Here is a 57,671-nt window from a genome sequence, read left to right on the forward strand (position 1 = left end):
TAAAAATCGCTTAATTTCTCCAACTATCGTTGGCACCGCAAATGCCTCAAAACTACGACCAACATTCGGATCAAAACGTCTGATTGCACCTAATAAACCCAGCATCCCTACTTGAACAATATCATCATAGTAAGATTTACCATTCGAATATTTACGTGCTATTGATTCAACTAGATATCGATAATGAATCACTAAGTTTGTTTGTGCTTCATCATCCTCCGTTGACTGGTACAATTCAATCCACTTTAGTACATCTTCCTTGGATGAAGATTTATGTAGTGATTCTTTCGACATTTTTTTCCACCTGCTCCCTAGTGACATACTTTGTCATAAAGACAGTTACGCCACCATCGTTATTGATCATCACCTCATCCATCAAAGTTTCCATTAAATAAAGTCCTAAACCACCTTCTCTAAGCCCCGCAATACTTTCTTCAGGATGATATGGTCCAATCTTAGACTTGATCTCTTCGAAATTAAAGCTATTGCCATAATCCGCAATCATCATTTCCATTTTATTGTCGTATAGCGCACATCCAATGACAATTTCGCCTTCTTCATCTTCTTTATAAGCATGGTGAACAACATTCGTTACAGCTTCACTTGCTGCAATTTTTAAGTCTTCGATATCATCATAATTAAAACCGATCCTACTAGCTAAGCCCGAGACAGTTAATCGAATGACACTGACAAATTGCGGTTTAGCAGGAACTCTAATTTCAATATAGTCAAATTCCTTCATTATCTTAATTCCACCTTTTTATCAGTTTCGATATCCATCAAATCACTTAGTCCTGTAATTTCAAACAATCTTTGTAATCTATTTGATAAACCAACCAGCTTTACTTTGCCATTTTCACGTAACGCTCTTTTATAAAAGGCAACAAAAATCCCAAGACCTGTACTATCCATGTAATTTACCTTTGATAAATCAAGTTCAATCTCTAACCCTTCAGTTATCTTTACAGCTTCTAATTCCTCTCGTAATCCAGAAGCAGTAAATGTATCAATTTCACCTTCAACAAAACCAAATAATTTATGATCAATTTCTTTAAAATGTATTGTCACGTCCATATAGCACACCTCCACCATATTTGTTAGACTATTTTCTCTTCCCTTTTCAATTAAAACGTAAACCTATTTTTTTAAAATAACTACAGTAAAATCATCAGTTAGTTTAAAATTCTGCACTTTCTCTATTTCCTTATAAAGAATTTGGCACAATTGCTGAGCTGTTAAATGCTTATTCTCCTTAATTAAAGCAGTAATAACCTCTCGTGAATTTAAGCTTTCCTGTGCTCTAAATTCTGTTACTCCATCCGTCATCATAATTACTAAATCATTTTCTTCTAAAACGATTTCATGAAACGAATATGTTGTTTCTGGCAATACACCAAGTAATAAACCTTTAGCATCTAAGGAAATAAATTGATCTTCCTTAGCACTGTAATGCAACGCTGGCTCGTGACCTGCTGAGGCGTAGGCAAAGATATTTTGTTGTACATCTAAGCACCCATAAAACATGGAAACAAACATACTATCATCTACACCTTTTTCTATTACCCTATTAATAACTTCTAAAACATAGGAGGGATCTTTATATGCATATACCAATGTTTCAAGACCATACTTCACCATCGACATACATAAAGCCGCCGGCACTCCCTTTCCAACAACATCTGTTACAGCTACACTTAAATATTCGTCACCGTCATGAAAAAAATGGACATAGTCTCCATTCATTTTACGTATCGGAACCGAAATCATTCCTATATCAAAACTTTGTAGCTGTGGTACATGTGTTTTCAATTGAGTATTTTGAATGTTTGTTGCTATTTTCATTTCCATCTCATATTCTGCTTGTTTTTGCAGTAAGCTTTGGTGCTCTCTATGGGCCATGCCATAATGCACCATTACTTCAATAAGAAAATCATAGGCTGGTTGTGTTTCATTCATTTGATTAGGGAATATTTGTTCAACAGCATTTTTGTGAATACTAACAACATCCTCTGGAGATATATTTTTTTGAATTAACTGACGTGTGAAATTTTGAGCGATATATAAATTTCTTTCAGTTTGATTAACAATAAAATCTGATAATATTTTTCTATACTGTGCTTCTAATTGTTTCAATTTCTTCACGTCCTAACGCAACCATTTTTCCGCCCTTATTGTTGTACCTACCCCAACTACAGATTGAATATCTAAGCTGTCCATCAATCGCTTAACGCCTGGTAAACCAGCGCCTAGCCCTCCAGAAGTAGAATAGCCTTCTCCCATTACTTTTCGAACATCTTCAATACCTGGTCCTTGATCAGTTGCAATAACCACTATTTTCTTTTCAGTTTCCGTCTCAATTCTTTCAATCTCAATTCTACCAATACTCGCATATAAATATATATTTCTTGCTAATTCACTTACTGCTGTGGTGATGCGAGCCTGATCAACAGTGCCAAATCCAAGTGCTTTTGCTTCCTTGCGCCCCAGTTGTCTTGCTGCAACAATATCCCATTCTGTAATAATTTCAACCGAAGACTTACATGTCACTGCTGTCCCTCCATTTCCTTACGGAGTAATACTCTTACACTTTAGTTCGACCTGACTTCATATAAATTTAATAACCTCTATAGAATGGAATATTCTATGTAAAATTTCATATACCTTTTAAGAATTTTTTCAAAAATCTATTTTTATTACAAATCTTGAATATATCTTAAAACTTTTTGTATTATTTATCAATTACACCTTAGCGCTATTACTTCCGGATTTTTTCGAGCTTGATTGAAAAGTCCTACTACAAAATTCGTACCTTTAGCTGGAGTATTTTTTAACCTTAGCAGTTCTATTGTTCTGAAAATGAACCATCAGGCACAATTAACTTTCATGTCTGTAGAGAGATAAAAGCAAATTTAAGTAAATTAGTAAGTTGAAATTATGGTAAAAAGGTACTGAGGATGTCGAACAAAAAAAGCATCGAGATTTAATTATCTCGATGCTTCTATACACATATGTATATCAAAATTTAACCAGACCTAAACTAATCATCAACGCCCCATCTACTTTTTCCATCACAGCATGATCAAGTTGCGTAATACGATCCGTCAATCTTGACTTATCAATTGTCCGCACTTGTTCTAGCAAAATAACCGAATCACGTTCAAAACCATACTTTTCAGCATTGATTTCAACGTGTGTCGGTAACTTTGCCTTTTGAATCTGTGCAGTGATAGCTGCGATGATGACAGTCGGACTAAATCGATTGCCAATATCATTTTGAATAATCAGCACCGGTCTAGTGCCTCCTTGCTCAGAACCTATTACCGGTGATAAGTCTGCAAAAAAAACGTCACCACGTTTTACATTCAAAGTGTCATCCCCCGCTAACGAGACGCTCCACCATATGCTGTGCTTCATATTCTGCATGCAAGCATTCACTCGCAATCATTAAATTAATATGAGACATTTCAACATATCCTTTTATCATAGCTTCCCGTATTTGATTTGGTTGCTCCTGCATTAAATTTTTGCGCGCCAAAATACGCACAAAAGATTCACCTTCAATTACTTCCTTTGTTTGTAGAAATAGTCTGTCTTGAACAGCAATTGTAGCTTCTCTTAACTTTTTCTCGTACACAGCAAGCACCTCCAACGGAACCATACACTTTTCATTACTTCCCATTCTATCATTGAAAGATATTGTTGAAAAGACATGAAATGACAAAATATCTGACAATTTGAAGTACAAATTGTAAAAATATGTTGGTTGTCGAAGGTATATGCTGAATAATTATCATTGCAATACGTTTCCAAATATGAGTCACTTAAAGTTTGAAATGAAACAAAGTTCTCCAGTTTGTTTGCTTGCTAAATTCAACTTTTTATGTCGGAACGTTACTCTTTACACTACATTGAAACTATTCAAGAGAATGATTACTATCTATAAGAGACTATTTCTTATGAAGATTAATTAAAAGTATATTCTAGGAACTCTTGCAGTTATAATGCATGGTACTTCATAATTAATTGTATCAAGTTTAGTTGCCCATTCATCAACAGAAATTACATTCTGCCCTTGTTGGCCAATGAGTGTTACCTTCTCACCTATAGCATATGCTTTTGGTAGTGCAACCATACATTGGTCCATACAAATTCGTCCGATAATCGGCATTCTTTGGCCATCAATTAATACCTCTTGTCCGCCCAACTTGCGAATAACACCATCCGCGTAGCCAATCGGAATCGTTCCTATCCACATATCTGTTGGAGCAACATATGTAGCTCCATATCCAACCGAATCACCTGATTTGATTTGCTTCACATGAACAAGTTCACTTTCAAGCGCAAATGCAGGATGTAATGGAAATGGTAAATTGCTTTCCACGTAAGATGAAGGTGCTAATCCATACATAGAAATTCCATATCTAACAGCGTCATATTGTAAGTTTGAATCCTTTATAAAGGAGGCTGCTGTATTGGCTGCATGAACAAGTCTAGGCTTAAAAGGCATTTCGGATAAACATCTCTCAAATAACTGTACTTGCTGATTAAAGTAAGTTGTTTCTTCTTCATCTGCTGTTGCAAAGTGTGTAAAAATTCCATCAATTTCCACGTTATCTATAGACTGTATTGTTTGATATAGGGCTAATAATTCTTGCTCTGAGCGAATGCCTATTCTCCCCATCCCGCTATCTACTTTTATATGTAGTCGTAAAGGAAGTGATTCGTTTGCTAACAGAGGAGCAGCTTGCTGAATCCAATCTTCTGCAAAGACTGTAAGAATTATACGCTGCTGTGCAGCATATGGCGCAAATGAAACTGGAGATGCTCCTAATACTAGTATGTCTGGTTCTTCAAAATGTGCTCGAATATGTAATGCCTCATCGGGCGTAGCAACCGCAAGAATTGTGGCACCAGCCTCAAGAGCTGCCCTTGCAACAGCTACATCTCCGTGACCGTATGCATTTGCCTTTACTACAGCAATTATTTGAACATTAGGTTGTAAAAACTCTTTTAAATTTTTAACGTTTTGTTGGATTGCTTTCAAATTTATCATTGCTTTGGTTGGTCGAAAATATTGCTGTGTCTTCATAAGAATACCCTCTTTATTTTTAATTAAAACATTATGTATTACATACATTTCATTTTTAGCTTGTCCAATAGTAAGAGAAATTATTTTATTATTTTCACTTTAAACAATGTGACTTAACAATTTCTAAACGGTGAAAACTACTTTCATATTGGCAATAAGCTACAGCCTTCATTTTTGAAAGCTGTAGCTAGAAAGTTACTACTTCATACTACTTATCGTCATGGATGTAGCAACTTCAATCATTTCTTCTCGTGTTAATTTGCTTGAAGCTACAAAGAATTCAACACCATCTTTTTCCCAACTAATCGATGTATCTGTAATAGCACCAATTGTAAAGCCTAGGTCAACAGGATCACCAGGTGATGCAACTGGCAACATTGCGCTTTCCTTCGTAACTGGTTGTTGCATAACTGTAAATGCCTTTTCACCATCGAATGTTAAGATAACTCTTTCCATTCCACCTTCCTGCACAACTTTCTCATTAGCCAACTGTGCCCAACTTAAGACAGGATAATGTGTTTGGAATTCTTGATATTCAACCTCTGCACCAACAGCTTCTTTGTCGTCTTGTTCTTCTTGCCCCTCTTTGTCAGTAGGTGTAGCTTGTTCACCTTTCGTGTTATCTTTATCTGTAAATTGCTCAACTGCATACTCTTTTGCAGCATGTTGTACACCTAGCTTAATTTTCTTAAAGTTAATGCGAATTTGTTCTTCTTTTACATCATTCATAATGACAACAGAAGTTGGCAATAGCGTTTTCTTATCTACTGTAATCACTTGATGAGGCATACTATTCTTATAGCTGTTTCTAGTAGCCGCTTCAAATATATATGCTTTTTCTTCCTCTTTCATGACAAGATTTTTATCTTCCGCTAAATCTTCTGCTAGAGCTCCAATTAAATAGGCTTGACTATTTTTCTTCGGCCAATCGCTTTGGAACTTATACATTTTGTTTAATGTCGGTGTTACAACAAAAACGCCATCAGCATTACGCACAATCATTTGTGAAACATCTTTCCCACTTTCCATTACCTCTACTCGATAGAAATCTGGTTTTGTATGCCATACTGTAACATCATAATTTCTTGGCTCTCCTCCAGATTTAATCTCCATCGTTGCATTTAACTCATAGCCATTAGTCTCTGCCCATTTACCATTCACTTTCTTCAACACTTTTTCCTGTGAGGCTGCACCACATGCCGACAGAAGTAATATCGTACAAAGTAAGACGAGCCATTTAACTATACGGTTGCCCACGCTTTCACCCTTTCTTCTTTCAAATCCACTACGACAATATATGAACCGTATTTGTCAGTTATGTCATTTGAAGAAAGAGCAATATATTTAAATTTCTAAGCCAACCTTTTAGACAAGTTAAACATTATTCTAATAAGATTACTTGAGCGGCTGCATATTGCTTGGAATGTGTAATACTAACAAATCCATTGACAAGCTCCCCTTTAAAATATAAAATCGGATTCCCTGCCTCCCCCTTTAATATCTCCATATCATGGAGCTTACATTGTTCCCCAAGGCCAGTTCCCACCGCTTTCGAAAATGCTTCTTTAGCAGCAAATCGTCCTGCCAAAAATTCTATTTTACGAGTTTCTGAATAGGCTTCAAATAAACTTTTTTCCTTATCGGTTAGAATACGGTCTTTAAATTTATTTGTACGTTTCATCGCTTTTGCAATACGGTCTATTTCTACAATGTCGAGTCCAATTCCCTTAATCATATGACCTTCTCCTTTACCAATTTCCAACAAGGCATGTATAATAAATGTAAGTTGAGGTGGAGCCATGTTTAGTAGAACAGAAAATTTTAAGCAATACACAAAGTATTACCCTATTGTTTCAACGTTAATAGCAATTAATCTAATTCTCTATGTATTGTCTCTTTTACCCGGCATAGGAACACTTTTGTGGAATTTCGGAATCCAAGCAAATTTCCTGATTCAAAGTGGTGAATGGTGGCGTGTATTTTCTGCAATGTTTTTACATGCAGGATTTATGCATACGTTTTTTAATATGTTTTCATTATATCTCTTTGGACCAGAGCTAGAAAAAATCGCAGGCAAAGCACGCTTCATTACAATTTATTTAGTTTCAGGCATTGTAGGCAACATGGCAACCTATGTATTCTATGATAGTAGCTATACGAGTCTTGGTGCAAGTGGGGCTATTTTTGGTATTTTTGGTGCTTTTGGGGCATTGGTTTACTATACGCGTCGTACAATGCCAATGCTTCGTAAGCTCATTTTACCAATCATCGTCATCAGTGTCATTATGACTTTTCTTCAACCAAATGTGAATGTCTATGCACATTTAGGCGGTTTAGTAACAGGATTCATTCTAGGACTTGTCTATTTACATCCGAAAAGAATCTTAAGCTGGCGTAAACAGAAAATGGCGGGTAGACCATAACATCTAAAAAGGAGCAGCTCATAACAGGCAGCTCCTTTTTTGTTACATAACTTCAGCTACAAAACTACTGTAGCTTCATTTGCCATCTTTATTTTTTTCCATTCCGCTGCTGTTATACCATAAACTACTTGATCCACATGATGATCATAAAGCCATTCCGCATCCCTTAGGCGCCCTTCCTCATGGAAGCCTAGCACCTTTGGAATTGTACGACTACGAATATTTCCTACAGCTACACGTACCTCAATACGATTTAACTTTAAATAGTAAAAAGCATAATCAATCAATGCTTTCATGGAATTCGTTACAAGTCCCTTACCCACAAATTCATTCCCTAACCAGTAGCCAATGCTTGTCCATTTATGCTGCCAGTTGATTTGATGATACCCTATCACACCCGCTAACTTTCCATCATAATATATCCCCGCCTGTATACCATTGTGATCAGCATATTGTTGCATAGCCCTTTTTACAAATCGCTCGGTATCTGTTACTGTTTTGACATCATCTACAAAAGGTAACCATTCACGTAATGTATCCCTTGAACGGTCAGTTAAGGCAAATAATTCATCTACATCACTTAAATCCAATAGCTTCAGATAAGCACTTTCATTAATAACATATTTAAACAAAGTCCCACCCCTTTTGTTTTATTTATTTTATTATAAACAGCAGAAATAGTTTTTTGTATCTAAAAAAGCCAATCCTACCATAAAATTGTAAGAATTGGCTTTTTGTTAATTAATGTTCATACCACGTTAAGATCTTTTCCGCATCTTGTTGCTCAAGGCTTGATACACTTCCTTTTGTACCTGTTGCCCCTGACATTACTGTTGCTTTAATAGACATAACATTCTTTCGTTTTTGAAAGAACGATTGTGTACTTTCAATAGACTGTATTCGTTTTTTCTCCATGATCAATGTAATTCGACTAAATACTCGATACTGCATAGCTAGTTGTTTTCCATTAATTTGGAAACCCGCTGTTTTATGTTGCCATATACCAAGTAGTATCGTTAATGGGATTAATAGCAACGACAATAGTCCATATGGATAAAAGAAATAACTACATGCACCTATAACAGGGACTAACCAAATAAAATCAATACGATAAAAGAATGGTCTCGCCTTTTTTGGTGATCGAATAAATGTTGGATTCCAATCCATATCTGGGAAAAGCTGCTCTAATGTTTGCAAACAATCATGCTTCTTAATAAGTGGAAACAACGTAATTTTTTTATCATTTCCATCTTCACCGTTACCTCCAGCACTTTCTACAACCACCGTAGCAAATCCTGTTAATTGACGTAATGGATTTTCAACAATACGAATGGCTTGAATTCGATTCAATGGCAGCGTTATACGCTTTTTCTCTAAAAGACCTTTTGTGATAATCAGTTTATTATCTTCAATACGAACCGTGTAATTATAATAGTTAATCAATGTTATGACCACCGATACAACCCAAGCTACAATTAAAACCAACATTACCGTTAACGCTATTAAAAATGCACCGACTTTCACAAAGTCAGCTAACTCATGAAAAACTGTTTCATACGGTATAATATCGGAAAACTGTGAGGCAACAGCTGCAAGACCTGACAGTACCACGCCAATTCCACCAGATGTTGTTGCTAATACGAGTAAATCACGCATGGACATATGGTAAATCGTTGGAGTTGATCTAGCTTCCTCCATGATCTGTACTTGCTCTTGATCATCCCGTTGTAGAACTGTTTCATTTTTAGCGCGACGCATTTCTAATTCAATAACATCTGCTGCGGCTTTGCGAATGGCTGTTAGCTCGACCTCAGGTTTACCTCCCTTACTACCAGCCGTTTCTACTTGAACTTTCACTAAACCAAAAAGACGATGAAAAATACCCTCGTTGTAATTTAAGCTTTGAATGCGTTCAAATGGAATATAACGCTTCTTTTTAACAAATAACCCATATGTTACACGTAACTCCCCGTCTTCAAACCAGTAAACAAATGTCCGCCATTTTATAATTCCCCCAATGAGCGCAAGAAGGGCCGCGACTCCCCACACTCCGAAAAGTAAAATCGTATCAAAAAAATGGTCACTACGGAAGTTTAAAGAAAAATTAAAGCCGTTACTTACGATAATAATCACAATTGGTAATATCATACTTTTTAATGCTTTGACGCTCGTAATCACAGCAGATATTGGATGTAAACGATTAATCTCCTTAGACATCATCTTCAGCCACCCTTGCTAAATCAGAGATACGAGCACGAAGTAAATCTGCTTCACCCATTACAAGTGCTGGAATCGTATGTACAGTTGCTGCTGTTGAGATAGAAATATTACCTAAGTCGTATTTTTTTAAAATCGGCCCTTGTGTCGTATCAACATGTTGAACCCGAACCATTGGGATTAAAGTCCGTTTCACTACAAATAAACCATGTTGTACTTCAATTTCATGTTCTCGGACCTCATAACGCCATCGTTCCCATCTTATTTTTGGGAATAAAAATATGGATAATATGGCGCTTAGTATTACTACTGCACCAGCAACGAAATAAATAAATGATGGCCAATCAAAATAATAAGTACCGTAGCTTACTAGCCCCGCTATAATGAATAGCACCAATGTTTGTATGACTCCATATAAACGCCACACAGTTAGCCCTTTTCTGGATATTTGATGAATCGGTTGTGATCTCATAGTCGTTCCCCTCGCTTTCTTCATTAGGTATACGGATTTAGTTACCTTTTTGTTTCAACTATAGCCGAAAAAAACCTTACAGCCAATAAGACTGTAAGGTTTAACATAAAGATTACGTATATTTGATTAAGATTAGTCTTCGTGACGGCGTGGAGAACGAGAACGACCTTGTCCACCTTCACGACGTCCGCCTTCACGGCGACCACCTTCGCGACGGCTATTGCGGCGATCTCCACTGCGAGCATTGTCACGACGTCCGCCATAGCTACGGTTACTGCGGCCACGGTCACCACCACCACGATTATTGCTAGAACGTTCACGTCGCATTGGTAATGGACGTTCTTCTGTGATTGTTACCGGTGTATCATCAGGCTCTTTCGTTAACGAGCGAAGAGCAGCTGCCACAACATCAATTGCTTCATGATTTTCAAGTAATTCCGCTGCAAATGTGCGGTAATCACCTAAATTATTATTAGCAATAAGACCTTCAAGTGTTTCTACAGCTAAACGTTGTTGACCTTCTAATGCTTCATCAGATGTTGGTGGACGAAGTGGTGTCATACGTTTTTTCGTTGTTTCTTCTACAATACGTAAGTAACCCATTTCACGTGGAGTAACAAATGTTACAGCAAGACCTGATTTACCCGCACGGCCAGTACGTCCGATTCGGTGAACATAAGATTCTGGATCTTGAGGGATATCAAAGTTGTAAACATGTGTTACACCAGAAATATCAAGTCCACGAGCTGCTACATCTGTCGCAACAAGAATATCAATTTTATTTTCTTTAAATTGACGTAATACAGAGATACGCTTCGCTTGACTTAAATCACCATGAATACCTTCAGCTAAATATCCACGAATTGATAGGGCCTGTGCAAGCTCATCTACACGACGTTTTGTACGACCAAAAATAATCGCAAGCTCTGGCTGGTGAACATTTAAAAGACGAGATAAAATATCGAACTTTTCACGTTCAGCTGACTTAACAAAATATTGATCAATATTGTCTACAGTCAATTCTTTCGCTTTAATTTTCACAATTTCTGGATCGCGCATAAATGTTTCTGCAATTTTACGGATTGCTGGTGGCATTGTTGCTGAGAACAATAATGTTTGACGCTCAGCAGGCACGTTTTCTAAGATCGAATTAATATCATCGATAAAGCCCATGTTTAACATTTCATCTGCTTCATCTAATACTAATGTTTGAACATCTTCTAATTTTAACGTACGACGATTAATATGATCAATAATACGTCCTGGCGTACCAACAATGATTTGAGGTCTATTTTTCAGTGCACGAATTTGACGGCCAATTTCTTGACCTCCGTAAACTGATAATAATTTTACGCGTTTGTCATAACCAATTTTATATAGCTCTTCAGAAACTTGAATAGCTAACTCACGAGTTGGTGCGATGACTAACGCTTGAATATTAGGGTTTTTTGGATCGATTTTTTCAATTAGTGGAATCCCGAAAGCGGCAGTTTTACCAGTACCAGTTTGTGCTTGACCTAATACGTCACGGCCTTCAATCGCAAAACGAATAGTACCTTCTTGGATTGGTGTTGCTTCTTCAAATCCCATACGCTTTACTGAGCGTAATGTAGATTCGCTAATATTTAATTCTGAAAAATTTGTCAAACTTCTCAATCTCCTTTTTTTCCTTTTAAGTTGACAAATGGTTACATTTTCAGATGAAGTTGTCGGCAAATTCGAGCCTGTGTAGTGGAACGTTTCCGTTACTTAAAAATTTTCTCTACATGATAGTTCATATAGAGCTCTCTTATATGAAAAGGAAAGCCCGGTCTTTACCGAGCGGTTCGATTCTGTCGTAATTATTCACTTTAGAATAAAACCGTTATGTTTCAAAAAAAAGTACTCTTCAACCAAATATGAAGAGTCTTCGCACAAAATGTATCCATTGCTTACACTAGTCTAACATGGCTTTAAATCGTATGCAACGATAACGCATGAGTCGTAATAATCTGACTACTTTACTCACCCTTTAAAAACATTAAAACTTGAGGAAACCATTCAGAACAATCTTCTTCAAAACATATATGATGCTTACCTTTATCAGAAAAATACAAGTTTTTTTCTTTAGAGGATAATTCATCAAAGAGAAATTGTGCCGTCTGGTAGGGTACTATTCCATCCATTTTCCCTTGCACGATATAAACTGGAATTTGAATATGCTGATAATAAGGTTCCACCATTTTAACCAATTTCATAAATTCTATTGTTGACGCTAATGGTACATTGTTAAACTTATGTTGATAGCGTAAAAAAAGTTCATTATTCGTTAAATTATGATGATAGGCTTCAGAAGCTAACATTTTGAAATCCTTTACCAATTGTTTAGGGCTTACATATTTAGCAGCGGCACTCAGCAATACGAGCTTTTTTACTCTATAGCGCTTGGCCAAATATAACGCGATAATCCCTCCCATCGAAAAACCAACAATTATGACCTCATCAACTTTTTTTGCTAATGACCGGAAGGCGAGTTCAGCATCCATTAACCAATGCCTTGCAGTAAACCCACTCATATGTAATTCTTCTCCATGGCCTGATAATGTAGGCTCTTCAACTAACCAATCTGTATGTGCCCGTAAGTATGCTGTGAATGGCTCCACCTCATAAGGACCACCTGAAAAACCATGTATACTTAGTACACCTACTGACAACATCCTCACCTCGTTTAACAAAGATAAACTATATGAATAAATCGGTGGGTTTGATCCCACCGATTCATTAATACTATAATGCAAATGCTTTTAAAACTGTCTCCAATTTCATACCACGTGAGCCTTTCAGTAAAACGATAGAGGATTCATTTGCTTGCTTTAGCTTTTCAATAATAGCCGAATAATCATCTTCTACATACAGTAACCGTTGTGCATCAAAGCGCTCTTTTAATACTTTATAAAGATGTGCCATACGAGGACCAAATAAACAGATATAATCTATTTCCTGCTCATTTATATGCTCCGCTAGTTCTTCATGAAAACTTTGTTCATTTGGCCCTAGCTCTAACATGTCTCCTAATACAAGCCATTTTTCAGGACGAATAGTTGAAGTAGCCATAAATTGAATAGCGGCTTTCACCGAGGTTGGAGCTGCATTATAGGCATCGTTTATAAAGAGAGCACCATTCGATCCCTGTACTTGTTGCATTCTCATGTCTGTTAACACTACATGCTCTAAGGATGTACGAATTTGTTCATTGCTTAAACCAAGCTTATGAGAAATTAGCATCGCCACTAGTGTATTTTTCACTTGATGCTTGCCAAGAACTGAAATAAAGAAATCACCCTCAATTATACCGTGCGTTGTGAAGTTACTTCCATCTGCATTGGCATGAATATTCTCAGCATATAAAAGATTACTTGGGTCTAATCCAAATGGCACTGACTGTAAGTGTGACTCCTTAGCTACTAACTCCTGTAACAGTGGTTCGTCTCCATCATAGAATAAAAGGCCATCTGGCTGCATTCCTTGAATAATTTCAAACTTCGCTTTCGCAATACCTGCTCGTGATCCTAAATCTTGCATATGGGCTTCACCGATATTTGTTATAACTGTCATATGAGGACGAGCAAGCTTAGATAAAAATTCAATTTCCCCAAAACCACTCATACCCATTTCAAGGACAGCTACATCAGTATCTTCATCGAGTTGTAAAACTGTAATTGGTAAACCTAATTGATTATTAAAGTTCCCAATAGTCTTTTGTACTTTAAAAAATGGAGCAAGTGTCCCTGCTAAAATATCCTTTGTTGATGTTTTACCATTTGACCCTGTTATGCCTATAAATGTTGCTTTATGTTCGTTACGATACGCACGTGCCATTTCCTGCAAAGCTAACTCTGGGTCATCCACAAATAATAAAGGGACCCCTTCTGGTGGATTTGGCTCGTCTTTTTGCCATAGAGAAGCTCCAGCACCTTTCTCAAATGCTTGATTCACAAACTGATGCCCATTTGAATGCTCTCCACGGAATGGTACAAATAAATCGCCCTGTTGAATTGTTCTTGTATCAATGGATATACCTGATACAACTGTGTCACCTAAAACTGACACATCCTCATTTAACCATGCAGCTAATTGTTTTAATGTTTTTTTCACAATAATCCCACTCAGTCTTTTTTATAGTGAAGCTGTTGTTTTTCTTCAAAACGTTCAATCGCTAAGGTAATTAGACGATCAATCAGCTCTGGATAACTCACATTTGTATGTTGCCATAATAAAGGATACATACTGACAGGTGTAAAACCTGGCATTGTATTTACTTCATTGATAAAAATGCTATTATCTGCTGTTACAAAAAAGTCAGCACGAACTAATCCACTACCATCTATTGCTTTAAATGCACGTTTCGCCAGTTCCTTTAAGCTAGATACTGTTTCCATCGGAAGCTCAGCAGGAATAATTAATGCTGTGGAGCCGTCCTTATATTTCGAATCATAATCATAAAATTCAGTAACTGGTTTAATCTCACCTGGAACAGAAACTTCAGGATAATCATTTCCTAACACGGCTAATTCAACCTCTCGAGCAGTGATTCCTTGCTCAACTACAATTTTACGATCATATTGTAAGGCAACGTCAATTGCTTTTACTAATTCTTCACGGTTTATTGCTTTGCTAATTCCAACACTTGATCCTAAGTTTGCTGGCTTTACAAACATCGGCCAATTTAATTTTTCTTCACAGCGTTCAATAATTACCTGTTGCTCATTCTTCCATTCGCTACGAATAAAATACGTATAGGGCACCTGCGGTAACCCAGCAATTTCAAATAATTGCTTCATTACCACTTTATCCATACCAGCAGAAGATGCTAAAACACCATTCCCTACATACGGTAGATTTAGAACCTCAAGTAAACCTTGCACCGTTCCATCTTCACCATTTGTACCGTGTAGTAATGGGAAAATAACATCAAACTGCACCATCTTGCCATGCTTATCAATTAAAAAATCAGTAATATTATTCTCTAAAATTGTGGTTTCATCACCAAATTGTAATTCTTCAATTGTACTAACAGGTTTTTCTAAACGTTCACCACGTCGCCATTCCCCATCAGATGTAATGAAAATCGGATATACTTCATACTCCTCGAAATTCAAAGCTCCTGTAACTGCACGAGCTGTCGATAAGGACACCTCATGCTCCGCTGACTTTCCGCCGTATAATAAACCGATTCTTTTTTTCATTTTTGTGCCCTCCACATACTTCTTGAGTACTATTAGTTTATCATGAAACGTCTTGACAAATGACATAAAAATCTCACCGTAATTTTGACGGTGAGATTTGAGTGTACTTTTCAACGTTTATACCTTGGCCTCATTGCGTCTGGATTTTGTCCTGTCTAGATCCACACTTCAAAATCTATCACATCTGCCAACAGTTTATCTTCATTTGATTCAGATATAAAAACATCTGCCTTTATTATGAAGATTAAATAATATAAATCAATTCATCATGCTCCGTTTTCAATATGGTATTTAAGTCATCCCAAACTTCATCGGGAAAGGAATATTCTGATAGGTTACGAACTTCTATCCCGTAAGCTGCTTTTGGTTTTTCAATCCTATACAAAGATAATAACGCTCCATCTTTAGCAAAGGATCGATAAGAACGTAAAAAGTCGGGCGATATGGATGGAATACTCGATTTGACCTTTCGACGCCAAAAACCAGTACTCCGCTCCTTTTCACGAATTAAACTATTAAAAACATTTGCAACTAGTAAATCCGAATCACTTAAGTGCCGGAAATAGATTTTAGTCATTTTTTCTAAATCTGAAGAATAATAAACGAATCTATTTTGTAATTTGTTAAAAAATGCAGACGTAATCGGTTCTTTTTTATGACTTATGTAGAGCAGTTCTCCTTGTTCCATCGGTGTTAGATGATCTAGCCTCTTTTCGTCCATAAAATCAACCCAACACAATTCCTTCGATTCTGCTGATTTTTTCACAAAACGAGGAACCTCTTCTTCCAGTACATACTCAAACTGTGTATGCATATTAAAAGAACCGTCTTCATAGGAATGTTTTAATAACAGTAAGTGATGCAGTGGTTCAAGCGCAGCCACAAATTGCGAGAATTTTAACCCGCTAAAAATGACAAATTTATCGACATCGTTCATGTGAACATAAATATGATACATAAAATCATCAGCTGACTTTAATTTTTTAGCCACAACCATCACCCCATTCTTCAATACATTATAAGACTAAACATCATTTTTTTGAAACATTTTATGTTAATTGTCGTCACAACTATATACGCAGGCATAAAAGTGTTTTTTGCGTTATAATAGGAATGTTAAACATGCATTTGCATACAAATTTAAGACTACTCATTGAGTACAAGTATTTGCTTAAAATTCCATTGACAATATTCAAAGCAAATTGCAAGCTTATCAGTGGATGAAGGTTATTTTTTCACCAATACCTAACTCCTATAAATTGCTCTCTTCTTTGAACAATTATAAACGAAATAGGAAGAAACGCATCACATTTACTCATACTGAGATACTATTTTAATTTAGGTGGCTTTTATGGAAAATAAACGAAATTTCGCAAATCGTTTTGACTGGACCCTTGCTTTTATTCTTTTCACTTTTCTAGTCATTAGTTTGTTAGCTATTGCATCTGCACAAACATCAGGTCAGTATGGCATTAACTACGTACCAAAACAAATGCAATGGTATATAATTGGTGCCGTAATTATTGGCATTGTGATGTTTTTTGAACCAGATCAATACAAAAAAATGTCATGGTATATGTATGGAGCAGGGATTGCCTTATTGGTACTGCTTATTTTTATGCCTGAAGGAGAAGGCCAAATCGGTGCACCCGTTAATGGTGCTAAAAGCTGGTATCACACACCGATTGGAAATATTCAGCCTTCTGAGTTTATGAAAACCTTTTACATTTTAGCACTAGCACGATTGATAAGTAAGCATCATGAAGTTTATTCATTAAGATCTTTAAAAACTGATTTTTTACTACTTGGTAAAATCGGTATCACATTAATCGTACCTTTAGGGATTATTTTAAAACAGCCTGACCTTGGTTCAGCTCTTGTATTCTTAGCGATTACTGCAGCACTCATCATTGTAGCGGGTATCTCTTGGAAAATCATTCTTCCTACATTTTTAGGTGGCGTGCTAGCAGGTGGTTCACTATTGTGGATGGCACTTTACATGCAGGATTTCCTTGAGAAAACATTTGGCTTTAAAGCTTACCAGTTTGCTCGAATTTACTCCTGGCTAGATCCCTATTCCTATTCATCTAGTGATGGCTATCATTTAATTACATCGTTAAATGCCATTGGGTCAGGTGAAATTTTTGGTAAAGGTTTTCGAAATCGAGAAGTATATGTAGCAGAAAACCATACCGATTTTATTTTCACAGTAATTGGTGAGGAATGGGGTTTTATTGGAGCTAGTATTGTTATTTGTATTTTCTTCTTATTAATTTATCACTTAACAAAAACAACACTCTTATTAAAAGATCCATTTTCAACATATGTTTGTGCTGGTATTATTGCTATGATTACCTTCCACGTTTTCGAAAATATAGGAATGACAATTCAATTATTACCTATTACAGGTATTCCGCTTCCGTTTATTAGCTACGGAGGAAGTTCTTTAATGGGAAATGCTTTAGCTATTGGTCTTGTCTTTAGTATGCGGTTCCACTATCGCACATACATGTTTACAACACATGATGAAGATGAATAAACATATAGAAAAAGGGAAGTCTCTTACATGGAGACTTCCCTTTTTCTATTGTAAACGAGTTAAGCTTGAACTTGCGGTGTCTGCGTTGGTGGTGTGAGCACTTTTAAAAGTTCTAGTCGAGACTTTGTTACAGTGGCTGTTACACCCAACTTAGATAAATTCGAAACAATCTTTTTCAAATCTACTTCTTTCGTCATACATTCCACCTCAATCTTTCCTCGATTTTATATAACGTTTTATTTACAAAAAAGTTTCATTTTTCTAAGAGTAGATGTCTGACAAATTTATCATAGCACTTAACTTACATAAAATTTTTTTCAATTTTGTTACATTGTAAATTTTTTATACCCATCACTCTTTACTACCAAACATATTTAAACTGCCCGAAGTGGCTTTATTTTATTCACTGACTTGCTCTTTTGTTTTAAGCGGCACCTCTTTCCTACCGATTCATTACTCATTATCCAAAGATCTCCCTCCACATTCTTGTAATCGCAAGATTAAGAAGGTTAGAATATACATATTGAAATATCGTATGAAAGCAGGGAACTGTATGAAGAAGGCAATTTTATTATTGATGTCTGTTCAATTCCTCGTCTATCTTGGATTTGGCATTATTATTCCTGTCTTACCAGAGGTGATTGTACAGCAAAATTGGCATGATCTCCACGTTGGTGGATTATTAACTGTCTACTCACTTGCAAGTTTTTTCACAGCACCATTTTGGGGCATGCTATCCGATAAGGTAGGGCGTAAACATTTAATTTTAACAGGTCTTGTTGGATTTAGCCTTAGCTTTGTTATTTTTTCATTATTTATTGATAACCTGACTATTTTGTATGTCTCTCGTATTATTGGTGGTTTATTTTCAGGAGCATTATATACAGCAGTAACAGGATTTATCGCAGATATGTCCAGTGAAGAGGATCGTAATAAATATATGGGCTTTATGGGCATGTCCATTGGTCTTGGTTTTATTTTCGGTCCAGCAATCGGTGGTATGCTAGGACATTATAGCTTGCAATTACCGTTTATCGCTTCCGCAATATTAATTGCACTATTATTTATTTATGCAAGTTTCGTCTTAAAAGAACCAGAAAAACGAAAAGATTCGAATAAACGTGCTATTGTGCCAAAAGGCGCTGGTAAAATGCTACAATACCGAGTGCGTTACCTCTTTCTGTTTTCATTTTTAGTAACCTTTATGCTAGCTGGTGTTGAGGCTACATTCCAATTATTCCAAATCGAAAAAATTCACATTACACCATTGCAAATTGGGTATTTATTTATGTTTAGTGGCTTTGTTGATGCTGCAATTCAAGGTGGCGTCGTTCGGCGTATAAAAAACGGTAGCGAGACAACCTGGTTAATCGGCGCACAAATTGTAACAGCTATAGGAATGCTTTTATTCACACTAACTACTAACCTTTTTATGGCTGGCCTAGCCCTTTGTGTCTTTACAGCTGGTAATGCACTTGCTAGAACATGTGTGGTATCGCTCTCCTCTAAAGAATCTGGAGGACAATATGGTACTGCCGCAGGGCTCTCCTATTCAATGGATAACTTAGGTCGTATTCTCGGCCCACTCTTTTTCACTTGGCTATTTACAGTACAAGCTAGTCTTGGTTATTATACCTCGGCAGTGATTGCTATTTTGTCGATAAGTCTTATTTATATATATAAGGCATCAAAAAAATCATTGCGTTATGAATAGTTTTGACTTCTACAGCATATTTCGTATTGCTAAGTCATGATTACAATTCTATGCAAGTGCTTATGTTTAAACAAGATTATCATGCACAATGCTTTCTCCCCTCTCCTGTTCTGATAGGATGAAGAAAATAGCTAGCCATGCTCTTATTTTTTAAATGGAGATATCAAGCTACTTCAAGCTGAAATGTGTTATCATTGGAGATTGGTTTTGGATTAGGACTTGATTAAGGTGTTGGAGTATCTTTGATCAGTTTCCGAGCTACGCCATTTCCATATGATCTAGCCATTTCGTATCTTCTTTCCTCTTTTGAAGTAGGCTATACTAAAGTATGTTGTTAACAATAGTAAAGGCAGGTGTAGGAATGAGCATTTTTACAGATATACAATATTTAGTCCCTTTAACTTTATTTTTTAATATTTTATTAGCTATGACCATCATTTTTTTAGAACGTAAAGATGCTACCTCTACTTGGGCGTGGATTCTCGTACTATTTTTCCTGCCATTAGCTGGATTTATTTTGTACCTATTACTCGGAAGACAGTTACGAAGAAAACATTTATTCCGTTGGGAAGGACGTAAGGATATTGGGATAGACAACCTTATTACTTACCAAATGGAAGCCATTCGTGATGAAACATTTGAATTTCGCATTGCAAATGCCGAAAACTATCAAGAGATGATTTACATGCACCTCAGAACAAATAATGCGGTATTAACCCAGGACAACCATCTAGATATTTTTGACGATGGTGCCGATAAATTTGAACAACTCCTTAAAGATATTGAAGCAGCAAAAGATCATATTCACATTCAATATTATATCTTCCGCCTTGATAACTTAGGTACTCGTATCGTCAATGCACTAACTAAAAAAGCAAAGCAAGGTGTCAAGGTACGTCTTCTCTACGATGAGATGGGGTCACGTAATGTGAAAAAGCGCAATTTTAAGGAATTGCTTAATGCTGGTGGTGAAGTAGAAGTTTTCTTCCCCTCTATTTTGCCACTCCTTAATCCCCGCCTAAATTTTAGAAATCACCGAAAAATAGTTGTCATTGATGGCCGAATTGGCTATATTGGAGGCTTTAATGTCGGTGATGAATACCTAGGGTTACAGAAAAAGTTTGGTTACTGGAGAGACACTCACTTACGCATTGAGGGAAGTGCCGTACATCCTTTGCAAACACGTTTTTTACTTGATTGGAACCAAGCAAGTGCACAACAAAAAATGGGTTACTCTGATCGTTACTTCCCTGCGATTCCTAAAAAAGGAGACGTTGGCTTACAAATTGTTTCAAGCGGACCAGATTCGGACTGGGAACAAATTAAGATCGGTTATTTAAAACTCATTAACATGGCTCAAAAATATATATACATTCAGACACCTTATTTTATTCCCGATGTAAGTTTTTTAGATGCCATTAAAATTGCTACGTTATCTGGCATTGATGTACGTATTATGATTCCTAATAAACCTGACCACATGTTTGTTTATTGGGCGACTTATTCCTATGTAGGACAGTTATTACGTGCTGGAGCGAAAGTATACATTTATGAAAAAGGCTTTATCCATGCAAAAGCCATCATTATTGATGACGAGGCATCCTCTGTCGGAACAGCTAATATCGATGTACGAAGCTTCAGTCTTAATTTTGAAGTCAATGCCTTTATTTATGATGCCAATATATCGCACCAACTTGCAGAGCTGTTTGAAAAGGATATTTTTGATTGTACGGAATTAACATGGGAAATGTACAAAAACCGCTCAGCACTTATTAAATTTAAAGAATCCATTTCTCGTTTATTAACACCTATTTTATAAAATAGAAAAAGGAAGAGAGCTAGTTCTTATAGAACCACTCCTCTTCCTTTTTTTATTTAACGCCCAAATATTCTTCTAACGTAATATTTTGTTTTGCAATCTCTTTTGCAATATCTTTGCCCACATAGCGATAATGCCACGACTCATACATATAACCTGTGATGTTTTCTTTGTTTTGCGGGAATCGAAGAATAAAACCATAGTCTTGGGCATGAGCGAATAGCCATTGTCCTGCCGGTGTTTCTCCAAATTCTTCTGTCAGCCATAAATCTTCTTTTCCGCGCTCGCCTATATCGAACGCTAAACCTGTTTGGTGCTCCGAATAGCCTGGACGGGCACTATATCGATCTGCAGCTGCTTGTCCATCACGTTTAACATAGTTTTCATAAAGCGTTGTTTGATATTCAAATGATCGGTAACCACTAAATGCGACTAAATCAAACCCTTGTTGCTTGGCAGCAGCTAACATTTGATTTAGCGCTTGTCGTGCTTCTGGATTTTCCTCAGGTGCAAAAGTTGAAGGAAGCGGATAAATTTTATTCGCTAGCAGAACGCCCTTTATATAAGTTGGTTCAGTAGGTAATGTTTGATTTGGTAGATAGCCATTTTCATCAGGTTGTTGCTCTGGCTTTGCAGGTGTTTCTGGTTCTTCTTTAACTGGCTTCTCTGTTGCAGTAGAATCTTTCTCTGAATTATTTGTTTCTGTTGTTTTTGGTTGCTCATCCGCTGCATTATTAACTTGATTATTTTTATAGTTATAAACTACAAAAATAGCAACAATTAAAGCGATAGAAATGCAAGCACCAAGGATAAGCGGAAGACGATTGTTTTTCACTATTTATGCCCCTTTAATAATTATCAGGTATCCCAACGGATGATTTTTAAAAGGTTCATCCTGAAATACCGATTTTATTATATTACCTGTTTGATATAATCTCATTTTAGCACTGTTCACATTTTTAAGTGCAATTTTCCCACGCAAATCTTTACAGTTTAGTCTGTTAGAATAATGACAAATACTATTATAGAAGCTATGGCGAAAAAAATTGCCATATACTTCATCCATTTCGACTCTTTTACATAGCCCTGCTCTTCAAAACTCTTTGCTCTAAACCCGTTCGATAAGGTAAACATAATTGTCATTGCCAATACCGCAAAATTAAATTTCCCCATTATTATAAATACTAGTGCCGCAATACTAAAAATTGCAACAAAAATTGATGATAGCCACTTTCTGTTCATCTTGCTGTCCTCCTAAAAAAATCGAGGCAACAGAAGCGCCTCGACAACAATGAATTTATGATTTTGCTTTTTCGGGATGCTCCGAATAATATTTACGTCCAATATATGTTTGAATAATCAACAATGCACCACTGACAGACCAATATAGTGGTAGGGCCGCCATTGAAGACATCGAGATAAAGACAATCATAATTGGTGAAATATAAATAAACATTTTCATTTGAGCCTTTTGTTGTTCAGGTACAGTCCATAATGATACACGAGCTTGAACTAGATAAACAATCCCTGCGATAATGGTCATAACAATATCAGGTGAACCTAAGCTAAACCATAAAAACTCATGTGATTTTACATCTGTAGAATACAAAATCGAGAAATAAAGACCCATAATAATTGGCATTTGAATCAACATCGGTAAGCAACCCATATTGAGCGGATTAATGCCATGCTTTTGATACAGAGCCATCATTTCTTGTTGATATTGTGTTTGCTCTTCTTTCGTTTTAGCTTCTTTCATTTTTTTCTGAACAGCTTCCATTTCAGGTTTAAACGCATCCATTTTCGTTTTCATCAATTGTTGTTGACGATAGTTTTTCAACATAATCGGCATTAAGATTAAACGAATAAGAACTGTTATCGCAATGATTGCTAAACCATAGCTTCCTGAAAAAATATCATTCCCGAAAAATTCCAGTAAAAACTCCATAGGTTTTACAAAGATACTGTAGAAAAAACCTTCTTTGTTTTGCACAGCTTGACAGCCACTAAGAACAAAAACAGCCAGTCCAAGCATTGAAAATAGCTTCCAATTTTTCATTTTTCCACCTACTATTATTTATCAACTACTGTGAAGTATACCTTATAGGGTCTATCTTTATCAAATAGCAAGTGCTACTAATTCTCGTCACCATTCCATAAATTAATTCATAAAAAAGATGCGAGTTTTAGCTATGCTAATACGTTCGCACCTTTTCTTGTTCTATGCTCAATGTTTTAAACATTTAGTAATTCAGTCTCTGCCATTTCAAAACGGTAAAATTCATGATGTAGTTCATCTCTAAAATGCTTAGGCGTTACCCCAGTATATTTTTTGAAAATACGAGTAAAATAACTTTGATTACAAAAATGGAATTGATCGGAGATAGAAGTAATACTCTTGTTGGTATGTCGTAAGTAGTATTGTGATTCTTCTACACGTCGCACGTTTAAATACTCTACTAATGTAATGCCAACGTGTTCTCTAAAAATACGTGATAAGTGACTCGTACTTATATGAAAATTGTTAGCGATACTTTCCACTGTTAAATCATTTTCAAGCTCGTCATTTATATACATGATCACTTTGTTGACAGTTTGATGTCGGAAAGTCGGTTGTTTGCGATCTGCAATAAAGTAGACAAAGAAATCAATTAAATCATCAGCAAATTGTAAAAACTCTGCATCTTTCATTTGATTTTCTATCATATCGTTACAAGCAATATTAAAAGCAAAAGCTTTTTTCGAAGGCACTTGATTGTCCAGCAATTTACGGGCCACAATGGAGGACAAAACGGAAAAATAACTTCGAACAATTTTTATGACCTGCTTGCCAAAACGTATTGAAAGAATATCAATTAATTCATGCAAAGATTTTTTAGCTTTGGCAGATTCTAAATGGTAAATTTCAAAAATTAATTTCGACTCAATATTAAAAAATTCTTCGACACCGATATATTGATTAATATTATCGATTTCTTGGAAGTATCTTTTTGAAATCGTTTCTGACATAGAATGTTGATGTAGTTGCATAATCTTCCCCATCTTTCCTCAGAGTACACGAATTGCATGACAAAATTTGACACCAATCCTTACAAATTAAAAATAAGAAAATAGTATTTGTTAATTCAATATAAGAATTGAGTCCTATTTCACAATTTTTTATAAAAAATAACTCAAATATAACCCAACTAAAACACCAGATCTTAAAAAAATAGACTATACAGTGAATTTTACCATATTCTGCGAGTTCCTTTCAACCACATTTTAATTGCTACTCTAGTGCTAATTAATCACATAGGCATAGTAGAAACCTCGTAAACTTATCTCTAACAATTAAATTTTACCATATACCTATCAAAAAAAATTAGTCATTAAATAAATTAATTTACAAATTATACAAAACTTCTGACGTCATTCTAATGTGTCAATCGACATTTTTCTATTTTATTCCTAAATCTTCTCTATATAATTTATATGAATATGTAGTAAAATAGATGATAATACTATTTTTAAAAGTTTAGACGAGGTGTTTATAGTGGATCCAAAACAAATAGAAGAAATAATGGAGATTATTAAGGAATTCTTCCCTGAGAATACTTCCATTGCTATTTCTGATACCAATGAATATTTATATTACCAGCCAAGCAAAAAAGTTGATTTAAAAATTAAACCTGGTGACCCTATTAAAGAAGGTTCAGCCGCACACAAAGCACTAAGCTATGGTCAAAAAATTAGCTCTTACATCGAACCCGATGTATTCGGTGTCGCTTACTACGGAATGAGTATTCCATTAATGGAGGAAGGCGAAACAAAAGGAGCAATCACTGCTATCTTCCCGCAAAAACCATCAGCATTCTTAACAAACTACATTACAATCAAAATCGATGATTGCTGGTACCCAATTCAACATGATCAAGTTATTTATTTAGAAACACAACTCCGTAAAACATTTGTTAAAACAATGACTCGTGAAGGTTATCACCGTTTAAACCTAAGTGATTTAGAGCTATTTTTAGCACCTGATTCATTTATTCGTTGTCACCGCTCATATATCGTTAATATTGACTACATCGATGAAATTCAACCAGATTCACACTCAACGTTTTTATTAATTATGAAGGACGGTACTCGTATTCCTGTAAGCCAACGCTATGCAAGCTACTTCCGTCGTTCTTTAGGTTTCTAATTTCTATGTACAGCGAACAATTTGTAAATTGTTCGCTGTACTTTTTTACGAAAAAATTTAATTCCTTTTCTTTCCCCTCTTCCCTTTTTACATCGTTTTTATGTTGATATCCTCTAAATTTATACAGCTCTACAATAAAACGTTTTCTCTGTCGAAAAATCATCTTAATGCTCGATTTTCCTTTTTTTACTCAATTTAATGCTAATTCTAAAGTTTTTGTGACAATTTGGTGATAGTATTATTCAAATGGTTGGAGTCATACTACAACTGAATAAACAGAAAATTCATAAAGGTTTTTTCTAGTTTTGTAATCGGTTTCCATCAAAATTATTTAGGGGAGGATTTTTTATGGATGCAAATGTTCAAAAACGCCTAGGTTTAAAAGAACTTGAGAGTAAAATTGTTACTGCAGAAGAAGCAGCAGCACTTATTTCTAACGGTGATGTAGTTGGTATGAGTGGTTTTACTCGTGCTGGGGACGCAAAAGTTGTGCCAATGGCATTAGTTGAGCGCGCAAAAAATGAAGAATTCAAAATTGATGTATATACAGGTGCATCATTAGGACCAGAAGTAGACAAGTACTTAGCAGAAGCTGGTGCAATTCGTAAACGTGGACCATTCCAAGGTGACGCGGGTATCCGTAATTTAATTAACTCAGGAGATGTGCTTTATGTAGATGCTCATCTTTCACACAATGCTGAGCTAGTGCGCCAAGGAATTATTGGACCAATTAAATATCTAATTCTTGAAGCAGTTGCTATTACTGAAGATGGATTTATCATTCCAACAAACTCTGTAGGTAACTCACCAATCTTCGCAGAATATGCTGAAAATATTATTATCGAGTTAAACATTTCTCATCCAGAAGCGTTAATCGGTATCCACGATATTTATGTACCTGGTGAACAAGGTAACCGTGAAGCTATCCCAATGACAGATGCTATGCAGCGCCTTGGTGATATTGGTATCAAAGTTGATCCAGCAAAAATTAAAGCAATTGTTATTTCTGAAGAGCCAGATGCGCCTTCATTAATCGTACCACCAGATGAAGAAACACAAACAATGGCAAACATTCTATTAGACTTCTTCCGTGATGAAATTAAAGCGGGTCGTTTAACAAAACAATTAATGCCACTACAATCTGGTGTAGGTTCTGTAGCAAATGCCGTATTAGACGGTTTTGCAGATTCAGAATTCGAAGATTTAGTTGTTGCATCTGAAGTACTACAAGATGCTGTATTTAACTTGATTGACGCAGGTAAAGTTAAATTTGCCGCTGCTACTTCAATTACACTTACTGAAGAATTGCAGAAAAAAGTATACGGCAATTTAGAAAAATATGCTGACAAAATCTGCTTACGTCCACAAGAAATTTCTAACCACCCAGAGCTTATCCGTCGTTTGGGATTAATCTCAATCAATACTGCTCTTGAGTTAGATATCTATGGTAACGTAAACTCAACACATGTATCTGGTACTCGTATGATGAACGGTATCGGTGGTTCAGGTGACTTCGCACGTAATGCACGTCTAGGTATTTTTGTCACAAAATCATATGCAAAAGGTGGAGCAATCTCTTCTATCGTGCCTATGGTTTCTCACGTTGACCACACTGAGCATGATGTAGATGTAATCGTAACTGAGCAAGGTATTGCTGACTTACGTGGTCTAGCTCCAAAAGAGCGTGTACCTTTAATTATCGAAAACTGTGCACACCCAGATTACAAAGAACAATTATGGGATTACTACAACCGTGCAGTTGAAGCAACTGGTAACCACCAAACACCTCATATTTTAGAAGAAGCACTTTCTTGGCATGTAAACCTTGCTAAAAACAAAACAATGAAAAAAGAAGTTGCAAAAGCTTAATCACTACTTTTTAGGACGTCTAATAAGTCAAACTTATTGGACGTTCTTTTTTATTGGAAAATGCTATAATAGGACCATATGAAACTACCTTGCTAAACTGCTCGATTTCATTGGAGGAACTATGAAAAAATTTATCTATGTCATTATTTTCTTTTCATTTTTCGATCTTTTTACCCAGTTGCCTGTTATGAGTACATACGCTGAATCTCTAGGTGCCTCTGCATTCCTAACAGGTCTTGCTGTAGGTATGTATTCGCTGTCCAACACTTTTGGTAATATCATTTCCGGATTTTTAACAGATCGTAAAGGACCTTTTATCATCCTTATAACAGGTCTTCTGACAACAGGTTTATCGCTAACACTATATAATTTAATAGAAGAACCAATTGCTCTTTTAATTGTACGTTTTATCCATGGACTTGTTGCAGGCTTTATAGTTCCAGCTGCCTTTACCTTTTTAGCAAACGCTACTGAACAAGAAAAAAGGGGAAAGGGCAGTGCTATTTCCGGCGCATTTGTAGGGATTGCAGCAATTATCGGCCCTGCATTTAGTGGTATATTAGCAAGTCGAACAAGCGTCCCATTCGTTTTCAATATCACGGCAAGCTCTATGCTTATGCTAGGTATTCTAGCGTTCTTTATGTTGAAAACAAAGCAGGTACAAAGAGAAAAAGCAGAACCCAGTACATATATTTCGATCAGTGTATTTTTTAATAACACGGGTACATTAAAAGCCTTTTTAGGCGCATTCTTCTTAATGTTTTCTCAAGGTGTTATTGCCTACCTACTCCCACTAAAAGTTCAATCTTTAGGATTTGACTCGCGTTTAAGTGGAACTTTAATGAGCACCTTTGGTATTATTGCTGTCCTAGTTTTTCTATTACCAACTAACCGTATATTTGATAAGGTCTCACCACTCAAAACATTGTCCTTTGGTATAGGTTTAATGGGAATAAGCCAATTATTAATTAGTCAGGCTGATTCTAGCTCTTTACTATATATGGCGATGGCTTGCTATGGAATCGGATTCGGTTTCCTATTCCCTTCAGTAAATTCCCTACTAATTGACTCCACAACTGCTGAAGTACGTGGAAAAGCATACGGCTATTTCTATGCATTTTTCTCCCTTGGCGTAGTGCTTGGCTCCTCTTTACTAGGTTGGCTGTCACTGGGCATTATTAGCGGCTTTATCTTTACGGGAATAGTATTACTAATCTTCGCGGGAGTCATCCTACTTCCACACAAAAGACCTTCTCACGCATAGATGAGAAGGTTTTTTCGTTATTTTTCTTTTTCTTGAATTTCTTCATTATAGAAATGGACACCTGTATGTCCTCCGCCTTCAGCTACCATTTCATTTGAGGCAATCTTTGTTGGTGAGGTGCCTGCCTCTGTTGCAACCTCTGTTGAAACACGCTCCGCAATATTGTCATGCATTTCAGGACCTGCTGTAAGAAATGACTCTAACTTGGCTTTCAAACCATTAAACATTGTTAAAGCTTTATCACGATTCTCTTTTTTACTAAAATAAGATGCTGCTAATCCTGCTAATCCTGCAATGACAACACCTGTTCCTTTTCGTTTTGCCATGATTTATTACCTCCTAAAAATATAGAAACTAGCTCTGTAGTATAGTTTTTCCCTATTCTTAAAAGAATAAACATTATTTTTTTATAACCTCTAGCATATATATCAATGTATAGCTAAACCTTGCCTTGTTATCTAGTAACCATTTCACTATTTCTATACTCTTCGTCTTGCCATGATGGGAGACAATTACACTTAGATTCTATTTATATCGAGTCTCTTACCATCATTTTTTTCATTCATCATAATTTTGTAACTACTTATGATTATAAAAGGCAAGTAAAGGGAATTAATGAATTAATACTAAAACAGGAGAGTGATTAGGATGAAAGATTTCGACTTAGCGTATGATTGGGTAGATATGGCATCATTAATAGGTGGAGCTGGCTTCTTAACTGTATTAATCTATAGTGTCATCTTACTGTAAGGAGCTGCTAAAATGATTTGCTCAAAAAATTAAAAGGCAATCCGCTTATCTCATAAGCAGATTGCCTTATTTTTTATTGTTTCACATCATTATATGCATCTGATTTTTCAAATGCTGCAACAACATAGGAACAAACAGCTTCCATTTTATAGCCTTTATCACGTGCATAGGATGCAGCCTGATCGAGTAATTGTTTAGCCACACCTTGTCCTCGGAGTTTATCTGATACATATGTGTGATCCATTACCATTACTTGACCATTTTGCTGCCATGTAATTTCTGCTAGTCTTTCCCCATCTTGCTCATTTAAAAATGCAAACTTATTTTCCGCTAGTTGTTGTAATTGGAATTCCATTTCTCACCACTCCTTTTATTCATAGTACCATAGCTTTTTATATTTTCACAAAACTTCCTAACTCTCCTAAACAAAAAAGAATCTGTGCACTCATTCTAGTATGTGAGTATCACAGATTCTTTTACTATTAAATCGTTAGTTAAACCAAGAAGAAATAGTATCTTTTAAATTAGCAAAGAAACTTTTCACACTTTCCCAGAATCCTTTATCTTCCATAAGGGAACCGAATTTTTCTTGAATGGTGTTACTAATATCATTTAATTGTTCGGACCATTTACTAAAATCAATATCTAGCTTACTGATTTTATCCATTAAATCCACTAGCAATTGACGATCCTTTTCACTTAAGTTGATTTCTAGCTTATTTAATTGCTCCTGGACGATTTTTTCAACGTCCTCTCGTGTTGCTGGCTTTAATTCAGCAATTTGCTTTTTAATTTCTGTCAATAATTCTGCAACTTTTGCATCATCTACCCCAGCCGATTCTGCAATGGATGTTGCTACTGATAATTCTTCATTTGCTACATCTGTACGATCAATATCAAGTGTTTCACCTGTTGTAACCTCATAAGCCTTGTAGATACCTACTAACGCTGAATGACCTGTAACAGCTTTCGGTGCAGCTACTTGTACTGTTGCATCTTGAATCCCTGCTGTTAGCATGGCATTCGCGTACATTTCTGAAGTAACTTGCGTTATATTGGATGGTGTTACAATCTCGATCACTAGACCTTTTCCTGCATCCCTACGTGTAATTTTAGCAGAAGAATACATACGAGAACTTGAATTACTATCTTTAATGTATTTAACCAGATCCTGACCTGACACAGTAATTTCTTCGATTTCAGGTTCTTCACTTACTTTTAATGATTTCTTTACTGACTCTTTTTCATCCTCAGATAAATTGGCTCCATACACAACAATAGGTACGCCTAGTTTTTCATCAATTGCTTTCGGAGGCGTATTATCAGATGCAAACCCCGTTGCTGGTGCCATCACTCCGAATACCAACATTGTAGCTGTTAGTATTTTAATCCATGTATTTTTCAAATCGTGTGACCCCTTTCGTTAAAACCTCGTAATTAGCCTGTATAATGTATGTCATTATACAATAATTAGTACGAAAAAAAGACGAGAAGGTTTCAAAGATGTTTCTCGTCGCTTTTCCACTTATATTCACTAAACTTCTTCTGTCCAGCCGTTTTCTTGCTTTACTTTACCTGCCTTCATGAGTGTTCCTAAGGCACGTTTGAATGCACCTTTACTCATGTTAAACATGTCTTGAATCTCTTCAGGAGATGATTTATCACCAAATGGCATTTTACCTCCCACACCTTGTAGATAATTCAATATTTGTTGTGCGTCATTTGAAAGACGCTCATGTTTTCTCGGTAAAAGAGATGCATTCATTGAACCATCTTCTTTTACATCGATAATACGAACAACGACATCTTGTCCTAGTCGAGGCTCTGCATTGCGCTCCGATTCATGAACAAAGATACGGTAAGGAATTTCTACACCTAGCAAAAATGAGCCCACTGGTAACAAGCGGTACGGACGTGCTAGGATATTTTTATTGTGCATATCTTCAAATGCACCTTCGTAAAGCTCCGAAATTTTTTCTTCCGTTGCTAAACGTCCAAATAACTCACCATTACGATCTGTACGCAATGTCATAAATAAATGATCGCCTGGTTCTGGCCATAACTCTTTTATAGCAGGTAGATCCTCTGCCTTTACTAAAACCTCACGTGATGTACCAATATCTACAAATGCGCCTTCACGCTCCACCACTTTCAAGACGCGCGCCCAGCCATATTCACCTTGTGTAAAAGACGGAATAGCAGTAGTAGCAGCTAAATCGCCACGGCGATCCACAAATAAAAATACTTCAAGGCGGTCACCTACAGTAAGTGGCTCTGTTACCTCTGAAGCATTTAAAGGTAGTTCTTCAACTCCATTTGTTAAAATCCATTTCGATGTTTGTTGCTCTAATACCGTTAACGTAACGACTTCACCCGATTTTAATTCGTTCATATTGACTTCCTTTCCTTCACACCATCATTTTAAAGATGGTGCTGTGTCTTAGATGCTTCCAATTTTTTCACGATGTCTGGATTCTCTTCCATTACTTGCACAAGATCTGCAATACGATCGATTGAATTCCAGCTTAAGTGATGCTCAATTCCCTCAACATCATCATAAATACGCTCTTCATCCACACCAATCATCCGTAAAAACTGCTCGAGCAATTCATGGCGCTGCACAAGACGCTTTCCAAGCTTTTCTCCTTTAGGCGTCAATGTCAGTCCACGGTACTTTTCATAAACTAAATAACCATCTTTATCTAATTTTTGAACCATTTTTGTAACAGAAGAAGGAAGAACAGATAATGCTTCAGCGATGTCAGACACACGTGCATATCCTTTGTTGGCAATTAATAAATATATTTGTTCGATATGGTCCTCCATACTTGGTGTTGGCATATCCTTTTCCCTCTCTTTCCTTTTCTTATCTCTAGTTTACTACAAGCTTGGCTTAAAAGTTAACTGAAAATACATATGCCAGAAAAACACTCGCTGTAAAACTTAAATAGAGCCCCTTCTATTAAGAAGTAGGCTCTACTTTGTGTCGAGGATACTTATTTACCACATGTAACGCATGAATAATCTCTTTGTTGATGCGCTCAATACTTTCAGGAGTATTCATTTCTTTAAATGCCTCATCTCTAGCTTCCATAGATGTAACATACTTACTTGGCAATGCGTTGAGTGTAAGTGCCACCGTGTCGAATTCACAGATTGTGCATTTACAAAATGTTTGATATTCTGGTCCTCGTAGTAAAAAGCTTACTAAACCACGCACAATTTCTTCTGTAACATTTACTAAAATAGGATCTGACATATTCAAACTTTCGCCTCATTTATATTTAATTGTTACATTACTCCTGAAACTATAATAGCCTTAATAAAAGTCTTTTTCAAGAATCACTAGTAGCATCTATTTACATATAATGTATAGTGTCAAAGTAAGGTTAATATCCTACTTATTTCTATTGATACATACCTTAATTACTACTTTTTTGTTCTTATTAGTCTTAATGAATTAAAGACCACTAATAACGTAGCACCCATATCAGCAAAAATGGCTATCCATAATGTTAACCATCCTGGGATGACAAGTAGTAACGCTATTAATTTTAAAGCTAGGGCAAATATAATATTCTCTTTAATGATCCGTAATGTTTTTCTGCTTAAGCCAATTGTGTAAGGCAGCTTTGTTAAATCGTCACCCATTAGGGCAATATCAGCTGTCTCAAGGGCAGCATCCGTTCCTGCGCCTCCCATGGCAATTCCTACATTCGCTGTGGCCAATGCTGGTGCATCGTTTACACCATCCCCGACCATTGCTACTGCACCAAACTGTGCACGTAAATCCTTAATCGCCATTAATTTTTCTTCTGGTAATAAACTAGCGCGCACATCTGTCATTTTTAATGTTGTAGCAATAGCTTGTGCAGTAGGCTCTGCATCACCTGTTAACATCACCATATGCTTTACTTTTAAGGCATTTAATTTATGCAAGACATCCTTACTTTCTTGACGCAATTGATCAGCAATTCCAATCAAGCCAATAAGTTGATCATTGGAAACAACTGCTACTACTGTTTTACCCTGATCTTGAAGTTTCTTAACCTTGTTTTCAATATTTTTATCAACAGAAGCTAATGTAGCCACCCATTTCAGGCTACCTACATATATTCTCTGGCTGTCTACAGTAGCATAGGCACCTTTGCCAGTTACTGATTGAAAATCTGTTGGTACTAGCTCTTGTAAGTTTTTATTATGCAAAGTATTTAAAATAGCTTTTGCTAAAGGATGCTGTGATTGTTTTTCTACCGCAGCCACTAATTGCAAAAGATAATCCTCGGACCGTTCATCCGTTGTCAAAATGTCTGTTACTGCAGGCTGCCCTTTAGTTAACGTCCCCGTTTTATCAAAGGCTACCGCTTCAATATGACCTAATTGTTCTAAATAAACACCGCCTTTAATAAGAACACCTTGCCTTGCAGCGTTTCCAATAGCAGTGACAATCGCAACCGGAGTAGAAACAACAAGTGCACATGGACATCCTACAACTAGCACGGCTAATCCTTGGTAAATCCAGTGTTGCCAATCCCCTACAAATAAAGGTGGAATTATAGCTACTAGAAAAGCAATGATCATAATGGCAGGTGTGTAATATTTAGCAAACCGATCAACAAATTGCTGTGAAGGAGCTTTTTCGGCCTGTGCTTCTTCAACAAGATGAATAATTTTAGCAATGGTTGTGTCCTCAACACGCTTTGTTACACGGACTTCTAGTGCACCTTCCTCATTCAATGTACCTGCAAAAACTTCATCATTTACCGTTTTATTAACTGGAATCGATTCGCCTGTAATGGCTGCTTGATTTACTGCCGATAAACCGCTAATGACAATGCCGTCCATCGCAATTTTTTGGCCTGGCTTAACAATTAGAATATCCCCTATTTGAATTTCTTCAGTAGGCAGTTCAATCTCATGGAAATGCTCACCGTGGGCTCTTTTAATAATCGCTGTTGGCGGAGCAATATCCATTAACTGACGGATTGATTGACGTGCTTTATCCATTGAATACGCCTCTAATGCTTCACTGACAGCAAATAAAAACACGACTACTGCCGCTTCTTCCCACTCACCAATAATGGCAGCTCCAATGATAGCGATGGTCATCAGAGTCTTCATATCAAATTCAAAACGTGCTAGATTTCGAAAGCCCGTTTTAAAAATACCCACACCGCCCACAAGGATAGCTAGGATAAACATTGTAATTGGAAGTGGGTTTGTTTCCCCACGCATATTAACTAATAAGTAGCCTAGAATAACAAAGAACAAAGAAATCCCTGCTAATACATTTTCCTTTTTACGGTAAAATGGTGTGGATTTTTCGAGTGTTCTTGCCACTGACTGAGTAACCTTAATGCCATCAAATGCGCCGGCTTCTTCAATTTGATTCACACTAATAGAGCCAACTACAGTTATTTTAGAAGCACCAAAATTGACTTGTGCATCTTGTACCTCAGGAATAGCCTTTACATTTTTCTCAAACTTTGCAGCACAACTCGCGCACGATAAATTTTGTAGCCTGTATTCTTGTTTAGTTGGTGTCGCTGCCATTCGCAATCCCCTCTTTCGCATGTTCATAGGCAATTGTTACGATTTGGTATACATGCTCATCCGCTAAAGAGTAATACACTTGCTTTCCTTTGCGGTGTGATTTTGCTAAATTATTGTCTTTTAGATAACGTAAATGATGTGATGCTGTTGCAACTGATGAACCAATAATAGAAGCAACATCACACACACATAACTCCTCTTCTACCTTTAAAGCATAGGCAATTTTAAGTCTAGTTTCATCAGATAAGGCTTTCAAAAACTTTGCTACACCCGATAAATCTGGCATTTGTTGCTGTACCCTTGTAACCGCTTCTTCGTTTACATGTGTCGTTTCACATATTTCCTTTGGCATTTTATCACCTCATTCAAATATTCGTTTGATTGTATTCAATGTAACATATTAATCCATCATATTCAAATGTGCATTTGAATGATAATGATTTATATCATTGTATTTTCTAGTCAATATAGAAAATTACAGAATCAAGAAAAAAAAGATTAGCGCACTTAATAAGTACGCTAATCTTTTATTACTGTGCCTTTAATTGCAATGTTTTACCTTTTATCTCTTCTTGTTTCACAAATGTTTGATGATATTCCCCTTTCGCCCAATCAAGTACCTGGTCTTGATACCAATCAGACTTTACATGTCCACTTTGACCTGGACCGACAATATGATAGGCGGAGCTTAGATCACCGACATCCACGACAAAGCGCCAAGATGCACCGTGATCCACATTACCAGCTAAATCATTGTCTGCTGCCTGCACCGTAACCTTGGAGCCGCCAATCGGTACCTTTTTAGCATTAAAATAGGCTGCAAGAATTGGGGACGCGCTCCCTAATGTGTGATCAAAAGTAAGCTGATGGAAATCCCCCCACTGCCACTTCGAAGCGTTTTTACCGAATTGATCCTCTAATTGGGCAACTGTGAGCTCGAGTGCCTTGAAAACTGCTTTATCCACGCCACCCTGTTCCTCTATCCAAATGCTTTTCTCCCCTGCATACGCTGTTCGTAAAAGCTGGTCTGTAATATTAAATTTCCCATACATAATGTTGTACATATCTTCTGGCATTTGATCTTTAAACAATACTTCTTGTAGCTTTATCATAAGTGTATGGAAGACGAGAGGTGCACCTGATTCTTTTGCATCCACCATGTCCCAATCCTCTAACATAGCAATAATCTCTGCATAATTACCATCCTGATCTTGAGCTTTTATAGAAGTTAATAAATTGGGTAAGAACTCTCTTGCATAAAGGTTATGTTGATCCATTTGTAAAGCCATCATATCCTCTACGGTGATAGAATCATTTGCCTCTAGCACTTCCTTAATTCTCTCGAAACGATAAGGTTGAGCCCAGAAATCTGTGATGTGATATGGATAGTCTTCTCCTATTACTTGGTTATTTGCTGTTGCAATAAAGCCTTCTTTTGGATTCACCACAGTTGGTAGCTCCTCCCAAGGAATAAAGCCCTCCCAACCATATTCGCTAGAATCACCTGGAACAGGTAATTGACCATCCCCTTGCTTACGAATTGGTATTTGACCATTGGCTTTATAGGCTATAGTGCCATCCTTTGATGCAAAAACAAAGTTTTGAGCTGGCGCCTTAAAATCCTCTAGTGCTTTTTCAAAGTCACCCCAAGATTTCGCCTTATTAAAGCCAAGCACCGCTCTCAGTTCTGCTGTAGATTGAAGTGCCGTCCATTGCATTGAGAATTGTGCTGTTGGCTCTGTATCCTTGAATGCTAAATCTGTCATAATGGGCCCGTGACGAGTCACAACGACTTCAAAGTCTACCGTTTCTCCATCCTTCACCTTGATAGATTCATCACGTACCTCTGCTTGCTCCCACTTACCATCATATCGGAACTGTGTTGGATCATCCGGATTTGGTATTTCAATGTATAAGTCCTGAACATCAGGACCCACATTCGTAACACCCCATGCAATTTCATCATTATGGCCTAAAATAATACCTGGAATCCCTGCAAAAATAACACCACTAACATTTTGTTCCGGCGATTGGAGATGCATTTGATACCAAATAGATGGCGTGCTTAATCCTAGATGTGGATCATCTGCTAAAATCGGTGTTCCTGATTTTGTTTTATCACCAGCTACAACCCAGTTATTACTACCGTTAAACTCATTTGGTAACAAGTCTGCATTGAATTGCCCTGCCACTGCAACAGGATTTTTTATGTTAGCCTCGATGATAGATGAGGCATTTTTAGGATATTTGATAAATAATTCTTTCGCCTTTTCCTCTTCAAAGTTTTGTAAAGCCCAATGACGGAAGGCTAATGTATTCCAATTTCCTCCTAAGTCATAAGCCATATACTTACCAATTGTTAAGGAATCAACGACGGTCCACTCCTCTGGCTCATAACCCAACAAAGCAAATTCATAACTTAATGTATTTTTTTCCTTTGCCTGTGCAATAAATGCATTTACCCCTTCAGCATACCATTCGAGTACTTGCTTACTTTCTTCATCATAAGCTGCCAATGATTTTTCAGCTGCATCACGTAAACTAAATGTACGGAAATGTTTGTCCGAATTAACTGTTGCTTCCCCAATAATTTCAGACAATCGACCACTTGCCTGCCTTCTAGCTAAGTCCATTTGAAAAAGTCGATCTTGTGCTTGAACATAGCCTTGCGCACGATATAAGTCAGCATCTGTTTTTGCAAAGATATGCGGAACTCCCTTGTCATCCCTTGTAACTGTCACATCCTGATCAAGAATCTCCACAGCCAACTCACCATCAATTACAGGCTTAGATTTATTCATAAACCATGTAAATCCAATAAAAGCTACAATCACTACAGCTGCCAGTATGCCAGCCATAACAAGCAGCCACTTTTTCCATTTAAACTTTCTCTTCCCCATCTAATACCCCCTCTTTGCACTATATTCTTGTACTACCTTCCCAACCCCTTAAAACATAGCTTAATCAACAATTTTTTTACAAATTTCCGTATGTTATGTATGTAAAATAGTCCATAAATACAAAATTTTATATTTATTCGCTATTAGAATAGTATAAACAATAAGAATTATGAAGGCTACCGTGCAATGATATTTTCATATAGAAGCTATTTTGGGCGAGGGATTCTATTGATGGGGCGTTGCCATGATCTTTGAGCGGTTTTTCTACCGGTTGAAGTGCTTTCCCTCATTCTTTGAGCGGATTCTCCCCCGATTGGAGCGCTTTCCCTCATTCTTTGAGCGGTTTCTCCTCTGATTGGAGCGCCTTCCAACCACCTTTGAGCGGTTTCTCCTCTGATTGGAGCACTTTCCCTCATTCTTTGAGCGCTTTCTCCACTAGTTGGAGCGCTTTCCAACCACATTTGAGCGGTTTCTCCCCCGATTGGAGCACCTTCCCTCATTCTTTGAGCAGAAGGTTATCCTCATTGGAGTGCTTTTCCATCTTCTTTTGAGCGATTTCCACTGCATGTGGACCGAGTTCTCTCCCTGATGGTAAGCCCCCAGCATATTAAGTCCCATTCTTGAGTGAATTCTTCATTCGAGTGTATGCAATCAAACACCCTTATGGCTTTCTAAAACGGCAAAAAAATCGTATTTTCTATAGAAAATACGATTTTTAAAACTAGAAATGTAATTGCAATTCAATTGGACAATGATCACTGCCCATAACATGAGGATGAATAGTTGCTACGTCGATTTGTTCCTTCAGCTGATCAGACACAATAAAATAATCAATACGCCATCCAATATTACGTTCGCGTACTTTATTCATATAGGACCACCATGTGTAATGGTCAGTTTCTTCAGGATGCTTATATCGGAAGGAGTCGACAAAGCCACTAGCTAATAGCTCTGAGAATTTTTCACGTTCTTCATATGTAAATCCTGAGTTTCCTATGTTCGACTTTGCATTTTTTAAATCAATTTCCGTATGTGCTACATTGAGGTCACCACAATAGACTACGGACTTCTTGCTATTGAGCTCCTGTAAATAGCAGGCTAAACGGTCTTCCCATTCTAACCGCAGTGGTAATCTTGCTAAGTCCCGTTGTGCATTAGGCGTATAAACATTTACTAAATAGAACGCTTCATATTCCAAGGTAATGATTCTACCTTCATCCTGAGAATCTTCATCTCCTACTCCATACTTAACAGACAATGGTGTGTGCTTGGTGAATATAGCTGTTCCAGAATAGCCTTTTTTCTGTGCATAATTCCAATACTGTTCATAGCCATCGAGAGGCAGTTCCACTTGTCCAGCTTGACATTTAGTTTCTTGAATACAAAAGAAATCCGCTTCTACCTGATTAAAAAACTCCAAAAAGCCTTTTCCTAAGCAAGCTCGTATTCCATTAACATTCCACGATATTAATTTCAATTCATCCTCACTCCTAAGAAAAACGCCCTCCGACTTCAGCGAAGGGCGTCATATTATAGATCATCACCAACAATTTTAACCTCTGTTTCTAACTCAATACCAAATTTCTCTTTCACGACACGTTGCACCATTTGGATTGTCTCAATATAGTCAGAAGCAGTGGCATTCCCTTTATTGACAATAAAGCCGGCATGCTTGGTAGAGACTTCTGCTCCACCTATCCCTTTACCTTGCAAGCCACTATCTTGTATAAGCTTACCTGCAAAATGACCAGGTGGGCGTTTGAAAACACTTCCAGCTGACGGATATTCTAAAGGCTGCTTTGATTCACGCTGGAATGTTAAATCAGCAATCTTCGCATCAATTTCCTCCTGCACTCCTACGTCTAATTGAAATTCAGAGGACAATACATAGTAGCCCTTTTTGGCAATAATGCTTTGACGATAACCAAGCTCTAGCTCATCTTTAGATAATATTAAAATGTCTCCTTCTTTCGTTAACACCTTAGACGAAATAATAATATCTTTAATTTCTCCGCCATATGCACCTGCGTTCATAGCCATTGCTCCTCCAATTGATCCAGGAATACCGCAGGCAAATTCAAAACCTGTTAAAGAAGCTTTTGCAGATAGCTTTGATACATCCTTGATCAGCGCGCCACTTTGTGCATAAACATGCTCACCGTTAATTCGAATTTCATCTAAGCGTGAAAACGTTACAACGATACCTCTATGACCGCCATCGCGAACAACCATATTAGATCCGTTACCTAACATTAATAAAGGAATATTATTTATATATGCATAGCGAATAACTGATGCTGCTTCTTCTTCTGATTCCGGAAGAACAAAAACATCTGCTTTGCCACCTAATTTTGTCATTGTGTATTGCTGTAATGATTCATCTAACTTAATATTGGCAGGATTAATGCTCTTTGCTAAATCCATCGCCCATTGTTCTTTTGACATGAGAGCTAATTCCTTTCTAACGTCCTTCTTACTCTACACCAGTATGGATTTAGAACCCCAATTTGACAAGTAAAATGAAGGGTATTTTTATCTCACATTACAAGACAGGTAAGACCTGTGCAGAGATGATGAATATTATAAAGAAAATTGACCATAATTCCAAGTGTCGTTTTTGGCACAAATATTACATTTCATGTTAAAGCCAACTACTTGCCCATGTTTCTATATTGCGAATCGCACCTTCTAGTGCACGACCTTTATCTGTTAATGAATACTCAACACGAACTGGCACCTCAGAATATACTTTTCGTTCAACAAGCCCCTCTTTTTCAAGCTCCTTTAAACGTTCTGATAACAAGCGTCCACTGACAGGTAATGCAGACTCAATTTCATTAAAACGCTGTGGCCCGTCTAGTAATTGATATAATATTAAACCCGTCCATCGTTTTCCAATTAAATCCATCGCTTTTGCTAAACGAGGACATAAAGTAGTCTCATTCATATTTTTCACCTCTATGTAACTATTGTAACGATTATTGCAGTAAATGTAAATTTGGAGTAACTTATTTACGTAAAATAATTAATTAACTTTTATATATTTAATTACAAAAAGTAACTTTATACATCAATATTGTCATTAATAGGGCAAAAGCGTAATAACACTGCTATTAATAAAATGCACACGTTGACAATTTTATGACTACCTCATATAAATTCATTTCGTATTATGTTCACAGATTACACTTTTTTCAAAGATAACACTTCCACAATTATGAAAAATTTATTGAATAAACCAATTACTTACTTTATCATCGTTGTAGAATGCTGTTTTAGGGGGTTTTTAAATGAAAAAATACACTATTGATTTCAGTCATTCAACAATTAGCTTTTCAGTGCGACATATGATGATTTCCCGAATTCATGGTACGTTTGAATCGTACAACGCTGACATAGTTGCCACCAATATTGAGCAAATGCAAGATACAAACATTTCTTTTACGATTGCTGTGGCTAGTGTCTCAACAAATAATTATGACCGTGATGTCCATCTCGTGTCTCCTGACTTTTTTGATGCAGACGTCTATCCAAAAATAGTATTTACCTCTACATATATTGATAAACTAAGTGAAAAAAATTTTGCGATTCACGGAGATTTAACAATCAAAAACATAACGAAGCCTATCGTATTTACAACAGTATATACAGGGAAAGGTGTCAATCCATGGGCACAAGAAGTATTTGGCTTCCAAGCAAAAGCACAAATCGATCGTCGTGATTTTAATTTAGTCTACAATACGTTTTTAGAAACTGGCGGAGTATTAATCAGTGACGAAATAGACATTGTCATAGACCTTGAGCTAAACCCTCTTTAATGTTAGTTTCTACCTTAAATGAAAGGAAGAACACATTTGCTATGGTTTGAGCATGGTTTACCATTTAAGTCTGTTTATATTTCTATCATCTTTTTAATTGTTTTTGGCAGTATCGTTGGTCTAAAAATAACCATTCGCTGATTTTAACAGTACCTGCCAAGGTTGTTTCAAAACGTACTAATATACGCGGTGGCTCAAATAATACTGGGGCATATACCTCCTATTACGAATGGAGAGGTCTTGAACTAAAAGTGAATGGCTACGACTATGGTTAACTAGTTGGCGATAGCGGAATGTTAACCTATCAAGGCAAACGGTATCAAACTTTATTAGACATAAAAAGGAGAGTAACGAATAATTCGTACTCTCCTTTGCTTTACATTATTTAATTAAATATTTAGCAAAGCCTGATTCTGTATCTCCTAAAAATTCAATACCACTATCTGCAGGAATAAACTTTTGTGCGTCTTTTGCAGTTTGGTATATCACCTTTGTATTTGCCGGGAACGGTACAAATGACCAGTTATTATCCGCAGCAGGATTAATTGTTTTATTAGTCATAATATAATCAACAACAGCTTGACGATTTTCATAAGCATAGTTTGTTACATTGGAGCCGTCAGCATTTTTGAAAGTCGCCCCATATGAGCCACCAACACGGTAATTGTTTGTGATAATAATAAATTCTTGTTTTAAATCAATTGGCTTACCATTATATTGTACATTCTTAATACGATTTGCCTTTTCATCAGTAAGATTACCACGGCGATCATATTTAGCTGGTGATGTCACATCAATTTGATATGTTAAACCATCTAACACATCAAAATTATAAGAGCGTGCTTCTGGATCAATAATATTTTGTTCTTCTGTTTTATTCGGGTCAATTGTTGCAAAAATACCTGCAGCCATCTCTAGCCATTCAATCGCTTGAGCGCCTGTCACTTTAATAGTAGCAACAGTATTGTCATAGTGATAAATGTCGGCCATATTTTTAATAGCAAGTGGCCCTACAGGAATGTTTGTATAATCCAATGGGTTATTTCGAGATCCTGCTTTGAAAGGTGCACCAGCTGAAAGAATTGGTGTCTTTTCATCAGCAGTGCCCTTTAACTCTTGTTCAATAAACCATTTTTGAGCTTGTGTTACGATTTGAATAGAAGGATCATCTTGTACCATTGAGAAATAACTATGGATTGGCGCAGTTGTTTCTCCAACAGGCTGACGGATGTATGTTAATGTGCCTTCATGTGCTTCTTTTATAGCATCCAACACGGTTGTTGATGGTTGTAAGCCTTCTTGCTTGATCGATTGTAATGAACCTTTGCCATCTACCACAACCCACTCTGAGCCTTTTTGTTCCAATTTTAGATCAATGACACCAAGATGGCTACCATAGCTACCTGCCATTACAGTAGGAACACCATGAATTGTACCCTTTTCTTGATCGACATCTTTCAAATCCTTATAGTCACCAGGGAATGTTAAATGAGAGTGCCCTGTAATTAAAGCGTCGATGCCTTCGATTTCTGCAAGCTGGTAACCAACATTTTCAGCACCTTTTACATAAGTGTCCTCTCCAATACCTGAATGTGAAAGAACAACAATGATATCTGCTCCAGCCTTTTGCATTTCTGGTACTACCTCTTTAACTGCTTCGACTGGTTCTTGCATTTCAACTTTACCTGCTAAATGAATGGCATCCCATTCAACAATTTTGGTTGGGACAATGCCTGTTACACCAACTTTAAGCGTATGCTTCTTGCCTGTACTATCAACCACTTCTTTATCAAGAATAACATAAGGTGTATACATGCGTTCTTTTGTTTTTGCATCATAAGTATTAGCATTCACTACAGGATATTTTGCATCATTTAATACTTCATCTAAAAAGTCTAGACCATAGTTAAATTCATGGTTTCCTAATGTTCCACCATCATATTTCAATGCGTTTAGTGCTGCTATAGCTGGATGAATTTCACCCGGCTTTAAGACACTTTCTAATGCTTTATAAGAGCCAAGTGGTGTACCTTGAATTAAATCTCCATTATCGAATAGTAATGTGTTTGGATTTTTAGCGCGTGCTTGTTCAATTAATGTAGCTGTATTCGCTAAACCAACCTCAGATGACGGTGCATCAAGATAGTAATTGTAATTAGCTAAATTGGTATGGATATCTGTCGTTCCTAAAATTTGAAGGTCTACTGACACGCCAGTTGAAGGTGCTTTGTATTCTGCTACAAAGCGCTCTACAATACTCTCCATTTGCTCTTTCGTTACAAAATCGCGAGGGCGAATAGTATTATCCTCAAATGCTTGCAAAATATTTGCAGCGACAGCATTAGCTAAGTCTTGTTTATATGCCTCTGCTATTTGATCTGCATCCTTAAATTGCTCTAAAACAGAGAGGGAAGCGTTTTCACTAACTAGTCCACGAGCGGATATAACAAATGCTTGTTGACGAGTTAATTGATCGTCTGGACCAAATGTAGTAGCTGTTTTACCTTTAATAAGCTTTAATTGTACGGCCTTTTCTACATAGGGTGCTAAATCTTTAGAGACATCGGTAAATGGAAGAGAAGATCCATCTCCTAGCTCTACATCTAAACTTTTTACTAATTCTTTTACATAATCTGCACGTGTTACATCATTGGAAGCAGCATCAGCAGAGAGCCCAAATGGTATAAACGCGAATAGAACTAGTAACATCGCAAAGAAATTAGCTATTAATTTCTTGTTCATACAACAACCTCCTTAATAATCAAGTATTTTCCTACAAATCCTATTATATTAAACTAACTCTATTTTTTACTGAATAAAAAGTCCTAAATATATGTATTTTTAAAAGAATGGGTATTTACTTTTCTCCGAAATAATAGATTACTATCATTTTTATTTTTATAGTCACAATAGGATGTTAGTAAATGTAAATTCTAAATAATGAATTAATATCAATATGTCCGACCTCCATACCACACCATACATCTATTCACAAAATAAAAAAGTCCTCTCTAAAATGAGAGGACTTTTATTAAAAAATATTTTTTATGCATTTACAGTTTGTAGTGATTGCGCTACTTTTTTCACTTCTTCTAGGCCATTTGCAATAATTTCTTGTGCTTTATCTGGTGAAGCATTGTGACCTTCAATTATTACTTCTTCGATAATTTCCATACCGAATACGCCACCGACAACATTTTTAATGTAGTTTACTGACATTTCCATTGGTTGTGCTTCTGGTAATGAATAGTAGCCACCACGAGCGTTTAAAACAATCGCTTTTTTATCAGTCATTAAGCTAATTAATTCACCATTTTCGCCATATTTGAATGTGTATCCAGCTTGATATACATAATCGATAAATGTTTGTAATGGTGCTGGAATTGTTAAGTTCCAAAGTGGGAATGCAAATACAACTAAATCAGCAGCAGTTAATGCATCCATTGCTTTTTGTTTAGCAGCTAAAAGACGCGATTCGATGTCTGTTAACTCTCCACCATTTTGTACTTTACCGAATGCATTGAAAAGGTCTTGTCCAAAATAAGGCATATCCTCTGCAAATACGTCAAAAGTTGTAACGTTTACACCTTGTACATTTTCCATGAATGTATCATACATTTTTGTTGAAATACCGTCTGGACGGTTATTAGCTTTTACTACTAAAACGTTCATTATATAAATTCTCCCCTAAATTTCATGTTTTGATATCTCGAATTCAAGATATGTGTTTATCTTAAAAAATTTCACCTAAAAAGTCAATGTTCCTTCCCTCAGACTTTAGACTGAAATATTATGTTACGATTTTTTCGGTATTATAAGAGGTATTTAAACCCTCTTAAAAATTACAGCTATCATCTGTACATACACCAGTATCCCCTGAACCAGCCATCTTTAGCTTTGGTTGTAAGCCCTCTTCCTCGGCTACTTTACGCAAGGTTTCTTCGAATACCTCCTGTGGCTGTGCCCCTGAAATACCATATTTGCGGTTTAAAACAAAGAATGGTACCCCGCGAACGCCAAGCTGTAGACCCTCTTGAATATCTGCTTCCACTTCATTTTTATAATCATCATTTGCAATAACCTTAGCAACCTCATCACGTTGTAATCCAACCTGCTCAGCAATTTCTAATAAAACAGCTTCTTGACCTATGCGCTTTCCTTCAATAAAGTGACTGTGTAAAAGCGTCTCCACTAGTGCCGTAACATCTCCTTGTTGCTCAGCCCATTTTACAAGTCGATGTGCTTTTAGCGTATTCTCTTCCATCAAATTGCTAAAATCATAGTTTAAGCCCACTTCTTTCGCTCGTTCCGTTACGCCAAGTGTCATTTCTTTAGCCTTCTCTATAGACATTCCGTATTTCTTCGCTAAGGATTCATAAACAGTAGTATTCGAATCCACTGGAGTAGTAGGGTCTAGTTGATAACTTTTATAGACTAGTTCCACTTGCCCGCCATAGCCAGTATCTTCAATTGCCTTTTCTAATTGCTTTTTACCTATATAACAAAATGGACATACATAATCAGACCAAATTTCAATTTTCATTAAACTCACTCCTTTTGCTACATTGTAGCGGCAGAGCAAATCCCAAGGCAATATTTATGCTTCATTGCATAAATTTTCAAGCCTATCTACATACTGAAGTTAAAAACAATGTGAGGTTTATCTATGACACAATCTCTTTGGCTCGCTACTGCCGAGTCAGTATCACTCTCTTCACTTACTTCCTCTGTAACTTGTGATGTCTGTATTATCGGAGGAGGATTGACTGGTTTATATACAGCCTACACCTTAGCAAAAGCTGGTGTCGATGTGGTTCTACTTGAGGCAAATACCCATTTTGGACACGGTACAACTGGCCATTCCACAGGGAAATTAACAGCGCAGCACAGCATCGTGTATGCTAATCTTTTAGAAAAACTATCGGTCGAAGAAGCACAGCTCTACTATCAGCTTAATCAACAAGCCATCGATCAAGCCAGACAAATACTTCCGGAAAATAGTGTGCGGCAAGTAGATTCGCTATTATATTGTCAATCGAAAGAAGGGTATGCACAATTATTAAAAGAGTGGAATGCTTATAAGGTTTTAAATATTAAGTCAAAAATTACTTCTGACACTGAGCTACCCTTCCCTATTACAAAAGCCTTATGTATGTCACAACAGGCACAAATAAATCCTTTAGAGGTTAGTAATTTTCTTGCAAAAGAGGCACAGGCTATGGGCGCAAGACTATATTCAAATACCCGTGTACAGCAATTAAACATACCACAAAATAACTTACATACCGAAAAAAACATCTCGGTTCAATATAACAAGCTTATTTTGTGCTCGCATTATCCAATTGAGGCATTTAGAGGACTACACCTTTTCAAATTGTCTAATAGTCGTTCATACATGGTTGCTAGTAAGGTTTCAGAGACGATGCAAGGACAATATTTATCAGTTGACTTCCCTTCTCGTTCTATCCGAACAGCTACTATTAACAACGAACATTACTTAGTACTTGGCGGAGCGAATCATATTGCTGGGGAGACCGTAAATACAGAGCCTTATTATGAAGCAATATCCAATGAAATGAAGGAGCATTTTGAGCAGCAACCACTCTATCGATGGTCTGCTCAGGATATTGAAACACCAGATATTGTACCTTATGTAGGTAGAATAACAAACTCCTTGCCAAATGTGCTCATTGCCACTGGCTACCGAAAATGGGGTATATCAAATTCCTTTGTCGCTGGGGACATCCTATCCTCCCTTATTACCGGTGCAAGAAGTGAGGATGGAGCCATTGCCCTTTATTCACCATCACGTACAAAATTCGGTGCGCAATTCATGCAGATGCTCAAAGTAGGAGGTTTTGTCGCAAAGGAATATATAGCTGGTTATATGAAGAATGTCACAGCTCCGACCTGCACACATTTAGGTTGTAAAACGAAATGGAATGAAGCGGATGAAACATGGGACTGCCCATGCCACGGTTCTCGTTTTAATGCAAAAGGAGAGGTGCTAGAGGGTCCAGCAGTACAACCATTAAAACTAGATTAAAAAAAGAGGCTGTCTTTATAGACAACCTCTTTTATATTATTTTAAAGCTTCTGTTAATACAGGTACAATTTGTTTTTTACGAGACACAACACCCGGTAATACAACACGATTGTTGATAAGCTCAGCACCGAATCCTTTTGCAGCCACTTCAGCTACTTGTCCAATGGCAACAGCTGTTGAATCGTTATTTAAAATGTCAGTAACAACGAAGAAGAATAGATCTAAGCCGTTTTCTGCAACATTTTTATTTAATAAGATTTCTAACTCCTCTTGGCGATTAAGGACATCGTTAATATCAACTGCATTGACTTGAGCCACAACAGATTTGTACTCGCCAAATTGGAATTCTTTCGCATCTAATGATAATAGGTCTTCTAAAGATTTATCAGATAAATCAGCACCTGCTTTCAGCATCGCTAATCCATATTCTGCAGCATCCACCCCTGCAATTTGAGCTAGTTCCTCACCAGCTTTAACATCTTGTTCTGTGCAAGTTGGTGATTTAAAAAGTAATGTATCAGAAACGATTGCTGATAACATTAAACCAGCGATGTTTGCAGGTATTGCAACACCGTTTTCTTTGAAAATTTTGTTTAGAATTGTAGCCGTACAGCCGACAGGTTCAGCGCGATAATATAATGGATCAGCTGTTTGGAAGTTGGCAATACGGTGGTGGTCGATTACTTCTGTAATTTGTACTTCTTCGATACCGTCTGCAGATTGCTGGAACTCATTGTGGTCAACAAGAATTACTTTGTCCGCTTCCCCTACTACAGATGTGATTAAACGAGGTGCCTCAAAACCAAATTTGTCTAATGCAAACTGAGTTTCATTATTAACATCTCCAAGACGCACTGCCTCAGCTTCCTCACCAATTTGTTGTTTTAAATAGGCATATACAATAGCAGATGTGATTGTGTCTGTATCTGGATTTTTATGTCCAAAAACTAATACTTTACTCATTGAATCAATTCCTCCTAAAATAGCACTTACATTTGTATTTTATTTTATCATACTTTATAGCCTTATAAGCGATAAAGTCAAACTTTGAATCCATTAATGACTCTGCAAAATAAGGGTCCAAATTCCCCAAAGCCGGTGTCCTATCTTGGACAGTTGTTTACTATCTGATCTCTCAAAAACTCTCTCAAAACCGGTACAATTTGTCTCAGACTACAATCGTTCTGTCTAAAATTTACTATAGAAAAATAATCCTAAACGTTTAAAAACTTACTTTTCGAATAGGATAGATAGATTATAACCCCCTTGACCTGTAATGTACAATTCAAAGGCGATTAAATCCTCTTATACTATTATCTATTTTTACCAGCCTTTTTTTAACATTCAATAGTAAAAATATATCTTTTTTTTAAAATATATAGTTTACATAGATATTTAGTTGTGTTTTCATATTTAAGTCATCATAATTTTATGCTATCATCAGATAGTCTATATTATTGGATATTCAGGAAATGGGGATTACGATGACAAAGAAGATGGAAAAAAAGTACATTCCTTTAGCAAACTATTTTGAAGTAGCTTTACAACAAGAAATCACTTTATCCTTTAGTGAGTTAGAAAACATTATGGGACAAGCACTACCAAACGCCGCCTACTTAAATAAAAGCTGGTGGAAAAAAACGAAGCCCCCTCTCTCACATTATTTATCATGGACAAATGCAGGTTATTATGTCATTGATGTTAAATTAGGTACTAGTGTCACTTTCTCTCGCACTCAAATGAAGACTACTGAAAACAATACTGCTAACAATGAGGAAAACCCTTCAGCATACATAATTAGAGGGATTGAAGCATCCGATGCTCGTTCATTCATTCATTTACAAGAGGAGATTTTCCAACAAACTGACTTCATGTATAATGTTCAAAATGAGCTAGACCTAACTGTTCAACAACTTCGTAAAAATTTAGCCTATTGGAAGCAACTAAAAAATCGTACAATTCTACTTTGTGTTTTAAATGGGATATTTGCAGGCTATGCTGTCGTACATGGGTATAAACAATCAAAAGTGAGACATGTTGCCTCTATTCGTTTAGCTGTGAAGGAAGAACATCAACAAAAGGGCATTGGCTCAGCACTAATGAAGGCTGTTGAAAATTGGTCTAAACAACGTGATATTTCTCGTTTAGAATTAACGGTTATGGAGCATAACAATGTGGCTCTACATCTTTTTACAAAGCTAGGATTCCAACAAGAAGGCATTCGACAAAATGCTATTAAATTAAATAATACTTATGTTAACGAATATTGCTTAAGTAAAATTCTATAATTCACTTTTCCTAGATGTCTAAATCATATTTGGACATCTTTTTTTAGTTTCTCAAAAAAATACGCATAGACTTGTGTGTTGTTACACACCATCTATGCGTTGTCTCCCTTAAAAAACCTGTTTCTCTCTAACAGCATCTAAAAACAGTACATTATTTTCCACTTGCTCATAGGATTGCTGATATTTTTCATACTGCCCCTTGTCCTGACTTATCATTTCCTCTATCAGTGCATGCAAGAAAGAAAATAACACAGGAGCGATGTCTAGCGAAGAATGATTTTTTGTGCCAAGAGCAAATAATGCACTAGCATATTCTCGAATAGGCGAAAATGCAGAACCTGTAATGGCAATAATCTTCACCTTTTTTATCTTGGCAATTTCAATAATTGTCTTAATATCTTTCATTTGTTTATCAAAAGATAGCACAATTAAAGTCGTATGTTCGCCCATGCTATTCATTTGATTAACTAGTTCCTCCGAGTCCAAACGAAGTTGCTTAATATTTGTACGTAACGTTTTTAATGTGTTTGAAAGCCAATTCGCCACAGATGCATGATGACAGGTACCTAGAATATAGATATTATCTGCTTCATGCATCCATTTTGAACTTTTTTGAATTTGTTGCTCGTTAATTAGCTGAATTGTTTCTTGAATATGTTGGCTATCTCGATGCATAATCTTACCAAAGTTAGAATTGGTCAGCTTTTTAGCAATATATGTAGGCTGTAGGTTAGTTCCTACACTTTGAGACATGATATCATTTCTTATTTCCTCTTGAAGTTCTACATACCCTGATAATTCCATGGCATAACAAAAACGAATCACTGTAGATTCACTTACATTAGCAAGTCTGCCAACCTCTGCAGCCCCATTAGCAATAACAGTAGTGGGATTATCCATTACAAATTGCGCTACTTTGCGTTGACCCTTTGACAGCCTTACAAACCTTTTCTTTATATCCTCATGAATACTCATTCCTAACAACCTTTCTTTCAATGACCTTATCACGAATGGGAGATTGTTTCCTACTGGCTCAAAATTCGATTAAAAATACAGTATCACGATTACAATTTGAATACAATGACTTTTCTGAAAAATCTTTATCGCATTAACCTGCTAATATAGCAATTTAGTTTATAATTTAACTTTTTTATTGATTTGTCATTTTAACAAATAATTTAGTTAAATTAAATAAAAATTAATAAATACTCATTTTTACTTCTTAAACTAGCGAATAAAGACAAAAATGTCCTGGATCCATTATTCAGATCCAGAACATTCAATTTCATGTCTATTCTAATTCAAGTTGCTTCGTTTCTTTCCCAAGGAAGATAACACCCACAACGCCAATAATGATTGCTCCACAGAAGATAGCAAAGATGAAACCTATGTCATACCCTGCTGTTAATAGAAAACCAACAAGCAATGGACCAAAAATACCACCTATTCTCCCTACTGCTGCCGCCATTCCCGCACCTGTTCCACGAATGATAGAAGGATACTGCTCCGGTGTATAAGCGTATAATGCTCCCCAAGCTCCTAAGTTAAAGAAAGATAAAAACATACCCGAAGTTAACAGCATGGCAAGAGTATCTGCATTCCCAAAAATTAATGCACTCACAGCGGTACCAATTAGATAAGAAACAAGGACAAATTTGCGTCCAAATTTTTCTATAAACCAAGCTGCTGTAAAGTATCCTGGCAATTGAGCTAATGTCATGATCAAAACATATTTAAAGCTTGTAATCATATCAAAGCCCTTTCCAACCATTACACTTGGAAGCCATAAAAACATACCATAATAGGAGAATACGACTGTAAACCATAAAATCCACAGCATCAATGTCGATTTAGCATACTTCTTCGACCAAACTTCTTTCATATTTTGGCTAATGCTTCTTTTTTTAGATTCTTCCTTCACAGTAAATTGAGGTGAATCTGGCAGATGCCAACGAAGATAAATAGCATAAAATGCTGGAAGCGCTGTTAGTATCAATGCCACTCGCCACCCCCATGTAGGAATGACAAAATACGAAATAAGCGCTGCAATTAACCATCCTGCTGCCCAAAAACTTTCTAGCAAAACAACTACTCGCCCTCTTTCTTTTGCTGCTACACTTTCAGATACTAATGTAGAGGCAACGGGCAATTCTCCACCTAGACCCATCCCAACTAAAAAGCGCAAAATTAAAAATGCAGTTAATGACGTAGTAAATGCAGACAAACCACTTGCAACAGAAAAGAGAACAAGTGTCCACATAAAAATTTGTTTCCGTCCTACTTTATCAGCAAATACCCCAAAAAAGAGAGCCCCTACTGCCATCCCGATTGAATTAATACTACCAATCCAGCCAGATTGACTTGGTGTAAGTCCCCAATCTGCTGCTAACGCTGCAATGACGAAAGATAATATACCAACGTCCATTGCATCGAAGAGCCACCCTACCCCTGCAACACCCAAAAGCTTATTTCTTGAGATGGGTTGTTGAGGTCTATTTGTTACGGCTGTATTTATTGTCATTCTAATCACCTGTCTTTACACTTGACTTTACATTACAAGATTACTATACAGTTGTTTCAAGAAAGTGACAAGTAAAATTCAAATTACCGAATTGTTTCGACAATTAACGAAATGCTATTGAAATAATAGTGCAATTTGCGTTAAAATGTCTTTTATACAAAAACAACTGTTCTTTCTATAAGAACAAAAGGAGATCGTAACGTTATGTGGAAAGGCCTTATTGAAGAATATAAACAATTTTTACCCGTAACTGAAAATACACCCGCTTTAACTTTAAACGAAGGCAATACGCCTCTTATACATTTAGTGAATTTATCAAAGAAACTAGGTATTGAGCTTTATGGAAAAATTGAAGGTGCAAACCCGACTGGATCATTTAAAGACCGAGGAATGGTGTTTGCAGTTGCAAAAGCTATTGAGGACGGAAGTCAATGTGTTATTTGCGCTTCTACAGGAAACACTTCGGCTGCTGCCGCTGCATATGCAACACGTGCTGGTATTCAATCAATCGTTGTCATCCCTAAAGGGAAAGTTGCTCTTGGTAAACTAGCACAAGCTACCATGTATGGTGCAAAAATCATTGAAATAGATGGTAACTTTGATGATGCTCTTAATATCGTTCGCCAGGTGAGTGAAACAACTCCTGTTGCACTTGTAAATTCGGTAAATCCATATCGTATTGAAGGTCAAAAAACAGCATCCTTTGAAATTGTAGATGCCTTAGGTTCAGCACCAGATTATTTGTGTATTCCAGTTGGGAACGCAGGGAATATTACAGCATACTGGAAAGGCTTTAAAGAATATCATGCTGCAAAAGATTGCGGTCTACCAAAAATGTATGGCTTTGAGGCTGAAGGTGCCGCAGCAATCGTCAAAGGCGAACCGATTGCAAACCCAGAGACAGTAGCAACAGCCATTCGAATAGGTAATCCTGCTAGTTGGAAATTGGCAGAAGCAGCTCGCGATGAATCTGGTGGTATGATTGATTCGGTTACAGATGAAGAAATTGTTGCTGCCTATAAATTAATTGCAAGTACAGAAGGTATTTTTGTTGAGCCAGGTTCAGCTGCTTCTTTAGCAGGTGTTATTAAGTCCGTAGAAAGTGGAAAAATTCCACTGGGCGCTAAAGTTGTAACGATCTTTACAGGTAACGGGCTAAAAGATCCTGATACTGCAATGAATGTTTCTTCTGTCGAAGTTGTATCCCTCAAAAATGATGAAGAAGAAATTCGTGCATATATTGAGGGTGTACTATGAGTAAAACGTGGCAAATCTCAGTTCCTGGAAGCACAGCCAACTTAGGTCCCGGCTTTGATTCAATAGGACTCGGCTTGTCTCTTTACTTAAAACTTACCGTGACTTTACAAGATCATTGGGATATTATTCATCTTGATGATAATGGTCCTAAAGAGTTTGAGCTAGAAGAACACTTACTATACGTCATTGCTAAAAAAATCGCCCAACAATACGGTCAACAACTACCTGCTTGTCGTGTTGAAATGGCTAGTGAACTCCCGTTAGCACGTGGTCTCGGAAGTAGTGCAGCTGTTATTGTTGCGGGTATTGAGCTTGCTAACCAAGTATGTGAGCTAGATTTAACTACTCAAGATAAACTCAATCTATCCTCACAAATTGAGGGGCATCCAGATAACGCAACCGCTTCTGTTTTAGGGGGATTAACCATATCCTCTATGGACGATAACGGCCTAGTCGATACATTTCATATTAATGATATCGATGCATCCTTTGTTGTATATGTACCAGATGTTGAACTAAAAACGAGTGAGTCCCGTTCTGTTTTACCAGAACAATTGAATCGATCCTATACAGTGCGTGCTTCTGCAAATGCGAATATGTTAGCAGCTTCCTTAATGGCACGGGACTTCGAGCGTGCTGGTCGTTATATGGAGGCAGACTTATTCCATGAACCGTTTCGCGCAAAGCTTATTCCTGCGTATGCAGAAATTCGTACAGCTGCAAAAGCTAATGGTGCCTATGGAACAGCATTAAGCGGAGCGGGTCCAACAATGATTTCAATCATTCCCTCGGCTATTGCCTCTGACTTCGTTCATTTAATGAAAGAGCAATTCCCTGAACATCAGGTTATTTTGACAAAAGCCGATGAACATGGTGTACAAGTTAATAGATAATTGGAAGAAACGTCTACTATAATAGTAGGCGTTTTTTCTTGAAAGGAAGTATGGTTAAAACTAATATTATAGAAGTATAAGGTTAGACATTTATAGATTACTAGGAACTTATGTTTCTAAGGAGGAACTATCTTGCAACCAATAATATTCTGTGATTTCGATGGCACGATAACAGAAACTGATAATATCTTTTCACTTATGACTGAATTTGTACCCGAGGAATCTGAGAAAATTGCCAAAGCTATGATGGAGCAAACAATTTCCTTTAAAGATGGGCTTTCAGCTATGTTTCGTTTACTTTCTACTCAACAAAAGGATGATGTAATACAGTACCTTATGAATTCTGCGGTCATCCGTGAAGGCTTTGGCGAATTTGTTCACTATGCCCAAGACAACAATATTCCATTTTATATTGTAAGTGGTGGGGTTGATTTTTTCATTAAACCTTTAGTTGAGAAATATGGGCCGTTTTCAGGTATTTACTGTAATAAAGCAGATTTTTCTGGTGATCAGATAGAGCTGATTTATCCAAATAGCTGTGACGAGGCATGTACTAAATTTAGCACGCAAGGTTGCGGCTGCTGCAAGCCTAGCGTTATGCGGAAGGTTGCTACAGAAGATCATTATAAAATTGTGATTGGTGATTCTTTATCTGATTTCGAGGCAGCCAAACTAGCCGATATAGTCCTTGCTAGAGACCACCTTATCCAGCGCTGTGAGGAGCTTCATGTTCCTTATAAACCTTTTACTACTTTCCATGATTGTTTACACATTGTCCAAGAACTTCTGGATTCAACAAACACTGTTCCCACTATTTAATGTGAGAATAAACAAGAGAGCCACTTTTACTAAGATGGCTCTCTTGTTTTCTACTTATTATGCTAATAACACTAAGCTAATGGCCATGACCGCCATTCCCCCTACTAAACCATACATCGACAAATGTGTTTCATCGTATCTTTGCGCTGCGGGTAATAATTCATCTAATGAAATAAAGACCATTATTCCAGCAACACCTGCAAAGACGATACCAAACATTACATCCGTTAAAAATGGCATAAGAAGCAAAAATGCTACTAATGCACCGACAGGCTCTGCTAATCCTGATAAAAAGGATAATTTAAAAGCCTTTCGACGATTACCCGTTGCAAAGAAAATTGGAACGGATACAGCAATGCCCTCTGGAATATTATGAATGGCTACCGCAATGGCAATGGCAATCCCAACATTCGGGTCATTAATAGCTGACATAAATGTGGCGATTCCCTCTGGGAAATTATGAATGCCAATAGCGAGAGCAGTAAATATCCCCATCTTCATCAAATGATCTTCATTGACCTTTGGTTTAATCGCATTCACATCTTCAACTAGCTTTACTTCATGAGGATTAGTCGCTTTAGGAATAAATTTATCGATCAAAGCAATAAATAACATCCCCCCAAAAAAACCGAGGATTGTCATCCAATAGCCATTTGTTGTGCCTAATGCATTGGTTAAAGCATCTTTAGCTTTAACAAAAATCTCTACTAGGGAAACATAGATCATGACCCCTGCTGAAAAACCTAATGCTAATGATAAAAATTTTGTATTTGTACGTGATGTAAAAAATGCTATTAAACTACCTACACCCGTTGCAAGCCCGGCAAAAAGAGTCAATCCCAATGCCAGTAAAACATTTCCGTCCATTCCCTTCTTCCTTTTCTCTTTTTCTTATTGTACTCATCTTAACGTAGAAGTTTCCTATACGCAATTCTTTTTTATAAGGTGAATATCATTCTTTACTAAGGCCCAATAGAACATAAAAAAGCAGTATCAATTCACACAAATATTGAATGATACTGCTTACATGTTTATTTATGATTCAATTGAAAGTTTCGTTTACGACGTTCATACCAAATGACACAGATGACAAACCATGTATAGCCCATACACCACCCAGCAAGCACATCTGTAGCAAAATGCCGGGCTCCAGCAATACGTGATAGTCCGATAAGTATCATAAGTATAATTGCTGCAAGCCATAAAAGGATTTTCCGGCTCTTACTATTATTTTCAGCTAAAAGATAAGCAGTTGTGAACAAGTACAAAATACCTGTCATAGCATGTCCAGATGGAAAGCTAAAGGATGTCAGTTGATCCTCCAGTTCTGGTCGTGGTCGTTGAACCCATTTCTTTAGTAATTGATTTAATACGTTGCCCGCAGCAAACGTTAACACAACAAATAGCATACCTCGATAATTTTTTACCTTCCATGCTAAATAAACGATTAACACTACTGCCACAATCACAACAAATTTGGGCTCCCCTATATAATGAAAGAACTCGATAAACCGATTACCTAAAAAAATATCTGCCACTTTCGCATCAAATGTATTCATAAACGGTTTTTGATAAGTTGCTCTTAAAACAATAAAGATAACTAATGTTAAAATTGCTAATGGATAAGCCCATTTTTTCATACTTTCACCTCTAAAACATTTATGCTATGTTCTTCACATCATAACACAAATACGTTCTTCCTAAGTGAAAATATAGGCTTTCGCATTACGAAAGGTTTATATTCTTGTATTCTTGATAAATCATGATTGATTCTTCATCTGGTTTGTGAAAATAATCGGAAACTGCTAAGGCAACAATAAATAAAATGGCTACTATAGGTAGTATTTTTCTAAACATCCTAAACACTCCCTTATCCTTTTATTGTTCCAACTTTGGTTACTTGATTAATACCGGATCAAATAGCCAATCTGTAGGACCAAAGTTTGGATCTTTCTCTCCTCTTACTTCTCGAGAAATACCATTTTTTATAATAGCTTCTCTAAATCTTC

Annotated in this window: 58 protein-coding genes (2 of these 58 cut by a window edge); 13 read left to right on the forward strand and 45 right to left on the reverse strand. The window is 36.7% G+C overall.

Features of this window, described 5'->3' with window-relative positions:
- The 10 genes from sigB to acpS form a co-directional block, all read right to left on the reverse strand.
- Positions 1-294, reverse strand: the 5' portion of a protein-coding gene (gene sigB / locus OU989_RS20005) for an RNA polymerase sigma factor SigB (protein WP_274794676.1). The gene continues 492 nt to the left of window position 1, outside the view; only the first 294 of its 786 coding nucleotides appear in the window; the start codon lies at positions 292-294; its stop codon lies off the left edge, out of view.
- Positions 272-742 carry an anti-sigma B factor RsbW gene (gene rsbW / locus OU989_RS20010; RefSeq protein ID WP_274794677.1) on the reverse strand — a complete coding sequence of 157 codons (471 nt, stop codon included), beginning with the start codon at positions 740-742 and terminating at the stop codon, positions 272-274. The genes sigB and rsbW overlap by 23 nt, the downstream gene beginning before the upstream one ends.
- Complete coding sequence (locus OU989_RS20015) at positions 742-1,074, reverse strand: STAS domain-containing protein (RefSeq protein ID WP_004232057.1); 333 nt, start codon at positions 1,072-1,074, stop codon at positions 742-744. The genes rsbW and OU989_RS20015 overlap by 1 nt, the downstream gene beginning before the upstream one ends.
- 63 nt (positions 1,075-1,137) lie before the next feature.
- Complete coding sequence (locus OU989_RS20020) at positions 1,138-2,088, reverse strand: PP2C family protein-serine/threonine phosphatase (protein ID WP_274797385.1); 951 nt, start codon at positions 2,086-2,088, stop codon at positions 1,138-1,140.
- 57 nt (positions 2,089-2,145) lie between these two features.
- Positions 2,146-2,547 (reverse strand): anti-sigma regulatory factor, encoded by a 402-nt coding sequence (locus OU989_RS20025; RefSeq protein WP_274794678.1) that lies wholly within the window; start codon positions 2,545-2,547, stop codon positions 2,146-2,148.
- A gap of 468 nt (positions 2,548-3,015) precedes the next feature.
- Complete coding sequence (locus OU989_RS20030; RefSeq protein WP_004232054.1) at positions 3,016-3,366, reverse strand: type II toxin-antitoxin system PemK/MazF family toxin; 351 nt, start codon at positions 3,364-3,366, stop codon at positions 3,016-3,018.
- Between the two features lie 4 nt (positions 3,367-3,370).
- Positions 3,371-3,634 carry a hypothetical protein gene (locus OU989_RS20035; RefSeq protein WP_004232053.1) on the reverse strand — a complete coding sequence of 88 codons (264 nt, stop codon included), beginning with the start codon at positions 3,632-3,634 and terminating at the stop codon, positions 3,371-3,373.
- Between the two features lie 333 nt (positions 3,635-3,967).
- Entirely contained in the window at positions 3,968-5,089 is a 1,122-nt protein-coding gene (gene alr / locus OU989_RS20040) for an alanine racemase (RefSeq protein ID WP_274794679.1), read from the reverse strand.
- Positions 5,090-5,287: 198 nt separating this feature from the next.
- The gene (locus OU989_RS20045) at positions 5,288-6,346 is read right to left on the reverse strand and encodes a LolA family protein (protein ID WP_274794680.1); all 1,059 of its coding nucleotides are present in this window, start codon (positions 6,344-6,346) and stop codon (positions 5,288-5,290) included.
- Positions 6,347-6,470: 124 nt separating this feature from the next.
- Positions 6,471-6,824: a holo-ACP synthase gene (gene acpS, locus OU989_RS20050; protein WP_274794682.1), complete on the reverse strand. Its 354-nt coding sequence runs from the start codon at positions 6,822-6,824 to the stop codon at positions 6,471-6,473.
- Between the two features lie 64 nt (positions 6,825-6,888).
- On the opposite strand from acpS, the gene OU989_RS20055 reads away from it, so the two are divergent.
- Positions 6,889-7,512, forward strand: coding sequence for a rhomboid family intramembrane serine protease (locus OU989_RS20055; RefSeq protein ID WP_274794683.1), 624 nt, complete (start codon positions 6,889-6,891; stop codon positions 7,510-7,512).
- Positions 7,513-7,568: 56 nt separating this feature from the next.
- Here OU989_RS20055 and OU989_RS20060 read toward each other — a convergent pair whose 3' ends face one another.
- From OU989_RS20060 to OU989_RS20095, 8 genes are all read right to left on the reverse strand, one after another.
- Positions 7,569-8,144 carry a GNAT family N-acetyltransferase gene (locus OU989_RS20060; protein ID WP_274794684.1) on the reverse strand — a complete coding sequence of 192 codons (576 nt, stop codon included), beginning with the start codon at positions 8,142-8,144 and terminating at the stop codon, positions 7,569-7,571.
- Positions 8,145-8,253: 109 nt separating this feature from the next.
- On the reverse strand, positions 8,254-9,729 hold the full coding sequence (locus OU989_RS20065) for a PH domain-containing protein (RefSeq protein WP_274797386.1): 1,476 nt from the start codon (positions 9,727-9,729) through the stop codon (positions 8,254-8,256).
- Positions 9,722-10,201 (reverse strand): PH domain-containing protein, encoded by a 480-nt coding sequence (locus tag OU989_RS20070; protein ID WP_274794685.1) that lies wholly within the window; start codon positions 10,199-10,201, stop codon positions 9,722-9,724. Before OU989_RS20070 ends, OU989_RS20065 begins: the two co-directional genes overlap by 8 nt.
- A 132-nt stretch (positions 10,202-10,333) precedes the next feature.
- Positions 10,334-11,848, reverse strand: a complete 1,515-nt coding sequence (locus OU989_RS20075) for a degradosome RNA helicase CshA (RefSeq protein WP_274794686.1) — start codon at positions 11,846-11,848, stop codon at positions 10,334-10,336.
- 353 nt (positions 11,849-12,201) lie between these two features.
- Complete coding sequence (locus tag OU989_RS20080) at positions 12,202-12,894, reverse strand: alpha/beta hydrolase (protein WP_274797387.1); 693 nt, start codon at positions 12,892-12,894, stop codon at positions 12,202-12,204.
- A gap of 73 nt (positions 12,895-12,967) precedes the next feature.
- A complete protein-coding gene (locus tag OU989_RS20085; protein WP_274794687.1) occupies positions 12,968-14,335 on the reverse strand; it encodes a UDP-N-acetylmuramoyl-tripeptide--D-alanyl-D-alanine ligase in 1,368 nt (455 codons plus the stop codon).
- Between the two features lie 11 nt (positions 14,336-14,346).
- Positions 14,347-15,426 (reverse strand): D-alanine--D-alanine ligase, encoded by a 1,080-nt coding sequence (locus OU989_RS20090; RefSeq protein ID WP_274794688.1) that lies wholly within the window; start codon positions 15,424-15,426, stop codon positions 14,347-14,349.
- Positions 15,427-15,670: 244 nt separating this feature from the next.
- A complete protein-coding gene (locus OU989_RS20095) occupies positions 15,671-16,423 on the reverse strand; it encodes a hypothetical protein (protein ID WP_274794689.1) in 753 nt (250 codons plus the stop codon).
- Positions 16,424-16,777: 354 nt separating this feature from the next.
- Here OU989_RS20095 and OU989_RS20100 point away from each other — a divergent pair, with 354 nt between their 5' ends.
- A complete protein-coding gene (locus OU989_RS20100; RefSeq protein WP_274794690.1) occupies positions 16,778-17,965 on the forward strand; it encodes an FtsW/RodA/SpoVE family cell cycle protein in 1,188 nt (395 codons plus the stop codon).
- A gap of 59 nt (positions 17,966-18,024) precedes the next feature.
- Here the strand turns inward: OU989_RS20100 and OU989_RS20105 are convergent, their stop codons facing one another.
- Positions 18,025-18,162 carry an Lmo0850 family protein gene (locus OU989_RS20105; RefSeq protein ID WP_004232019.1) on the reverse strand — a complete coding sequence of 46 codons (138 nt, stop codon included), beginning with the start codon at positions 18,160-18,162 and terminating at the stop codon, positions 18,025-18,027.
- A 356-nt stretch (positions 18,163-18,518) separates the two neighbouring features.
- Between OU989_RS20105 and OU989_RS20110 the strand changes: the two genes are divergently transcribed.
- Both OU989_RS20110 and cls read left to right on the forward strand, forming a co-directional pair.
- Positions 18,519-19,679 carry an MFS transporter gene (locus tag OU989_RS20110; protein ID WP_274794691.1) on the forward strand — a complete coding sequence of 387 codons (1,161 nt, stop codon included), beginning with the start codon at positions 18,519-18,521 and terminating at the stop codon, positions 19,677-19,679.
- Positions 19,680-20,040: 361 nt separating this feature from the next.
- Entirely contained in the window at positions 20,041-21,498 is a 1,458-nt protein-coding gene (gene cls / locus OU989_RS20115; protein ID WP_274797388.1) for a cardiolipin synthase, read from the forward strand.
- A 52-nt stretch (positions 21,499-21,550) separates the two neighbouring features.
- Here the strand turns inward: cls and OU989_RS20120 are convergent, their stop codons facing one another.
- From OU989_RS20120 to OU989_RS20135, 4 genes are all read right to left on the reverse strand, one after another.
- Positions 21,551-22,333: a M15 family metallopeptidase gene (locus tag OU989_RS20120; RefSeq protein WP_274794692.1), complete on the reverse strand. Its 783-nt coding sequence runs from the start codon at positions 22,331-22,333 to the stop codon at positions 21,551-21,553.
- A 158-nt stretch (positions 22,334-22,491) separates the two neighbouring features.
- On the reverse strand, positions 22,492-22,740 hold the full coding sequence (locus tag OU989_RS20125) for a hypothetical protein (RefSeq protein WP_274794693.1): 249 nt from the start codon (positions 22,738-22,740) through the stop codon (positions 22,492-22,494).
- Between the two features lie 55 nt (positions 22,741-22,795).
- Positions 22,796-23,557 carry a membrane protein insertase YidC gene (yidC, locus tag OU989_RS20130; RefSeq protein ID WP_274794694.1) on the reverse strand — a complete coding sequence of 254 codons (762 nt, stop codon included), beginning with the start codon at positions 23,555-23,557 and terminating at the stop codon, positions 22,796-22,798.
- A gap of 176 nt (positions 23,558-23,733) precedes the next feature.
- The gene (locus tag OU989_RS20135; protein ID WP_274794695.1) at positions 23,734-24,528 is read right to left on the reverse strand and encodes a helix-turn-helix transcriptional regulator; all 795 of its coding nucleotides are present in this window, start codon (positions 24,526-24,528) and stop codon (positions 23,734-23,736) included.
- A gap of 505 nt (positions 24,529-25,033) precedes the next feature.
- Between OU989_RS20135 and OU989_RS20140 the strand changes: the two genes are divergently transcribed.
- From OU989_RS20140 to OU989_RS20150, 3 genes are all read left to right on the forward strand, one after another.
- Positions 25,034-25,684, forward strand: a complete 651-nt coding sequence (locus OU989_RS20140) for a LytTR family DNA-binding domain-containing protein (RefSeq protein WP_274794696.1) — start codon at positions 25,034-25,036, stop codon at positions 25,682-25,684.
- Between the two features lie 348 nt (positions 25,685-26,032).
- The gene (locus tag OU989_RS20145; protein ID WP_274794697.1) at positions 26,033-27,553 is read left to right on the forward strand and encodes a succinyl-CoA:acetate CoA-transferase ScpC; all 1,521 of its coding nucleotides are present in this window, start codon (positions 26,033-26,035) and stop codon (positions 27,551-27,553) included.
- A gap of 121 nt (positions 27,554-27,674) precedes the next feature.
- Positions 27,675-28,817, forward strand: coding sequence for an MFS transporter (locus OU989_RS20150; RefSeq protein WP_274794698.1), 1,143 nt, complete (start codon positions 27,675-27,677; stop codon positions 28,815-28,817).
- 17 nt (positions 28,818-28,834) lie between these two features.
- On the opposite strand, the gene OU989_RS20155 is transcribed toward OU989_RS20150, so the two are convergent.
- The 12 genes from OU989_RS20155 to OU989_RS20210 all read right to left on the reverse strand — a co-directional run bounded on the left by OU989_RS20155 (position 28,835) and on the right by OU989_RS20210 (position 40,967).
- Complete coding sequence (locus OU989_RS20155) at positions 28,835-29,143, reverse strand: hypothetical protein (protein ID WP_274794699.1); 309 nt, start codon at positions 29,141-29,143, stop codon at positions 28,835-28,837.
- A gap of 497 nt (positions 29,144-29,640) precedes the next feature.
- Positions 29,641-29,922 carry a GNAT family N-acetyltransferase gene (locus OU989_RS20160; protein ID WP_274794700.1) on the reverse strand — a complete coding sequence of 94 codons (282 nt, stop codon included), beginning with the start codon at positions 29,920-29,922 and terminating at the stop codon, positions 29,641-29,643.
- 135 nt (positions 29,923-30,057) lie between these two features.
- On the reverse strand, positions 30,058-30,972 hold the full coding sequence (locus OU989_RS20165; RefSeq protein WP_274794701.1) for a DUF1002 domain-containing protein: 915 nt from the start codon (positions 30,970-30,972) through the stop codon (positions 30,058-30,060).
- A 129-nt stretch (positions 30,973-31,101) separates the two neighbouring features.
- Positions 31,102-31,959, reverse strand: coding sequence for a CvfB family protein (locus tag OU989_RS20170; RefSeq protein ID WP_274794702.1), 858 nt, complete (start codon positions 31,957-31,959; stop codon positions 31,102-31,104).
- Between the two features lie 29 nt (positions 31,960-31,988).
- Positions 31,989-32,408: a transcriptional regulator MntR gene (mntR, locus tag OU989_RS20175; protein WP_274794703.1), complete on the reverse strand. Its 420-nt coding sequence runs from the start codon at positions 32,406-32,408 to the stop codon at positions 31,989-31,991.
- A gap of 121 nt (positions 32,409-32,529) precedes the next feature.
- A complete protein-coding gene (locus OU989_RS20180) occupies positions 32,530-32,826 on the reverse strand; it encodes a late competence development ComFB family protein (protein ID WP_396631763.1) in 297 nt (98 codons plus the stop codon).
- A 170-nt stretch (positions 32,827-32,996) separates the two neighbouring features.
- Positions 32,997-35,120: a heavy metal translocating P-type ATPase gene (locus OU989_RS20185; protein ID WP_274794705.1), complete on the reverse strand. Its 2,124-nt coding sequence runs from the start codon at positions 35,118-35,120 to the stop codon at positions 32,997-32,999.
- A complete protein-coding gene (locus tag OU989_RS20190; RefSeq protein WP_274794706.1) occupies positions 35,101-35,472 on the reverse strand; it encodes an ArsR/SmtB family transcription factor in 372 nt (123 codons plus the stop codon). Before OU989_RS20190 ends, OU989_RS20185 begins: the two co-directional genes overlap by 20 nt.
- A 178-nt stretch (positions 35,473-35,650) precedes the next feature.
- Positions 35,651-38,020, reverse strand: a complete 2,370-nt coding sequence (locus OU989_RS20195; protein WP_274794707.1) for a penicillin acylase family protein — start codon at positions 38,018-38,020, stop codon at positions 35,651-35,653.
- A 721-nt stretch (positions 38,021-38,741) separates the two neighbouring features.
- A complete protein-coding gene (locus OU989_RS20200) occupies positions 38,742-39,497 on the reverse strand; it encodes an exodeoxyribonuclease III (protein ID WP_274794708.1) in 756 nt (251 codons plus the stop codon).
- Between the two features lie 53 nt (positions 39,498-39,550).
- Positions 39,551-40,465 carry a UDP-N-acetylmuramate dehydrogenase gene (murB, locus tag OU989_RS20205; protein ID WP_274794709.1) on the reverse strand — a complete coding sequence of 305 codons (915 nt, stop codon included), beginning with the start codon at positions 40,463-40,465 and terminating at the stop codon, positions 39,551-39,553.
- A gap of 196 nt (positions 40,466-40,661) precedes the next feature.
- Positions 40,662-40,967 (reverse strand): winged helix-turn-helix transcriptional regulator, encoded by a 306-nt coding sequence (locus tag OU989_RS20210; RefSeq protein WP_036119224.1) that lies wholly within the window; start codon positions 40,965-40,967, stop codon positions 40,662-40,664.
- Between the two features lie 343 nt (positions 40,968-41,310).
- Here OU989_RS20210 and OU989_RS20215 point away from each other — a divergent pair, with 343 nt between their 5' ends.
- A complete protein-coding gene (locus OU989_RS20215) occupies positions 41,311-41,838 on the forward strand; it encodes a YceI family protein (RefSeq protein WP_274794711.1) in 528 nt (175 codons plus the stop codon).
- A 381-nt stretch (positions 41,839-42,219) separates the two neighbouring features.
- Here OU989_RS20215 and OU989_RS20220 read toward each other — a convergent pair whose 3' ends face one another.
- From OU989_RS20220 to OU989_RS20230, 3 genes are all read right to left on the reverse strand, one after another.
- On the reverse strand, positions 42,220-44,580 hold the full coding sequence (locus OU989_RS20220) for a bifunctional 2',3'-cyclic-nucleotide 2'-phosphodiesterase/3'-nucleotidase (RefSeq protein ID WP_274794712.1): 2,361 nt from the start codon (positions 44,578-44,580) through the stop codon (positions 42,220-42,222).
- A gap of 303 nt (positions 44,581-44,883) precedes the next feature.
- Entirely contained in the window at positions 44,884-45,510 is a 627-nt protein-coding gene (locus OU989_RS20225) for an FMN-dependent NADH-azoreductase (protein ID WP_274794713.1), read from the reverse strand.
- A 163-nt stretch (positions 45,511-45,673) separates the two neighbouring features.
- Entirely contained in the window at positions 45,674-46,381 is a 708-nt protein-coding gene (locus tag OU989_RS20230) for a DsbA family oxidoreductase (protein ID WP_274794714.1), read from the reverse strand.
- 123 nt (positions 46,382-46,504) lie between these two features.
- Here OU989_RS20230 and OU989_RS20235 point away from each other — a divergent pair, with 123 nt between their 5' ends.
- Positions 46,505-47,884, forward strand: a complete 1,380-nt coding sequence (locus OU989_RS20235) for an FAD-dependent oxidoreductase (protein ID WP_274794715.1) — start codon at positions 46,505-46,507, stop codon at positions 47,882-47,884.
- A 36-nt stretch (positions 47,885-47,920) separates the two neighbouring features.
- On the opposite strand, the gene OU989_RS20240 is transcribed toward OU989_RS20235, so the two are convergent.
- A complete protein-coding gene (locus OU989_RS20240; RefSeq protein WP_274794716.1) occupies positions 47,921-48,847 on the reverse strand; it encodes a manganese-dependent inorganic pyrophosphatase in 927 nt (308 codons plus the stop codon).
- 521 nt (positions 48,848-49,368) lie between these two features.
- Here OU989_RS20240 and OU989_RS20245 point away from each other — a divergent pair.
- Positions 49,369-50,172 (forward strand): GNAT family N-acetyltransferase, encoded by an 804-nt coding sequence (locus OU989_RS20245; protein WP_274794717.1) that lies wholly within the window; start codon positions 49,369-49,371, stop codon positions 50,170-50,172.
- A 108-nt stretch (positions 50,173-50,280) separates the two neighbouring features.
- On the opposite strand, the gene OU989_RS20250 is transcribed toward OU989_RS20245, so the two are convergent.
- Both OU989_RS20250 and OU989_RS20255 read right to left on the reverse strand, forming a co-directional pair.
- Positions 50,281-51,147 carry a MurR/RpiR family transcriptional regulator gene (locus tag OU989_RS20250; protein WP_274794718.1) on the reverse strand — a complete coding sequence of 289 codons (867 nt, stop codon included), beginning with the start codon at positions 51,145-51,147 and terminating at the stop codon, positions 50,281-50,283.
- A 316-nt stretch (positions 51,148-51,463) separates the two neighbouring features.
- Positions 51,464-52,693, reverse strand: coding sequence for an MFS transporter (locus OU989_RS20255; protein ID WP_274794719.1), 1,230 nt, complete (start codon positions 52,691-52,693; stop codon positions 51,464-51,466).
- 204 nt (positions 52,694-52,897) lie between these two features.
- On the opposite strand from OU989_RS20255, the gene thrC reads away from it, so the two are divergent.
- The 3 genes from thrC (at position 52,898) to OU989_RS20270 (ending at position 55,662) form a co-directional block, all read left to right on the forward strand.
- Positions 52,898-53,950, forward strand: coding sequence for a threonine synthase (gene thrC / locus OU989_RS20260; RefSeq protein ID WP_274794720.1), 1,053 nt, complete (start codon positions 52,898-52,900; stop codon positions 53,948-53,950).
- Positions 53,947-54,843: a homoserine kinase gene (thrB, locus tag OU989_RS20265; RefSeq protein ID WP_274794721.1), complete on the forward strand. Its 897-nt coding sequence runs from the start codon at positions 53,947-53,949 to the stop codon at positions 54,841-54,843. Before thrC ends, thrB begins: the two co-directional genes overlap by 4 nt.
- Positions 54,844-54,975: 132 nt before the next feature.
- Positions 54,976-55,662 (forward strand): 2-hydroxy-3-keto-5-methylthiopentenyl-1-phosphate phosphatase, encoded by a 687-nt coding sequence (locus OU989_RS20270; RefSeq protein ID WP_274794722.1) that lies wholly within the window; start codon positions 54,976-54,978, stop codon positions 55,660-55,662.
- A gap of 57 nt (positions 55,663-55,719) precedes the next feature.
- Here the strand turns inward: OU989_RS20270 and zupT are convergent, their stop codons facing one another.
- The 4 genes from zupT to OU989_RS20290 all read right to left on the reverse strand — a co-directional run.
- The gene (gene zupT / locus OU989_RS20275; protein ID WP_274794723.1) at positions 55,720-56,529 is read right to left on the reverse strand and encodes a zinc transporter ZupT; all 810 of its coding nucleotides are present in this window, start codon (positions 56,527-56,529) and stop codon (positions 55,720-55,722) included.
- A gap of 164 nt (positions 56,530-56,693) precedes the next feature.
- Positions 56,694-57,302 (reverse strand): phosphatase PAP2 family protein, encoded by a 609-nt coding sequence (locus OU989_RS20280; protein ID WP_274794724.1) that lies wholly within the window; start codon positions 57,300-57,302, stop codon positions 56,694-56,696.
- Between the two features lie 85 nt (positions 57,303-57,387).
- The gene (locus tag OU989_RS20285; RefSeq protein ID WP_274794726.1) at positions 57,388-57,519 is read right to left on the reverse strand and encodes a hypothetical protein; all 132 of its coding nucleotides are present in this window, start codon (positions 57,517-57,519) and stop codon (positions 57,388-57,390) included.
- 39 nt (positions 57,520-57,558) lie between these two features.
- Positions 57,559-57,671, reverse strand: the 3' end of a protein-coding gene (locus OU989_RS20290) for a hypothetical protein (protein ID WP_274794727.1). Its footprint extends 787 nt past the window's final position; only the last 113 of its 900 coding nucleotides appear in the window; the start codon falls outside the window, past its right edge; it ends in the stop codon at positions 57,559-57,561.

The sequence above is a fragment of the Lysinibacillus irui genome, from assembly GCF_028877475.1.
In the GTDB taxonomy this organism is placed as follows: Bacteria; Bacillota; Bacilli; order Bacillales_A; family Planococcaceae; genus Lysinibacillus; species Lysinibacillus irui.

Coding starts and splice junctions, on each gene's coding strand:
- murB (WP_274794709.1), bottom strand. CDS start 40,465: ATGTCAAAAGAACAATGGGCGATGGATTTAGCAAAGAGCATTAATCCT.
- OU989_RS20135 (WP_274794695.1), bottom strand. CDS start 24,528: ATGCAACTACATCAACATTCTATGTCAGAAACGATTTCAAAAAGATAC.
- OU989_RS20280 (WP_274794724.1), bottom strand. CDS start 57,302: ATGAAAAAATGGGCTTATCCATTAGCAATTTTAACATTAGTTATCTTT.
- OU989_RS20065 (WP_274797386.1), bottom strand. CDS start 9,729: ATGTCTAAGGAGATTAATCGTTTACATCCAATATCTGCTGTGATTACG.
- thrC (WP_274794720.1), top strand. CDS start 52,898: ATGTGGAAAGGCCTTATTGAAGAATATAAACAATTTTTACCCGTAACT.
- OU989_RS20055 (WP_274794683.1), top strand. CDS start 6,889: ATGTTTAGTAGAACAGAAAATTTTAAGCAATACACAAAGTATTACCCT.
- OU989_RS20235 (WP_274794715.1), top strand. CDS start 46,505: ATGACACAATCTCTTTGGCTCGCTACTGCCGAGTCAGTATCACTCTCT.
- OU989_RS20230 (WP_274794714.1), bottom strand. CDS start 46,381: ATGAAAATTGAAATTTGGTCTGATTATGTATGTCCATTTTGTTATATA.
- OU989_RS20285 (WP_274794726.1), bottom strand. CDS start 57,519: ATGTTTAGAAAAATACTACCTATAGTAGCCATTTTATTTATTGTTGCC.
- OU989_RS20125 (WP_274794693.1), bottom strand. CDS start 22,740: ATGAACAGAAAGTGGCTATCATCAATTTTTGTTGCAATTTTTAGTATT.
- OU989_RS20155 (WP_274794699.1), bottom strand. CDS start 29,143: ATGGCAAAACGAAAAGGAACAGGTGTTGTCATTGCAGGATTAGCAGGA.
- alr (WP_274794679.1), bottom strand. CDS start 5,089: ATGAAGACACAGCAATATTTTCGACCAACCAAAGCAATGATAAATTTG.
- OU989_RS20215 (WP_274794711.1), top strand. CDS start 41,311: ATGAAAAAATACACTATTGATTTCAGTCATTCAACAATTAGCTTTTCA.
- OU989_RS20220 (WP_274794712.1), bottom strand. CDS start 44,580: ATGAACAAGAAATTAATAGCTAATTTCTTTGCGATGTTACTAGTTCTA.
- OU989_RS20160 (WP_274794700.1), bottom strand. CDS start 29,922: ATGGAATTCCAATTACAACAACTAGCGGAAAATAAGTTTGCATTTTTA.
- OU989_RS20250 (WP_274794718.1), bottom strand. CDS start 51,147: ATGAGTATTCATGAGGATATAAAGAAAAGGTTTGTAAGGCTGTCAAAG.
- zupT (WP_274794723.1), bottom strand. CDS start 56,529: ATGGACGGAAATGTTTTACTGGCATTGGGATTGACTCTTTTTGCCGGG.
- OU989_RS20100 (WP_274794690.1), top strand. CDS start 16,778: ATGGAAAATAAACGAAATTTCGCAAATCGTTTTGACTGGACCCTTGCT.
- OU989_RS20150 (WP_274794698.1), top strand. CDS start 27,675: ATGAAAAAATTTATCTATGTCATTATTTTCTTTTCATTTTTCGATCTT.
- OU989_RS20180 (WP_396631763.1), bottom strand. CDS start 32,826: ATGTCAGATCCTATTTTAGTAAATGTTACAGAAGAAATTGTGCGTGGT.
- rsbW (WP_274794677.1), bottom strand. CDS start 742: ATGAAGGAATTTGACTATATTGAAATTAGAGTTCCTGCTAAACCGCAA.
- cls (WP_274797388.1), top strand. CDS start 20,041: ATGAGCATTTTTACAGATATACAATATTTAGTCCCTTTAACTTTATTT.
- yidC (WP_274794694.1), bottom strand. CDS start 23,557: ATGAAAAATTGGAAGCTATTTTCAATGCTTGGACTGGCTGTTTTTGTT.
- acpS (WP_274794682.1), bottom strand. CDS start 6,824: ATGATTAAGGGAATTGGACTCGACATTGTAGAAATAGACCGTATTGCA.
- OU989_RS20190 (WP_274794706.1), bottom strand. CDS start 35,472: ATGCCAAAGGAAATATGTGAAACGACACATGTAAACGAAGAAGCGGTT.
- OU989_RS20015 (WP_004232057.1), bottom strand. CDS start 1,074: ATGGACGTGACAATACATTTTAAAGAAATTGATCATAAATTATTTGGT.
- OU989_RS20255 (WP_274794719.1), bottom strand. CDS start 52,693: ATGACAATAAATACAGCCGTAACAAATAGACCTCAACAACCCATCTCA.
- OU989_RS20245 (WP_274794717.1), top strand. CDS start 49,369: ATGACAAAGAAGATGGAAAAAAAGTACATTCCTTTAGCAAACTATTTT.
- OU989_RS20195 (WP_274794707.1), bottom strand. CDS start 38,020: ATGGGGAAGAGAAAGTTTAAATGGAAAAAGTGGCTGCTTGTTATGGCT.
- OU989_RS20095 (WP_274794689.1), bottom strand. CDS start 16,423: ATGGTTGTGGCTAAAAAATTAAAGTCAGCTGATGATTTTATGTATCAT.
- OU989_RS20110 (WP_274794691.1), top strand. CDS start 18,519: ATGAAGAAGGCAATTTTATTATTGATGTCTGTTCAATTCCTCGTCTAT.
- OU989_RS20240 (WP_274794716.1), bottom strand. CDS start 48,847: ATGAGTAAAGTATTAGTTTTTGGACATAAAAATCCAGATACAGACACA.
- OU989_RS20090 (WP_274794688.1), bottom strand. CDS start 15,426: ATGAAAAAAAGAATCGGTTTATTATACGGCGGAAAGTCAGCGGAGCAT.
- OU989_RS20185 (WP_274794705.1), bottom strand. CDS start 35,120: ATGGCAGCGACACCAACTAAACAAGAATACAGGCTACAAAATTTATCG.
- mntR (WP_274794703.1), bottom strand. CDS start 32,408: ATGCCAACACCAAGTATGGAGGACCATATCGAACAAATATATTTATTA.
- OU989_RS20225 (WP_274794713.1), bottom strand. CDS start 45,510: ATGAACGTTTTAGTAGTAAAAGCTAATAACCGTCCAGACGGTATTTCA.
- OU989_RS20145 (WP_274794697.1), top strand. CDS start 26,033: ATGGATGCAAATGTTCAAAAACGCCTAGGTTTAAAAGAACTTGAGAGT.
- OU989_RS20170 (WP_274794702.1), bottom strand. CDS start 31,959: ATGAACGAATTAAAATCGGGTGAAGTCGTTACGTTAACGGTATTAGAG.
- OU989_RS20105 (WP_004232019.1), bottom strand. CDS start 18,162: ATGACGAAAGAAGTAGATTTGAAAAAGATTGTTTCGAATTTATCTAAG.
- thrB (WP_274794721.1), top strand. CDS start 53,947: ATGAGTAAAACGTGGCAAATCTCAGTTCCTGGAAGCACAGCCAACTTA.
- OU989_RS20070 (WP_274794685.1), bottom strand. CDS start 10,201: ATGAGATCACAACCGATTCATCAAATATCCAGAAAAGGGCTAACTGTG.
- OU989_RS20210 (WP_036119224.1), bottom strand. CDS start 40,967: ATGAATGAGACTACTTTATGTCCTCGTTTAGCAAAAGCGATGGATTTA.